This is a genomic window from Intrasporangium mesophilum, assembly GCF_054783095.1.
Genome location: NZ_BAAGRF010000015.1, coordinates 227859 through 281972, shown reverse-complemented (window position 1 = coordinate 281972; position 54114 = coordinate 227859). Strand labels below are relative to the sequence as shown.

Genomic DNA, 54114 nt, shown 5'->3' with positions numbered 1-54114 from the left:
CTGCTCGCCTCCCTACCCACCCTGGCCGTCTACATCATCCTCGGCCGCTACTTCATCGGCGGCCTCATGTCCGGCTCCGTCAAATAGAAAGAGTCGAGTGGTCACTTCCATACACACGGAAATGACCACTCGACATGTTTGCGCGTGATGTCTCGGTGTTGCTCGAGTGCCAACCAGCACCGCAACGCCTAAGTGGCGCCGCGGCACGCGCCGCAGCGAAGCGAGGCGCCAAAAGCAGGCGCCAAAAAACTCAGTCGGTCGTGCGCTTGTTGAACGCCCGGATCGACAGCGGTGCCAGCACCACCGTCAGCGCCACCGACCAGATGAGCGTCGAGGCGACGGGATAGTGCAGCGGCAGCGCGGAGTCGGGCGGCAGCGGGGTGGTGTTGCCCCACAGCTCACGCATCGCACGCACGAGCGAGGAGATCGGGTTCCACTCGGCGATGGTGCGCAGCCAGGCAGGGCTCATGTTCGCCGCCGGGGCGAACGTGTCGGCCAGGAACGTCAGGGGGAAGATCACCGTGAACATGACGCCCTGGACGGCCTCGGCTGTCTTCAGACGTGACCCGGCGAGGATCCCGATCCAGATCATCGCGAAGCCGAACAACAGCAGCAGCGCGAACCCGAGCACACCCTTGGCGAAGTCGGTGTTGATCCGCCACCCGATGAACAGGCCGGTGATCGCCATGACGACGACGCCGATGCTCGAGTGGATGAGGCTCGAGATGCTCCGCCCGACCAGGACCGAGGATCGCGAGATCGGCAGCGACCGGAACCGGTCGATGACGCCCTTGTTCAGGTCGTTGGTCAGGCCGATCGCCACGACGAAGCACGAGAACGTCATCGTCTGCGCCATGATGCCGGGCAGCAGCCACTCGCGGTAGTTGACGCCGGCGTTTATCGACCCGCCGAAGACATAGGCGAACAGCACCACGAACATGATCGGCTGGAACGTGACGTCGGCGAGCATCTCCGGCATCCGCCGGATGTGCTTGACGTTGCGCCAGACGTGGGTGCGCACCTGCTTCCACATGCCCGGCGGCTCGATGGTGGGGCGTGCCGCGGTCGCAGTCGCGAGGTCGCTGCGGACGGTGGTGTCGCTCATCGCGTCTCTCCCTTCGTCTCGGACGCAGCGTCGTCCTCGACCGCCTCCTCGGCGCGACGGCCGGTGAGGTGCAAGAACACATCGTCGAGCGTCGGGCGCTTGAGGCCGAGGTCGTCCAGGACGATCTCAGAGCCGTCGAACACGCCGGCGATCCGCGTCATGTCGGCCAGCCCCTCCGCGGGGGCGGTGAGCTGGCGGGCTGCTACGTCGACATGGACCTCGCGCGCGTGGGTCGCAAGCAGGGCCCGGGCTGCCTCGAGCTGATCGGCGTGGGAGACCGTGACGACGAGGCTCGCCTTGCCGGACTGGTCCTTCAGCTCGAGCGGGGTCCCCTGGGCGATGATCCGTCCGTGGTCCATCACGACGATCCGGTCGGCGAGCTGGTCGGCCTCCTCGAGGTACTGCGTCGTGAGCAGGAGGGTCGTGCCGTCGGCGACGAGCTCACGCAGCACTTCCCACAGCTCGGACCGGCTGCGCGGGTCGAGACCTGTCGTCGGCTCGTCGAGGAACAGCACGTGCGGGGCGGCGATGAGGCTGACTGCCAGGTCGAGCCGCCGGCGCATGCCGCCGGAGTACTCCTTGACGACCTTGTCGCCGGCATCTGAGAGCGAGAACCGCTCGAGCAGCTCGCCGGAGAGGCCGGCGATCTCCTTCTTGCCGAGGCCGTAGAGCGACCCCATGAGGTAGATGTTCTCCCGGCCGGTCAGGAACTCGTCGACCGTCGCAGCCTGCCCGGTCAGCCCCATGCTGCGGCGAACAGCGTCGGGGTCGGTCAGGACGTCGTGGCCGGCGACTCGTGCGGTGCCGCTCGTCGGGTTGCTCAGGGTGGTCATCATCCGGACGGTCGTCGTCTTGCCGGCGCCGTTGGGACCGAGCAGGCCGAGGACCGAGCCTTGCGGGACCGCGAAGCTGACGTCGTCGACGGCCGTCATGTCCTCGAACTTCTTCACCAGGTGGTCGGCCTCGATGGCGGGGCCGGTGAAACTCTCTCGTGCGGGGCGCGCCGATCTGGCTATGGCGCTGCTGGACAAGCTCATGTGAGTGCTCCCAAAGGTTGGAGGGTGGAACCACGGTAGATCCCACCCCTGACAAGCCTAGGCGCGGTGTGCACGCCGTCAACATCAATACGGGCCACCCGTTTCGCTCACCGCGTAGCCGCAGGTGCGGCCGACCCGTGCGCGCCGTGTCACAGTGGAAAGACCCGACCCGAACGGAGGCCACGATGGCCGCGTCACCAGCTCGCATCGTCCGGCGGTCTCCCTTGCTCCGCGAGGTGTACGGCCTCCTCCTGCGGCGTCGGCGCCTCGCGGCCGGACGCACCCTGGCTGACGTCGCCGCCGAGGCAGGCGTATCGATGGCCTACCTTTCCGAGGTCGAGCGCGGGCTCAAGGAGCCGTCGTCAGAAGTGCTCGCCGCGATCTGCATCGCGCTGGACTCGAGCGTCGTGCACCTCGTCGGCGCCGCCCACCGTGAGCTGCGGGAGCTCGCTGGCTCCGTCGCCGGTGAGGGCCAGGTGCTCGACCTCGCGTCACGGCGCACCGAGCAGCACGAGCGCCTCCAGCAGGTCGAGCGGCCGGCGCGGACCGAGCGCGTCGCCGACCTCGGCCCCGCGATGCTCGCTGCCTGACCCGTCCCGCCTCACGCGTCCCACCCGCCGGGGAGGTTTCTGACCACCGTCCATCGCGGGTCGAGCTGGTAGGCCGCGCCCCCGTGCGACTGCCGACTGTGGAACCACGGTGCGATGACGTCAGCGTGGCTCGCTCCCACTCCGTCGAGGACCTGGAGACGGTTGCTCAGGTAGGCGCCCCAGTAGGAGAACGACGAGTTGGCGAGGACGAGCCGGGGCGATGCGGCGATCATCGCGAGCTGGTCGGCGACGGTCGACGCCTCCGGAGCCGTCCTCACGGGCGCGATCTCCTCGAGCCAGCCGAGCTTGGCGCGACACCAGCCGAGGTCGTCGGACACGAGCAGGATGCTGCGGACCGGTGCCTGGTCGTTCGCCCGACCGACCGCGAGGCGGAGGTACTCGACCACGTCGAACGAGTAGAACCCGCGGAATCTCGGGTCGCTGTAGTAGTCGCCACGACGGACGTTCACGGTCAGGTCGCCCTGGCCCCGATGCCGGGCCGCAAGGCGCCGGAAGGGAGCCCCTTCGGGCAGGAGCACCTCGTCGATGAACCGCTCCAGGTCGTCGACGGAGTAGTCCAGCCCCAGCTCCTGGAAGAACTGCCCGTAGCTGCGCGGGTTGAACAACGAGAACTCGCCGTCTCGCGTGACGAGGGACTCGAAGACCCAGGGGAACCACTGCGTCCACGCCGCCATCACCTCCGTCCACCGGACGACGACCGCCTCGCCACGCGCCTGACGCGCGTGGGCCTGCAGCCAGAAGTAGAGGATGTTGCCGATGCCGACGTCGTGAGGAGGCCACAGCACCAAGGGGTCCCGCCGTCGAACGATGGACAGGGCCGCCGCCTTGGCCGCGGCACCGACTGGTCGGCGCACCACCACCCACTCCCTCCGCCCGCGCGTTCGTGCCCGAGCCACGCTCGCTCCTGGGCAACGATTCGTGGCCCGTCTGGAAGACGCACGGCCGGATCAGAAGTGTCACCCCGACCAGGCGGGGGCGGTGGCGAGCTCCGCCTCGGACGCGCGCTCGATGACCTGGTCGACGATCCCGAAGCCGACAGCCTGCTCCGCTGTCAGGACCTTGTCCCGGTCGGTGTCCAGCCGCAGCTGGTCGACGGTTCGGCCCGTGTGCTTGCTCAGCACGTCCTCGACCTGGGAGCGGACGCGCAGCAGCTCGTCGGCCTGCAACGCAAGGTCCGAGACGGTCCCCTGACCCCCGCCGGTGGCGGGTTGGTGCAGCAGCACGCGTGAGTGTTTCAGCGCGAACCTGCGCCCAGGCTCTCCGGCCGCGAGCAGCACCGCGGCCGCCGAGGCTGCCTGCCCCAGGCAGTAGGTCGCGACCGGGGTCGGCACGAACTGCATGGTGTCGTAGATCGCCATGAGGGCGGTGAAGGACCCGCCGGGACTGTTGATGTAGAGGGAGGTCTCACGGTCGGCGCCGACGTCCGCGAGGTGAAGCAGCTGGGCCATGACGACGTTGGCGACACCATCGTCGATCTCGGTGCCCAGGAAGATGATTCGCTCCTGAAGCAGGCGGCTGTAGATGTCGAAGCTGCGCTCACCTGCGGGCGTCCGCTCGATGACGTAGGGGATCGTGTAGCTGCTCATCGCAGACCCACCTTCCGCTCGACGCCCGCCGGGCGGACGTCCGCGAGCGAGGTGACCACGTGGTCGACGATCCCGTATGCCGCAGCCTCCTCCGCGCTGAACCACCGGTCGCGCTCGCTGTCCTTCGTGATCTGCTCGACGCTCTGGCCGGTGTGCTCGGCCTGGAGCTCGTTGACCCGACGCTTGATGGCCTTGAGGTTGTTGGCCTGGACCTCGACGTCTGCGGCGGTGCCCTGGATGCCCGCAGACGGCTGGTGCATCATGATCCGCGCGTTGGGCAGCGCGAAACGCTTGCCGGGCGTGCCTGCGCCGAGCAGGAACTGGCCCATCGACGCCGCGAATCCCACTGCGAGAGTTGACACGTCGTTCGGGATGACCCGCATCGTGTCGTAGATCGCGAGACCAGCGGTAACCGAGCCACCCGGGCTGTTGATGTAGAGGCTGATGTCGGCGCGCGGGTCGCGAGCGGACAGCAGCAGCAGCTGCGCGGTGATCCGGTTCGCGATCGGGTCGTCGACCTCGGCCCCCAGGACGATGATCCGCTGGTGGAGCAGCTGCATCGACAGCTGGTCGTCCAACGGGGCTGGAGCAAGAGTTTCCGTCATGCACCCAGCCTGCGCGACGGCATACCCAGGTTGGTATGCCGCTCTGCCCCAGGCAGATTCGCCGCAGGCGAAGCGCGCCAGACGGAGCTGGCGGGCAAATGGTGTGGCGCCGCTCTCGATGGTGCACCACGATGGTCGCCATGGCCGGCAAGAAGTACCCCGACATGTGGGTGGACCCCGAGGACGACCCTCGCAGCCAGGAGGCCGTGCTCGGCGACGAGAGGGAGACCCTTGTCGACTACTTGCGCAGCTACCGCCTCACCCTCGAGATGAAGTGTTCCGGCCTCGACGCCGAGCAGCTGGCGATGCGCTCGGTGCCGCCATCGACGCTGTCGCTGCTCGGGCTGGTCCGGCACATGGCTGCCGTCGAGCGGAACTGGTTCCGGCGGACCATGGCCGGTGAGGACATCCCCCGGCTCTACCGCCTGCCGGACGACCGCGACGCCGACTTCAACGGTGCCGTCGGCGACGATGCTGTCGTCGCCGAGGCATGGCAGCGGTGGCGCGAGGAGGTGGCCAACGCCGAGGCCTTCGTGGAACAGGCGGACTCGCTCGACGTCGTCAGCAAAGACCCGAACACCCGGATCAACCTGCGCGAGGTCCTGGTCCACATGATCGAGGAGTACGCACGGCACTGTGGGCACGCTGACCTGCTGCGCGAGTGCATCGACGGCGCCACAGGGCAGTAGCACCCCCGCGCGCATCGCATCCGGTGCCGCCTGCAGCTCCCCCAGCTCGGTGGCCATGGCTACAGCGGAGGCACACGCAACGGCATACGGGCTGCGGTAGGTTCGGCCCGAGGTCTGGCGCTGTGGGGCCGGCGCTCTGCGCCGGACGCCCGCGCCAGAACCTCGCGAGCGGCACCGGCAACGACGCCGGGGCCAGACCTTGGGGAAGGGACCGATGGAAGCCGACGTCGTCGTCGTGGGAGCCGGCCTGGCCGGCCTCGTCGCTACCGCGGAGCTTGCGGATGCCGGCAAGCGGGTGCTCCTGCTCGACCAGGAGGGCGAGCAGTCGTGCGGCGGGCAGGCGTTCTGGAGCTTCGGCGGACTGTTCCTCATCGACAGCCCCGAGCAGCGACGGATGGGCATCAGGGACAGCATCGAGCTCGCGACTCAGGACTGGATGGGGTCTGCTCAGTTCGACCGAGACGAGGACTTCTGGCCGCGCAAGTGGGCGGAGGCGTACCTGCACTTCGCTGCCGGAGAGAAGCGCGCCTGGCTGCACGAGCAGGGACACCGCCTGTTCCCGGTCGTCGGCTGGGCCGAGCGAGGCGACGGCCGCGCCGACGGTCACGGCAACTCGGTCCCCCGGTTCCACATCACGTGGGGCACCGGTCCGGGGATCGTCGAGCCGTTCGACCGCCGGGTCCGGGCGGGGGTCGCAGCGGGTCGGGTGACGCTTGCTTTCCGGCACCGGGTCGACGAGCTCGTCGTCACTGCGGGCACGGTGACCGGCGTCCGTGGAAAAGTGCTCGCACCCGACGCGTCCGGACGCGGAAAAGCCACGAACCGCAACGAGATCGGCGACTTCGAGATCGCCGCACAGGCGGTGGTCGTGACGAGCGGCGGCATCGGTGGCAACCATGACCTCGTCCGGCGCAGCTGGCCGTCGCGACTCGGCACCCCGCCCGCGCGCATGGTCTCGGGCGTGCCGGCACACGTCGACGGGCGGATGCTCGGGATCACGGAGACGGCGGGCGGCCACATCATCAACCCGGACCGGATGTGGCACTACACCGAAGGCCTGCAGAACTGGGACCCGGTCTGGGAGAACCATGGCATCCGGATCCTTCCGGGCCCGTCGTCGCTATGGCTCGACGCGCGTGGGCGGCGTTTCCCGGCTCCCTACTTCCCGGGCTTCGACACGCTCGGCACCCTCCGGCACATCATGGGCACCGGCTATGACTACTCGTGGTTCGTACTGACCCAGAAGATCATCGAGAAGGAGTTCGCTCTCTCCGGCTCGGAGCAGAACCCCGATCTCACCGGCAAGGACATCAAGCAGGTGCTGGGGCGGGTGAAGAAGGGCGCGCCGGGACCGGTGGAGGCGTTCAAGCGACACGGGGCGGACTTCGTCGTGGCCGACACCCTCGACCAGCTCGTGCGTGGGATGAACGAGCTGACCGGCGACGAGCTCATCGACGGCGCCGAGCTGCGCCGGACGATCGTGGCACGGGACAACGAGATCGACAACGACTTCACCAAGGACGCGCAGATCACCGCTGTGCGCGGCGCGCGAAACTACCGCGGCGACAAGCTGATCCGGGTCGCGACACCGCACAAGCTCCTCGACCCCAAGGCGGGTCCGCTCATTGCAGTGCGTCTCAACATCCTCACTCGAAAGACCCTCGGCGGCCTCGAGACCGACCTCGCCGGACGCGTGCTCCGGGTCGGCGGTGAGCCCCTGGCGGGGGTGTATGCCGCAGGTGAGGTGAGCGGGTTCGGTGGCGGTGGGATGCACGGCTACAACGCGCTCGAGGGGTCGTTCCTGGGCGGCTGTCTCTTCAGCGGGCGGACCGCCGGCCGGTCCGTAGCTGCAGCCCTGTGACCTGACCGTCGGCTCGCTCGGCCGCCAGCGCACGAAGCGGCACCACTCGACCGTTCGGTCGGGCGGTGCCGCTTCGCCTTTCCGTGGAAACCCCGGGTATGCCGCTGGGCCGTGTTCCCCCGGGGAGGATCCCTCTCGCGCGATGATGGGGGCATGGATCCGGCCGTGCGGCTCGCTCGCACGCTTGTCCGCGAGCCGGCAGTTCCGGTGCTGGCGCTGGCAGGCATCGTGCAGGTGGTCCGGGCCTACCCCGTCGACATCATGCTGTTCGTCGGCAGTCTCGTCCTCGCAGTCGTGCTGAGGCTGCGACCCGGGGGCGACCGCCTCATCGACACCACGCCGACGCCCGCGACGCGGGGAGTGATCCTGGCCGCCTCAGGGGTCGCGGCCGCATACGGCCTGGGTGTCTCCTTCGTGCCGCAGACGACCTGGTGGCTGGACGCGTGCCTCGCCGTCCCGGGCGTCGTGGCGGTGGGCGTGCTCGTCGGCGCGGGCCGCAGGCCGCGGAGCCCGGTCGCCCCGCCGGAACCGGCGACGCCCCGGCGCTGGTGGGCGTGGCCGGCGCTCGGGGTCAGCGTGGCTCTCGTCGAGCTGTTCTCCTTCATGGAGCAGCCGGACGCGCGCACCGACAGCATCGACCATCCGACCCTGTCCACCGTGGTCGAGCCCGCCCTGTCGAGCCAGGCGCTGCGCTGCCTCGCGCTCGGGCTGTGGCTTCTCATCGGCTGGTGGCTCGTGCGTCGCATCCGCGCGTGGGACGAGCGCTCGTGACGGCGCGCCTCGCGACGCTCGGGATCTACGTCGGCCTACTGCTCGCGACCGTGGTGATGGTGGTCGTCTCCCGAGTGCGGCCGGCCGCGCTGCCGCGGCTGGGTCAGGTGGTGACGTGGGCCATGCGTCGACGGACCACGCAGGTCGGCCTGCTGCTGGCCTGGTGGTGGTTGGGCTGGCACTTCGTGACGCTCCGGTGACGCTCAGAGCCGCCCGCGGATCGGCGTGCGCTCGACCGGATCGCCCTCCTCGGGCATGACCATCTCGGCCCGCACGCCGAGAAGGCGGACCTCGCGGTCTTGGTCGAGCTTGCGGGCAAGGAACAGAGCCGCCTCGACCACATCGGCCCGATCGGACGTGGGCGCCTTGAGCTTCTTGCCCTTGGTCTGGGTGAAGAACGGTGCGTAGCGGACCTTGAGCGTGACCCGGAAGACCGGTCGGCCCTCACGCACAGTGTCGTCGAACACCTGCGAGGCGAGCACCCGCACGGCATCCTCGACCTCGGCCGGTGTCGTGAGGTTCTGCTGGTAGGTCGTCTCGCGGCTGTGGCCGCGGGCGATCCACGGCGTGTCGTCGACGACCGCGGATCCGATGCCGCGACCGAGCTGGTGGTACCAGACACCCATCCGGGGGCCGAACTCCCCAACCAGGACGGCCTCATCGGCGGCGGCGAGCTGTCGGACGGTCTTGATGTCGTGGTCGGCAAGGCGCTTGCTCACCTTCGACCCCACGCCCCAGAGCTCGATCGTCTGCCGGTCGCCCATGACCTCGAACCAGTTGTCCCGTGTCAGCCGGAACATGCCTCGCGGCTTGCCGAAGCCCGTAGCGATCTTGGCGCGCACCTTGTTGTCGCCGATGCCGACCGAGCAGTGCAGCTCGGTCGCCTCGAGCACCGCCGACTGGGCCCGGCGCGCGAATCCCTCGGGGTCGTCGGTCTCTACACCGAGGAACGCCTCGTCCCAGCCGAGCACCTCGACGACGACCCCCAGCCCGCGCAGCGTGTCCATCACCCGCTCGGACGCCTCGGTGTAGGCGGGCGCGTCGACCGGAAGGATCACGGCGTCGGGCACCTTGCGAGCCGCGAGCCGCAAAGCCATGCCCGAGCCGACCCCGAACTTGCGCGCCTCATAGCTCGCCGTGGACACGACGGCCCGTTCTGTCGGGTCGCCTCGCCCGCCGACGATGACGGGCCGGCCGGCCAGCTCGGGACGTCGCAGGACCTCGACCGCCGCGATGAACTGGTCGAGGTCGACGTGGAGCACCCAGCGCCCTGCGCTCATGCAGCCATTGTGCCGGTGAGGTCCGACGCCACAGCGGACTCGCCTGGCGCGGTTACATCTCGCGCTCGTCCGTGAGCTGACGTACACGCGGCTGGTCTCCGGTGCCCACGAGGACTCCCGCGAGCAGAAGCACGGCGCCGAGCACGGCCGCCCACCGGCTTCCGGGCGTGGCCAGCAGGAACGCCCACAGCTGCGGTCTCGCACGGTCCCCGAACATCAGGCTGACCGAGGCATACGCCACCACGACGAACGACACCGTGGACGCGCTCAGCAGCCGACGGCATACGAGCGCAAGGCCGAGGGCCCCGACGAGGTTGCGCGCAGAGGCGAACAGAAGAGCGTCCTCCCGGGTCACCGCGACGGCCACGTATGCCGCGACCGCCAGGGAGGTGCCCACGGCGAGCAGGCTGACGTCGAGGACTCGGAGCCGCCGCGGCGAGGTGAGCTCGACCGTGGGGTGCGAGCTGGAGATGCTGGCCTGAAGCAGTACCGCGACCGGGACGGGCATGGTCAGAGCGGTGGGCAGAGCGATCCCGCTCCCCTTCACGAGCTCGGGCAGCGGCGTGAACCGGTCTGCGAGCAGGATGGTTGCCACGACAAGCAGGGCGGCGGCCGACCAGATGCCGGGGAGTGCGCGTGACCGCAGGAGCCAGCTCATCGGGCGCCCGGCGCGAAACCAGGCCGGCAGCCGCAGAATGGTCGCCGACCTCCTCCTACCTGCCGCCAAACACCCCTCGGTCGAGTGGGCGCCCCGTCCCAGCAGCCTCGCGATCCGAGGGGGCGTGACCCGAGTGACCAGAGTGACGGGGCGCTCACTCGACCAGGAGATACGGGGCGGGTCCGGCGGCGGTGGCCCATGTCCTAGGTCGAGTGGGCGCCCCGTCCCACCAGCCTCGCGATCCGAGGCGGCGTGACCCGAGTGACCAGAGTGACGGGGCGCTCACTCGACCCGGAGATACGGAGGCGGGTCCGGCGGCGGTCGCCCATGTCCTAGGTCGAGTGGGCGCCCCGTCCCAGCAGCCTCGCGATCCGAGGCGGCGTGACCCGAGTGACCAGAGTGACGGGGCGCTCACTCGACCAGGAGATACGGAGGCGGGTCCGGCGGCGGTGGCCCATGTCCTAGGTCGAGTGAGCGCTCCGTCCCAAACCCGTCAGGGGTGCCGGTGGCCGCGGCGGAAGGTGTAGGCGTCGTCACCCTCGTCGACCAGCTCCAGGTCGACGTCGTCCTGCACAGTCTCGGTGGACCGGCTCGCCGGGTCGTACGCCGACCAGTCGGGGATGCGCGCCCCGCGGTCGATCCTCGGCCGGCGGCGGGCCGCCTCGTCCTGCTCGCTTGCCGCGACCATGATGCCGCGGTAGAGCATCAGCGCCGCGAGGATCGTCGCAGCCCACGCGCCCACGGTGATCGCCATGCCGGTGTGGGCGCCACCGATGTCCGTGCGCAGCACATGCAGACCTGCGGCTGCGATCCCAACCACCGCGCCGCCGACAAACCAGATGATCGTGACGCGCGTCACCGAACTGCCCACGGGGTCACTGTGTCACACGGGAAGAGACGCCGCGCACCGCGTCACGTGACCGGGTAGAGGCGGCCCGCGAGCCACGCTGGTGTCTGGTCCGCGAAGTGCGGGTCACGGGCGTCACCACTGGCCCCGAACGGGACGACCCATCGGCTGGCGTCGCGGTCGGCAAGGTCCCAGACGTACCGTGCGACCGGCCCGCCGTAGCAGCGCTCGGTGACCCCGGGGGCGCTCGCCGCTGCGAGCACGCAGCCCTTGTCCCCTGGGACGGCGTCCTGTGCCACGCTCGGTGCACCGCCGATGCCGTCGAGCGAGTGCAAGGGGTCGAGCCAGTGACGGTCTCCCCACACCGTGACCGAGTCACCTTGTGCCGCAACGCGTTCGAGCGCCTCGCGCACACCTGCAGGGACGTCGATGCCGATGCTCCCGGCGCCACGCGCGAGCGAGTGCCACCCGGTGCCGAGCTGGCCGACGACGTTGGTCCAGGGCGAGAAGATCCGGGAGTGTCCTTGTGGCTCATGCAGACCGGCGAGCTGCGGCTGCTCCGCGAACCACCGGACGAAGGCCGTGCGCCAGGCGGCGAACACTGCGGCTCCCCTGCTGCGGGTGTCGCTGTGCAGGTCCCACGCGAGCAGCTCGTCACGAACCGCGGCAGCCGGACCGGTGACGTCGGCGGCGGTCACGAGCTCGCGCATCAGGGCTGCCTGTCCGTTCAGTGTGTCGACGTGGATCGCCCTGCAGTCGTCGACCGTGAGCCTCTCGCCGCCGTCGATCAGCTCGCGGATCCGGTTGGCGCGGAACGGAGTTGCATACTCGACTCCGAGGCCGCCGCCGCTCGCCCTGTCGTTGGCGCTGACCATGACGTCGGTCACCGCAGTGACCGGACCGGGTGTGTACCCGCGCCACACGTGGCGCGGGTCCCAGGCTGGCAGGGGCAGCACCTTGCCGACATCGTCGCGGTCGGGGACCTTGCCGACGACCAGGTGTCGCATCGCACCCGAGGTGTCGGCCACGAGCGCGCTGTTGACCGGCTCGACCCAGTGCGCCAGGGCAGCCTGGACGTCGTCGACCGAGCGGGCGCGCAGGAGCGGCAGCAGCGCCGAGAAGCCGAGGTCGTGCTCGGCCTGCGTCGGGGTGCGGAGGCTGTATGCCGGCGGGCGGCCCGGCGCGTCCGGCACACCTTGGACGCCCGGCACACCGTGGGTCCCGGCCGCCTCCGCGCGGGCCAGCTCTCCCTCGAGGCCGGCGATGATCGGCCCTCTGGACGTGACGACGACGGGCACCGACACGTCCCCCTCGCCTCGCACCCGGACCAGCTCCACATCGTGGTCGACGGGCTCCCAGCCCTCGAGCCCGCGCGCCCGCAGCCCAGGGGCATCCGCACCAATCAGGCGCAGGCTCTCCAGAGTGAGGTCCTGGTAGTCGGCCATCGCGTTCGTGATGCCCCAGGCCACCTCTCCGGCGTGAGCGAAGTGCTGGACGCCCGGCACGCCCGGGAACGTGAAACCCACCACGTCGAACTCCGGACACGCGAGGCCCACCTGCTGATAGCAGCCCGGCAGCTCGATGGTGCGGTGCGGGTCGCCGGCGATCAGGGGCAGGCCACTCGCGGTCCGGTGCCCCCCGATCACCCAGGCGTTGCTGCCGGACTGGTCGACCCCCTCCGCGTGGATCAGCGGGAGCAGGTGCTCGCCGACACGTGCCGCGACGTGCGCATTGAAGAGCTTCGACGGGAAGGTGCCGAAGAGCAGGTGGATCCCCCAGAAGATCCCGAGCGGAGTCCACGGCTCCCACGGGCGGGGCTGTGCGGCATACGAGCTCAGCCCGAGCAGCTCGACCTCGGGCGCGCCCGCCAAGCCCTCCGGCATACCGTCGTTGACGCCGTCGACGTACGCCGCGAGCCACTCCTTCGTCTCGACGTCGAGGCGCTCGTAGCAGCGCCGCACGGTCGGCTCGAGCCTCACCTGGCGGGCGAAACGGTCCCAGTCGAGGCCGTCGACACCGACGTACTCAGCCGTGCGTCCCTCCATCCGCCACCGGTGGTGCTCGATCTGCCACGCCCGGTCGAGCGCGGTCACCCGGCCCTGGAGGCGGGCCAGCTCCATGACGTCACCAGCGCGCAGATGGGGGATGCCCACCGCGTCGCGCACCACCGAGGGTGCCTGCTGCGGGTCGCTCACTCGTCAGTCGGCCTTCCGCGAGAACCGGGCCTCGATCTCACGGAAGAACGCGTTGGACAGCCGGCCGTACTGCTGGAGCGTCAGGGTGATCGGGTCGCCGACCTTCAGGCCGAGCACCGTGCGGGTCGGGTCGAGCGGGAGCTGGGGGTCGGCGACGACCGTGCCGCCGTTCTCCATGAGCGAGCGCGCGTAGACGCGCACCTCGTTGAGTGCGTTGCCGTCCTTGCCCTCGACCCCACGGAGACGGTGCACGAAGTACCCCTCGAGCACGAGCAGCATGTTGTTGAAGTACTCGTACTCGAGCGACTCCAAGGCACCCTCGAGGATGGAGACGTCGGCGTCACCGTGGTCGCGCGCAGCCTGTGCGACCTCGTGGAACATCGCGACCTGGGTCTCCACGCGCGACCGGCAGGCATCGATGTAGTCCTGTTCGTACTCCCTCATCCCCAGCATGGGGTCAGCCTAACGAGAGCGCCTGCGCCCGGGGGCGGGCCACGCACCATCGCCGCGACCCGTCTGCAGACACCGGGGTCGGCGCCGAGACGGGGCAGGTCCGGGACCCCTCGCGCCACCCGCCCGTCAGGGCGCCCGGCTAACGTGTCACCCATGGTTCGTGGGGAACGCAACGTGCTCGGAGGCGCCCTCGAACCCTGTGGGACCGACCCCATGACCGGCTTCTACCGCGACAGCTTCTGCACGACCGGCCCTGAGGACCGCGGCAGCCACACGATCTGCGTCATCGCGACGCCCGAGTTCCTCGCGCACCAGCGCAGTGTCGGCAACGACCTCGTCACCCCGCGACCGGAGTGGCGCTTTCCCGGCCTCGAGCCGGGCGACCGGTGGTGCGTCGTCGCGAGCCGATGGCTCGAGGCGCAGCAGGCCGGAGCCGCCGCGCCGGTGTTCCTCGCCGCGACCCACGAGAGAGCGCTCGAGGTCGTGCCGCTGCAACTGCTCCGGTCGTATGCCGCCGACATCCCTGACGACCCCAGCTCACTTCTGTAGCGCCTGCGACACAAACGCCGTCGGCTTCGCTTTTGGGACGTCCCGGACTTATCGGAAACGGCGAACGGCCTTGTGCCGCAACGCGTAGCGTCAAATACGGCTCAGTCGGGGGGCGCCTGGGGACGACCCCTGGCCGGGGCTTCATCGTGGGCACCGCCGACCTCAGGAGTCACTCATGCGCGCTCTCGTCCTCAACGAGTTCAACACCACCCCGACGGTCCAGGAGATCGAGGTCCCCGAGCCCGGTGAGGGCGAGGTCCGGGTCCGGATCCAGGCCGCCGCGCTCAACGGTTTCGACGTGGCCGTGATCGCGGGCTACATGACCGGCTACTTCGAGCACCGGTTCCCGCTGGTGCTCGGCAAGGACTTCGCCGGAACCGTCGACGCCGTGGGGCCCGGCGTGACCGAGTTCGCGGAGGGCGACCGGGTCTTCGGCGTCGTGACGAAGCAGTACCTCGGCGACGGGTCCTTCGCCGACTACGTGACCGTGCCGACGTCGGTGGGGATCGCCGGGCTGCCCGACACCGTCGACTTTCTCCACGGCGCGGCGCTCGGGCTCGCGGGAGCCGCCGCACTCGCGTGCCTCGAGGCGGCCGACCCGGGGCCCGGCCGCACCATCCTCGTGACCGGTGCGACCGGCGGCGTGGGCAACCAGGTCGTGCAGCTCGCCGCGCGGGCAGGTGCCCACGTCATCGCCACCGGCTGCAGCGACGCGGAGTGCCGCCTGGTCGAGGGGCTGGGCGCCACCGAGGTCGTCGACTACGGCCAGGACGTGCCGGCCGCGGTGCTCGCCAAGCACCCCGACGGGGTCGACGTCGTCGTGCACCTCGCCGGCGACCCCGGGGCGCTCGTTCAGGTTCTTCGCGACGGGGGCACGCTCGTGTCGACGATGGTCTTCTCGACCGAGGGGTTCCCGAAGGAGCCGGACGTCTTCGTGCCGATCGCGGCCAACCCGACACCCGAGGTGCTAGGACGCCTGGCCGAGCACGAGGCGAGCCGCATGTCGGTCGTGACGATCCAGCAGGCCTACTCCCTCACCGACACCGCGTCGGCCTTCGGCGACTTCACCGCCGGCACGCTGGGCAAGCTCGTCGTCGACCTCGGTCGAGAGGCCTCCGCAGACTGACTCGCGGACTGACTCGCAGGCTGACTCGCAGGCTGACTCGCAGGCTGACTCGCAGCCAGGCACCTCACACCATCGCGCGGCGGATCAGCCTGCTCTCGTCGTCGCGTCGCCGGTCGCGTCGCCGGTCACATCGCTGGTCATGTCGCCGTTCGTGATGCCATCACGACCAGGCAGGCGACCTGACCGGCGACGCGCGGGTGGGCCGTGGCGCCCGCGACCGGCGCCGACGAGACTGGCGCCATGACCTCCGACGAGACGGCCCCGGTTCGGGACCTCGAAGGCCCGCCGTCCGCAGACCCACACCTGCTCGCCGCCGGCACCGCTCCGACCCCGTTCACGGCCGCCCAGATCAGGTCCGGCTGTCCTGAAGGCAGGACGATCACCCTGCTCGTCGAGCCCGCGGTCGGGCCCTCGTGGCGGCGGGTCAACCGGTTCGTCGACACGGACGAGAGGGGCGCAACCCTGCAGCGGTGGCGGCTGGGCGCCGACGGGAACCCCGAGGGAGGAACGGACTCGTCCCGGCTGACCTGGCTCCAGCTCCAGGAGCACGCATCATATCCGGCCGACTCCGTCACCATCGCCCCGGACACGGTGGACCTCCCGATGGGCACCTTCGAGGCCCTGCGGTACACCGTCGAGGACGGTGACGGCGTCACCACCTTGTGGTTCGCACCGGCGTTTCCCGGGATGCCGGTCCGCTATGAGTCACGCGCAGACGGTGGCGGCGTCGACCGCACGACGATGATCGGCAACGATCAGCCGTGACCGACGCCCCGCACGCCATCCCCGCGCTGGAGGCAGACTGCGCGCGCTGCTTCGGCCTGTGCTGCGTCGCGCTGCCCTTCGCACGGTCGGCCGACTTCCCCGTCGACAAGGCCGGAGGCGACCCCTGCCACAACCTACTGGATGACTTCCGCTGCCGCATCCACGACAGCCTCGAGGCGGAGGGCTGGAGGGGCTGCATCACCTACGACTGCCTCGGCGCCGGCCAGCAGGTGTCGCAGGTGACCTTCGGCGGCGTCTCGTGGCGGGACGTGCCCGCATCGGCCACGCAGATGTATGCCGTCCTGCCCGTCATGCGCGCCGTGCACGAGAGCCTGCGGTTCGTCCTCGAGGCGCTCTCGCTCGAGCCCGGCCGGAACACCGCGAGTCGCCTGTCCGAAGTCCGTGACCAGCTCGCCGAGCTCACCGCCGCGGCTGCAGACGACCTCGTCGGGCTCGACGTCCAGGCGCTGCGAGCCCGGGTGGGTCCCCTGCTCGTGGCGGCAAGCGCATCGGCACGCGAGCGCGCGCGCCGGCGACACGGCATACGGGGCTTGGACCGCGCTGGCCGGGCCGCTGCGGCCACCCTGGCCGGCACCGACCTGGCTGGGGCCGACCTGGCCGGCGCCGACCTCGCGGGAGCACGCCTGCCGGGACGTGACCTGAGGACGGCCGACCTGCGCAGCGCCCTGCTCATCGCCGCGGACCTGCGTGCGTCCGACCTCCGGTGGGCCGACCTGCTCGGCGCCGATCTGCGCGACGCGGACCTGCGGGGCGCCCGGCTGGAAGGGGCGATCTTCCTGACGCCGGCCCAGCTGGCGAGCGCACGGACGGTCTGAGGCGACTGTCAGGAAGGGTGGCTACGGTCGTTTGGGGCATTTCCTTTCCACGGACGGTGGCGAGACCGCACAATCAAGCCGTCCACGTCGTCCTGCCTCGAAGTCGATCGGAGCCGATCGTGCGCACGGTGCCAGCCATCGCGACCGTCATCGCGGCCGCCCTGGTCCTCGCCGCCTGCTCCACCCCCAACCCAGAGGTCGAGCTCAGCCAGGCCGCTGCCGGCACGACGCCCCCGACGGCGACGGTCACGGTCACCGAGGAGCACACGCACACGGTCACAGCGACGGCGACCGTCGTCACGACCGCCACGGTGGTGGCGACGCCGACCGTGACCGTCACAGCTCTCCCCCGCCCGGCCATCACGACGTCTCCGGTCTTCAACCACGCGGCCGCGCTCGTCGACTACAACAATCTCGTCGCCGACATCCGGCGGCTGGACGCGATGTCACTGTCCGGCAACCCGGCGGCGGTGGAGTTCGACGTGCTCGCCAAGCACTTCGGCTCGCTGGGGGCGAACGGCGCACCGCCCGGACTCGACCCGCCGAGCTACTACGCCCGCCTCAAGTCGCTCGAGCTGTTCGCCGACGCCGCGTCCGAGGAGTCCGACGCGAGCTCGCCTCAGGCCGCCAGCCGCTACGCGGTGATCAGGCAGGAGACCGGCGTGTTCCTGTCGCTCGTCAACGGCGCGCTGCGGACCACGTTCGTGCTGCCGCCCCATCCCGTCGCCACGTCGCCGTAGCCCGCAACACACCGAGCAGTCGCAAAACGTCGGCGGTTATTTCCGGCCGGAGCTTACGACTGCTCGGTGTGTTGCCACGCGTGGTGGGCCGGCGTGGTGGGCCGGCTTGGTGGGCCGGCCGGCACGAGGTATGCCGTGGGGCGAGTGTGCGGGTCAGCAGCAGGCGTCCCCGCGCCAGTTCTCCCGGCCCTCTCGCACGGCGACCGCGGCGATGGCGAGCGCGGCGACCGGGTCGAGCCACCACCAGCCGACCAGGGTGTTGGCCAGCAGCCCGACGAGCAGCACCGCCGACAGGTAGGTGCACAGCAGCGTCTGGGTGCTGTCGGCGACGACCGCGCCCGACCCGAGCTCGCGCCCGGTGCGACGTTGCGCGAGCGAGAGCACAGGCATGACCACCAGCGAGAGCGCGGCGAGCACGATTCCCACGAGGGAGGAGCCGGGCACGTCGCCGCCGACCAGAGCGCGGACCGCCTCGAAGCCGATCCACGCGGCGAGAGCGAAGAACGATGCGGCGATGAGCCGGCGCGCGAGCCGTTCCCGCTCCTCCGGCATGGGATGCCCGAACTGCCACAGGATCACCAGGCCGCTCGCCACCTCGACGGCCGAGTCGAGGCCGAAACCGACGAGTGCGGTCGAGTCGGCGACTCGACCCGACGTGATCGCGACGAGCGCCTCACCAACGTTGTAGACCACGGAGGCGCCGGCGAGCAGGCGGGCGCGGCGGATCAGGGTGCTCCGTCGTGATGGCGTCAGGAGCGAGAACACCGGCAGCTCCGGCCCGGTCACCAGTCGGCTCCCTGGCACTGAGCGCTGCCGGCGACCTCGACCTGGAGCGTCGCATGGGCGATGTGGAACCGATCGCGGAGCATGGCGCTCGCCGCACCCAGGACCGCCGCGCCCGAGGCCGACTCGTCGGTCACGAGGTGTGCGGTAGCCACGTCCATGCCGGACGTGAGCGTCCAGACATGCAGGTCGTGCACCTGCTTGACGCCCTCGACCTGGCACAGGGCAACAAGCATCTCGGTCGGCTCGATGCCGGCCGGTGCGTGCTGCCCGAGTACCGCGACCACCTCGCGGCCCAGCATGACCGCCCGCACGGCGACGAAGACGGCGATCGCGAGGGCGATGCCGGTGTCCCACGCGGCGTTGCCGGTCGAGCCCACGAGCAGGGCGGCGACGATGACGCCGATCGACCCGACGGTGTCGGCCACGACCTCGAGGTAGGCGCCCTTGACGTTGAGGCTCTCACGCGCGCCCCCTCGCAGCAGGAACAGTGCGACGACGTTGACGAGCAGGCCCAGGATGCCGACGACGAGCATGGTCCCCGAGGCGACGTCGGGGGACGAGCCGACGCGACCCAGAGCCTCGATGACGATGTAGACCGCCACGCCGAGCATGAGGAGCACGGCAAGGCCCGAGGCGAACACCTCCGCGCGATAGGACCCGAACGTGCGCCGGCCGGTGGTGTCGGCGCGGGTCGCGATGCGCGTGGCGACGAGCGCAGCGCCGAGGGTGACCACGTCGGCCGCCATGTGCCCGGCGTCGGAGATGAGCGCCAAAGACCCGCTGGCCAGGCCGGTCATCAGCTCGACGACGAAGAACACGGCAATGAGCGCGAAGGCGACCGCAAGACGCCATCGGTGTCGGCCGCCGGCATGCTCGGCGACGCCCGAGTGGGAGTGTCCACTCACCGGACCACCTCGATGCCCGAGGTGCGCTCGTCGTGCGCGATGTGCTCACGCGTGACGTCGAGCAGCAGCCGCACGTGCGCGTCGGACAGGCGGTAGTAGACGTTGCGCCCCTCGCGACGCCCGGTGACGACGCCGGACGCGCGCAGCATCCGGAGCGACTGCGAGACGGTCGTCTCGGTGGTGCCGGTCGCGGCGGCCAGGTCGCAGACGCACAGCTCGCCGACCTCGAGCAAGGCATAGAGCAAGCGCGCTCGGGTGGGGTCCCCCAGGAGCTTGAAGACGCTCGTGACGCGTGCGAGCTCCTCGGGGTCGGGCGAGCTCGACGTCGCGAGGGCCACCTTGTCAGGGTGGACGGTCTGGACTGCGCACCCGTCCAGGTCGGTCACGGAAGCCATGTCCACATCATGTCATCTGAACATGTGTTCAGATGACACGCCGACTGCCTCCCCGCTTCCGGACCGTGCGGCGCGGGACACTGACGCCATGCTCAGACTCACCGTGACCACTCCGTCCGAGCTCACCGGTGAGGTCACCGACATCCTGTCCGGCACCGAGGCGGTGAGCACCCTCTCGGTCCTGCGCGGGGTGGCCCTGCGTCCCGAGGGCGACGTCGTCATCGCCAACGTGGCGCGCGAAGGGGCCAACGTCGTCATCGACGAGCTCCGCCGGATCGGGATCCACCAGAAGGGCACCATCGAGGTGGCTCCCGTGCCGACCTGGCTGTCCCGCAAGGGTTTCGAGGCCGACGCGGTGACCCCGGGCAGCAGCGCCGACGCCGTCGTGTGGCCCCAGATGGGGCAACGCTCGTACGAGGACAGCGAGCTCAACTGGATGTTCGTGAGCTTCATGTGTCTCGCGACCACGATCGCCTCGATCGCGATCATCGTCGACTCGCAGATCCTCGTCATCGGAGCGATGGTGCTCGGACCGGAGTTCGGCGCGGTCGCGGCCCTGGGCGTCGCCCTCGTCCGGCGGCGCCCACTGCTGTTCGGGCTCGCCGCGCGGGCGCTCGTCCTCGGCTTCGCCATCGCAATCCTCGTGACCTCCCTGCTGGCCCTCATCGCGAAAGCCACCGGCCTGGTCACCCTCGCCGACGTCAGCGGACCGCGCCCGGGCACCGACTTCATCTACTCGCCTGACACGTGGTCCTTCATCGTCGCGCTTCTCGCGGGCGCCGCCGGCGTCCTGTCCATCACGTCCGAGCGGGTCGGCGGGCTCAGCGGGGTGTTCATCTCGGTCACGACGATCCCGGCCGCCGGCAACGTCGCCCTCGGGCTGGCCTTCGCAGACTGGGCTGAGGTCCGGGGCAGCAGCCTGCAGCTCGTCATCAACCTCAGCGGGATGGCGCTTGCCGGATGGTTCACTCTCGCGGTCCAGCAGGCAGTCTGGTCGCGGGTGCCCGCGCCGCGGCCCCGCCTGATCCGGCGGCGTGGCTTCGACTCGGGGTCCTGACCTCGTCCCCGTCCTCGCCCTCGTCCTCCTCCTCGCACGCGAACGCGGCGTTCGGCGCGTGGCGGGCTGGGAGCGTGCGGCACCTCTGCCTCGTCCACCGCACCCTGTGAACCTGCCGCCGCGGCTTGACGCGGACGCGCCTGGGCGTCATCGTGGCCACCCGTGACGCTCCAGACCGAGAGCCGCGCACTGCTGCGCGCCAGGCTCGCCGCCGGCTCTGCCTTCTTCGTGCAAGGCCTGCTCTTCATCTCGCTGACGACCCGGCTGCCCCGGATCAAGGAAACCTGGTCGCTCGACGACCTGGCGGTGAGCGGCCTGCTGCTCATGGTCGTGCTCCTCGCCGGCGTCGGGTCGGTCCTTGCCGAGGTGGTGGCCACCCGCTCCTCGAGCGCCATGGTCGTGCGCGTCGGCCTGTGCCTTGCGACCGCCGGCTTCGCGGTCCTGCTGGTCGCGCCCTCGTTCGGGGTGTTCGTCGCCGGCCTCGCGGTATACGGTCTGGCCCTCGGCCTCGTCGATGCGTCCTCGAACATGCAGGCGGTGACGGTCGAGCACCTCTACCGGCGGCCGATCCTGCCGTCGTTCCATGCCTTCTGGACCGCGGGCGGGATCCTGGGCACCCTGATCACGCTCGCGACCGCGCACGTCGAGCTCGGGGCGAAGCTGTTGCCGTTGCTCGTCTTTCCCGTCGCCGCACTCTTCGCGCCGTTCGCGCGCAAGGACCGGCTCGCGGCGCCGCCTGCAAGCTTCGACGTGCCGTGGCGCCGGATCATGCTGCTCGGCATCGCGATGGTCCTCTTCTAGATGGTCGACACAGCCGCGACGACCTGGGGGCCGGTCTACCTCGACGGCACCCTCGACGCGCCATCGAGCCTTGCGGCACTCGCCACGCTGCCCTATCTCGTCGCGACCTTGTTCGCCCGTGCCATCGGCGACCGGCTCGTCGACCGACACGGCGCCGTCTGGCTGCTCCGGCTCAGCGGCGTCGTCGCATCGGCCGCGCTGGCCGTCATCGTCTTCGCCCCGGGGTGGGTCGTGGCCGTCGTCGGCTTCACGGTGCTCGGCGGGGCCGTCGCGACGATCGCGCCGCTCAGCTTCTCGGCGGCGGGGGCCATCGCGGGCGGTGAGGACTTCGAGACGGGTCAGGACAAGGTCGACTCGGTCATCGCACGGTTCAACCAGTTCAACTACGTCGGGGCCCTGCTCGGTGCGGTGCTGACCGGTGCGGTCGGCTCGGACAACCTGCGGCTCGGTTTCGCCGTGCCGATGGTGCTCATCCTCGGGATCATCCCGCTGGCCGCGCAGTTCTCGATCATCCGGCGCAGCGTCAACGCGACACCGCCTGCCTGAGCGCGTCTCCCACGATCTCGAGCGCGGGGCCGATCCGCTCGGCCTCGATGCCACCGACCCCGAACACCAGTCCGTGGCGTGCCGGCCGCTCGAGGTGCCGGATCGACAGGGGGTCGAGGAACACCCCTGCCGCCAGCGCGGCGTCGGCGACCCGGACGTCGTCGACCTCCGGGTCGCGCAGGAGAGTGCAGATGTGCAGCCCGGCGGCGGATGGGATGACCTCGACGTGGTCCGAAAGCCGGTCCGACAGACCTTGGAGCAGTGCCTCGCGCCGGCTGCGGTAGACCTTCGTCGCCCGCTTCACATGTGCGGCGTGATGCCCCTCGGCGAGGAATGCCGCGAGCGCGCCCTGGGTGACCACATCGCCGTCCCAGACGGTGACCCGCTTCGCCTCCCGAAGGGCCGGGGTCAGGCTTGCGGGGGCGATGGCGTAGCCGACCCGCAGGGCCGGGATCAGGGACTTGGAGAACGACCCGACGTACACCACCCGGCCGTCCCGGTCGAGGCTCTGCAGCGGCTCGAGGGGCCGGTCGGCGAATCGGAACTCGCTGTCGTAGTCATCCTCCACGATGACCGCGCCATGACGAACTGCCCACTCCAGCAATGCGATTCGCCTCGCTCTCGACATTGCCACACCGGTCGGGTGCTGGTGGGAGGGCGTGACATAGACGAGGCGGGTGATCGCCGGGATCGCTTCGACCACGATGCCCTCGGCATCGACCGGGACGCCACGCACGCGGGCGCGGTGCGTCTCGAAGAGCCGGGCGGCGGCTGTGTATCCCGGGTCCTCGACCGCGACGACATCGCCGGGTTCGACCAGCACTCGCGCGATGAGGTCGAGCGCCTGCTGCGCGCCCGCGGTGGTCACGACGTCGGCAGGTGCCGCAACGACGGATCGGGACAGTCCGGCATACCTGGCGATCTCGGCCTCCAAGGCCGAGGGGCCCAGGTCTTCGTAGGTCCCCGTCGAGATCCGCCCGCGTCGCAGAGCCCCCGACACGAGCCGCCGCCAGGTCGCGAGCGGGAACAGCGAGTCGTCAGGCACGCCGACCGAGAAGTCGTATGCCGCGTCGCCGGGGGAGCGCGACGGTGCGGGGAGCTCTCGCCACAGGGTGGTGGGCGTCACGACGCCCGGCCGGGCGCGGCGGCCTCTGGCCTCGTCGGGACGTCTGTCGTCGGGACGTCTGGTCTCGTCGCGCCGCCTCGCGTCGTCGCGCCTCCTCAGCTCGTCGCGCACCGGCGCGACGCACCCGGTGCACACGAACGTCCCGGCACCCGGTCGGCTCACGAGCAGGTCCTCGGCGAGGAGGCGGTCGTAGGCCGCCGTGACCGTCCCCCGGGCGACGCTGAGCCGGCCGGCGAGCTCGCGTGAGGCTGGAAGACGGTCGCCTCCGGCCAGCCGGCCGTCGAGGATCGCCGTCCGCAGCTGTCCGTAGATCTGGGCCGTGAGGTCTCCGGACCCCGTGAGGGTGACGTGGAGGTCCATTGGCTCAGCCTAGATTGGACCAAACATCCTGGCAAGAACTGGCTCTTCTGACCAGTCCAATGCACTGACAGGCTGGCGTCCATGGGAACGACCGCGCGAGCCGCGCTCCAGGCGCCTGCGCCGACCACCACCGGGGGTTCGCTGACCATTGCGCAGGGGACGGCGCTGTCCGTCGGCGCGGTGCTCGGGACGGGCGTCATCACGCTGCCTGCCCTGGCGGCCGAGGTCGCTGGACCGGCATCGCTCGTCGCCTGGGCTCTGCTCGTGCTGCTCTCGATCCCGCTCGCGAGCACCTTCGCGGCCCTGGGCTCCCGCTACCCCGACGGTGGCGGGGTCTCGACATATGTTCGGCGAGCCTTCGGCGACCGTGCGGCCGGTGCGGTCGGCTGGTGCTTCTACTTCGCGGTGCCCGTCGGCGCGCCGCCGGCGTCGATGATGGCCGGCGGGTACGTCGCTGACGTCGTCGGCGGCGGCAAGGCGACCACCGTCGCGGTCGGTGGTGCGCTCATCGTCGGCACCGGGCTGATGAACGCGGCGGGTCTGCGTCTCTCCGGGCGCGTCCAGCTTGCGCTCGCCACCGTCCTGGCCCTGCTCATGACGGCCACGATGGCGTTCGCACTCCCGCACGGCTCGAGCGCGTCGCTCACGCCGTTCGCACCCCACGGGTGGGCCGCCGTGGGCACCGCCGCGGCCGTGCTCGTCTGGGGATTCGCCGGCTGGGAAGCGGTCGCGTCGTTGGCCGGTGACTACCGCAACCCGCGTCGAGACGTGCCGCGAGCCACGGCCATCGCCGTTGCCGTGGTCGGGACGCTCTACCTGGGCCTCGCCACGACGAGCATCCTGGTCCTCGGCCCGGCCGCGGGGCGAAGCCAGGCGCCCCTGTCGGACCTCATGGCCATCGCCCTCGGCGAGCAGGCCCGGGTCGTCACGGCGGTCGTCGCCGTGCTGCTGACGATGGGGGCCATGAACGCCTACTACGCGGGCGGCTCTCGCCTCGGTGCCGCGCTCGCCCGGGACGGCGCGCTGCCGGTCTGGCTCGCCAAGGGCAGCGGGGTCGGCCAGGTGCCTCGCCGCAGCATCGCCCTCATCACTGTCTCGTCGTCGCTGTCGCTGGTTGCGGCCGCGACGCTCGACCTCGGGATGACGCCGCTCATGCTCCTCGCGACGGGCTGCTTCACGCTGGTGTACGTCCTCGGCACCGCGGCGGCGGTGCGGCTCCTGCCACGCGGCGGTCGCGCCTGGTGGGTGGCCGTCGTGGCATTCACCTCGGTCACGGCCCTTCTCGTCGTCAACGGCGTGCACGCCCTCTGGGCGGTCGGCCTCGTCGCCCTGTCGCTCGTGTACCGGTCGGTCGCGGCCCGCCGACACACGCGACGTCGTGCGTGACGGCGCGTCGAGGTGGGTCCTCAGGCCTCGTCGTGTCGCCTGGCCCACTGCTCCGCAGTGGCGCGGAACACCCGCGACTCGCCCTCGTACCACCGCTCCATGACGCCGAGGTCCTCCAGCCCGAGTCGCCGGCATACGGCCTGGGACGCCACGTTCGTCGTATGGGTGTTCGCGAAGACCTCGGGCAGGCCACCGGCGAAGCCGTGCTCGATGACGGCTGCCGCGGACTCGGTCGCGTACCCGTGCCCCCACGAGTCAGGGTGCAGATGCCAGCCGACCTCGACCTCGCCGTGATCGTCGTTGGGCAGGGTCAGCAGCAGGACCGACCCCGCCACCTGCCCTGTCTCCTTCACCTCGACAGCCCAGAAGCCGAGCGGCGGCGTCTCGCTGCGCACGACGTACCGGTCGATTCTCTCGTGCGCCTCGTCGAGGCCCTCCATGACGACCGGGTCGCCGTCGCCGAGCCACTTGACGACCTCGATCCGGCTCAGGATGTCGAGCAGACGAGGCGCCTCGCGGTGCGTCCACGGCCGGACGACCAGTCGGGGCGTCTCGAGGGACAGGGGTGCCACCGCGGCGGGACGTTCGAGCATGGCGCAACCGTGGCACGGGTTCCTGTTGCGGTCCACCGAGATTCACCGGGTCGGCGGCGCGCCACGTGTCAATGTCCTGCGCCCTGGGCGTTGCTCCACCCCACGGACCAACGCCCCACCCATCGGTCAGTCAGCCACCGCAGCAGGGCGCCCGCCGTGAACCATGTGCGTTGCTCCACCCCGAGGACCAACGCAGATGGGAGCAGGTAGGGGACCTGTCCCCCCAGCCTGCCCCCCGACCCGCTGTCCACACCCCCAGGAGTCGGCGGCGCGCCTTCCACAGCCACGGACGGCGTGGCGGCGGGCGTCGCACAGTCCACCGAGACTGCGTCCATGAGAGACGCGTTCGGAGCCGGGCCAGACGCCTTCGCCAACGCCGTGCGCCACATTCGCAAGGCGCACGGACTCAGCCAGCGAGAGCTCGCCTCCCGCCTCGGCATCCCCCGCAGCGGTCTCGCACGGATCGAGACGAGCGTGCTCCGCCTCCCCGTAGAGTCCGCGGTGAGCCTCTTCCGCGTCATGGGGTTCGATGTCGGGCTGCAGCACGTCTTTCCCTGTCCACCCCGCGACGCGCGCCCTCCGGGCTGCTCGGACTGGTTCAACGACGGTGCGGTCGGCAACGTGGACCTCGCCGGTCGGGCCTTCCCGGCGCACGGGCACCTCCAGATCGGTCAACTCCCGACCTGGTGGGGGGCCCGCTACGGCTGGGGCTCCAATGCGCGAAACAACACCTGGTGGTCGCACTACCCGTAGCGCGCGACCGCCTGCCGGCCGAGGACCGGCCAGATTGGTCCAAACAGGATGTCGATTCCGCGGCGACGAGTTCGTCAGGAGAATGTGACGAGAGCCGTCACAGCACTGACCTGAGAAGGAAACAGCCATGACCGACAGCTACGTCTACATCATCCACGAGGCCGACTGGAACTCCGACCAGTGGCTTCCCGGCGCTCCGGTGCCCGAGGGCGCTGCCGAGCAGGACCCCGACATGGGCTTCCCGGCGCACAAGGCGTTCCAGGCGGCCGTCGCCGAGCTCGGCGCTCGCATCACGGGCGGTCAGGCACTGCAGAACACCCGTCACGGCGGCACCGTCAAGCCCGGCGACGGCGACCGCAAGCTCGAGGACGCGGTCTACACCGACGGGCCGTTCACCGACACCGCAGAGGTCATCACCGGCTTCTACATGGTCGAGACCGACGACGAGGACACCGCTCGGCGCATCGCCGCGCTGGTGCCCTCGGGAGGCCACGTCGAGTGGCGCAAGGTCTTCCCGACGGGCGCGTGAGTGCCCGGGCCCGGTGAGTTCGGGGAGGCGTGGCCGCGCATCGTGCGCAGCCTCGCCTCCTTCACCGGCAGCCTCGACGACGCGGAGGAGTATGCCGCGGAGGCCGTCGCCCGGGCCGCCGATCTGGAGCGGTCGGGTGAGCGGATCGAGTCGTATGCCGCCTGGTGCACCTCGGTGGCCAAGCGGGCCTGGCTCGACGACCTTCGTCGCCGCAAGGTCGAGGCGCGCCTCGCCCCCGACATCGCCCGGCCCGAGGTCGACCCGACGGCCGATCGCGTCACCGAGCACCTCACGGACGGCACCGCCATGGACGCCGAAGATCTCGCCCGCGAGGGTCTGGACGACCGGCTCGCGCTGCTCTTCGTCGCCTGCGACGAGGCGCTGTCCGCGACGTCGCGGATGGTGCTCGCCCTCCGCGTGGTCTGCGGTCTGACGATCCCCGAGATCGCTGGGCACCTCGGAGTCCAGGACTCGGCTGCCGCGGCCCGGCTCACGAGAGCCAAACGTGCCCTGGTCGACGCACGCGGAGCGTTCCACGTGCCCGACGCAGCCGAGCGCGAGCGGCGGCTCCCAGTGGTGATCGCTTGTGTCGCAGGCATGTTCACCGTCGCGCATCGCACCGTTCTCGATCCAGCCGACGCCCTCGCGGACACCGGTCGCCAGGCCCTGTCCATTGCCGACGCGCTCGTCGCGGCGTACCCCGACGACACCGAGGCACGCGGCCTGCGTGCCGTCATCCGGCTCGGCCTCGCACGGCGGCCCGGGCGCGTCGACGACACGGGCACTGGCCTCGCGCTCGACGAGGTGGACCGGCGCCGGTGGGACCGGGCGCTGCTTCTGGCCGGTCTGGACGACGCCACCTTCGCGGCTGCCGGAGACGGGCGGTTCGCGATCGAGGCTGCCATCTCCGGCCTCCACTCGAGCGCTCCGACGTTCGCGGCGACGGACTGGCCGAGGATCGTCCAGCTCTACGAGGGCCTCGAGCAGCGCTGGCCGTCGCCGTCCGTGCGGGTGGCGCGCCTCGCGGCCATCGCCCACGCGACCCTGGCCCGCCTTGGCTCGCGGGGCCGAGCCGACGCCGAAGGCTATGCCGCCGGCCATGCTTCCGCGTCCACGTCGGGCGAGGAGACCCTGGAGCTCGTGGAGCGGGAGCTGCGGACCCTGGAAGCCGGATCACCGGCATACGCGAGCCGGGACGCGGGCCTCGCGCTCGCCGACATCGAGTGGCGCACCGGCCGGCGCGAGCAGGCCGCGACGCGCTACCGAGATCTCGCCGCGATCATGCCGGCCGAGCCGCTGCGGCTCTTCTGCCTGCGCCGTGCCGGCTCGGCGTGACCCGACGGGCTCGCCGAACCACCGTCACTCGCCCGTTGCGCCGTCGATCGACTCGCGGATCAGGTCGGCGTGCCCGTTGTGGCGGGCGTACTCCTCGATCATGTGCAGCAGGATCCACCGCAGCGAGAACTGCCTGCCCTCCTTGCGGCTGGACACGACCGAGAGCTGCTCGAGTCCACCCGCCGCGAGCGCCTCGTCGATGTTCCGGCGGGCCTGGTCGACGGCCTCGTCCATGAGGTGGCGCAGCTGCTCGGGGCTGTCGTCCTTCGCGGTCGTCAGCTCCCAGTCGGGGTCGGCGTCCCAGTCGACGGAGTCCCACGGCTCGCCCATCGGCCGCCCGTGCAGCACCCGGCCGAACCAGCTCGCCTCGTTGAGTGCGACGTGCTTGAGCAGACCACCCAGGGTCAGCGTCGAGGGGGACAGGGTCTGGCGGAGCTGTTCGGCGGTGAGGCCGTCGGCCTTCATCCGCAGCGTGTCGCGATGGAAGTCGAGGAAGGCCACGAGCATGGTGGCCTCGTCGGTCACCAGCGGCGGATCGGTGCGCTCGATCGTCATGGCGCAGCAGGCTACTGTCCGAGCAGCGGAAAAGGCATGCCGATTACGGGTCCGGCAGCGCACACTTGCTGCGTGCCAACCGCCAGCCAATGGATCGCCTTCCTCGTCGCCTCGATCCTGTTCATCCAGGTGCCGGGCCCGAGCCTGCTGTTCACCATCGGCCGCGCGCTGACCGTGGGCCGCCGCGAGGCGCTGCTCTCCGTCGTCGGCAACGGCCTCGGCGTGACGACCCAGGTGCTGCTCGTGGCCGTCGGGCTCGGCGCCGTCGTGGCCGCCAGCACGACGGCATACACGGTCATCAAGGTCGCCGGTGCGGCCTACGTCATCTGGCTCGGCATCCAGGCGATCCGCAACCGCGCCGAGGCTCGCGAGGCGCTCGAGCGCCAGGTCTCCGCGAAGAGGGGGCACGCGCTGCGCATCGGCTTCGTCGTCGGCGTGACCAACCCGAAGACCATCCTGTTCTTCGTCGCCTTCCTGCCGCAGTTCGTCAACACTCCCGCAGGGCACCCCGGCGTGCAGATGGCGGTGCTCGGGCTCGTCTTCGGCGCGATGGCGATCTGCAGCGACAGCGTGTGGGCGCTGGCCGCGGCCAAGGCTCGGGACTGGTTCGCCCGCAAGCCGAAGCGCCTCGACAAGCTCGGGGCCGCAGGCGGCGCAATGATGGTCACCCTCGGTGCCACCCTGCTCGCACGCGAGTGAGACAACCCTCACCCATGGCGAGTGAATTGGCCCCCCGACCCCGCCAACTGTCAGTGAGATCTGTTTGACTCGGCAGGTGGCAACCGGTCCGGTCACCCTGACGACGGGCTCGCGCGTGGCGACGCGGGTCCACGACCACGAGCGCGCCGTCGCGCGAGTGCAGGAGGCGTATGCCGCCCTGCCGCCCGACCAGCCGGTCCGGCTGGCCAAGCAGACGTCCAACCTGTTCCGGACGCGCGCGGCTGCAGGCGTCAGCGGGCTCGACCTGTCGGCGATGCAAGGCGTCGTCGAGGTCGACCCGGTGACCCGCACCGCCCGGGTGGGTGGGCTGACGACCTACGAGCGCCTCGTCGACGAGCTGCTGCCGCATGGCTTCGTGCCGCTCGTCGTTCCGCAGCTGCGCACCATCACGATCGGCGGTGCGGTGACCGGTCTCGGCATCGAGGCTGCGTCGTTCCGCAACGGCCTGCCGCACGAGTCGGTGCTGGAGATGCGGATCCTCACCGGCGACGGCGAGATCGTGACCGCCACCCCGCGAGGCGAGCACGCCGAGCTGTTCCGCACCTTTCCCAACTCGTACGGCTCACTGGGCTACGCGCTCGACCTCGTCATCGAGCTCGAGCCGGCGCGACCATATGTCGCGTTGCGGCACATCCGCTTCGAGCGGCTCGATGAGCTCGTCGCAGCCGTCGGCGAGATCATGGACAACCAGCTGTGGGACGGCCAGCGGGTCGACTTCCTCGACGGTGTCGTCTTCAGCGCCCGGGAGTCCTACCTGTGCCTCGGCCGGTGGACCGACGATCTCGAGGGGCGGTCGCGCCCGAGCGACTACACCGGGCAGGACGTCTTCTACCGCTCGATCCAGACGCGCCGCGCCGACCTGCTGACGGCATACGACTATCTCTGGCGGTGGGACACCGACTGGTTCTGGTGCAGCCGAGCCTTCGGTGCGCAGCGACCCGCCGTGCGGCGCCTCTGGCCGCGACACCTGCGGCGCAGCGACGTCTACTGGAAGATCGTCGCCTTCGAGAACCGCCACCAGGTGCTGAGCCGGGTCAACCGACTGCGCGGACTGCCGGACCGAGAGCGCGTCGTCCAGGACGTCGAGGTGCCGCTCGACCGGACCGCCGAGTTCGTCGAGTGGTTCCTGCGCGAGGTGCCGATCGAGCCGATCTGGCTGTGCCCGATCCAGCTGCGCCGCAACGTGGTCCACATCGCCGAGACCGAGGGCCCGCCGTGGCCCCTCTACCCGATGCGCCGCGACGAGCGGTATGTCAACGTCGGCTTCTGGTCGACGGTCGCCATCGAGCCGGGGCGGCACGACGGTGATGTCAACCGGAGCATCGAGGACGAGGTGACCCGCGTGGGTGGGCACAAGTCCCTCTACTCCGACGCCTACTACGACAAGGCGACGTTCGACGCCCTCTACGGCGGAGCGGCATACGCGCCTGTCAAACACAGACACGACCCGACGGGGCGGTTCCCAACCCTCTACCAGAAGGCGGTGCAGGCGAGATGACTCTGACCGTAGGCCAGGCTTTCGACCGGGTGTTCGGCTCCGACGTGCCGATGCGGGTCGTCGGCTGGGACGGCTCGAGCGGCGGACGCGGCGACGGCATCGTGCTGCGACTGACCAACCCGCGCGCGCTCAGCCATGTGATCACCGCACCCGGCTCGCTCGGCCTTGCCCGGGCGTACCTTCTCGGTGACCTCGTCGTCGACGGTATCGACGAGGGCGACCCGTACAACGTGCTCAAGGTGCTCGGCGACGGGCTCACCTACCACCGGCTACGCCCCAAGGAGCTCGCCGAGCTGGCGGGGTTCGTGGCCCACTACGGGATGCACCTGCCGACGATCCCGGCCGAGGAGACGCCGAGCCCGCTGCGCCGGCTGGCCAACGGGATGCGCCATGCGAAGGCCCGCGACGCGGCCGCGATCAGCCATCACTACGACGTGTCGAATGCCTTCTACGAGAAGGTGCTCGGGCCGTCCATGACCTACACCTGCGCCTGCTTCCCCACCGCCGAGGCTTCGCTCGAGCAGGCCCAGGCCCACAAGTACGACCTCGTCGCCCGCAAGCTCGGCCTTCGGCCGGGGATGCGTCTGCTCGACGTCGGCTGCGGCTGGGGCGGCATGGTGCGTCACGCCGTCAAGCACTACGGCGTGACCGCGCTCGGGGTCACGCTCTCGCAGGAGCAGGCCACGTGGGCGCAGGCCGCGATCGAGGCCGACGGCATCGGGGACCGCGCCGAGGTGCGCCACGGCGACTACCGCGACGTGACCGAGCGCGGCTTCGACGCGATCAGCTCGATCGGGCTCACCGAGCACATCGGCGTCAAGAACTACCCGGCATACTTCCGCTTCCTGCGGGATCACCTGCGCGACGAGGGCCGGCTGCTCAACCACTGCATCACCCGGCCGGACAACCAGCACGCCGGCATCCCGTCGCGCGGCTTCATCAACCGCTACGTCTTCCCCGACGGCGAGCTCACCGGCTCCGGCGACATCGTGCGGGTGATGGAGGATCAGGGTTTCGAGGTGCGCCACCAGGAGAACCTCCGCGAGCACTACGCCCTGACCCTGGCCCAGTGGAACGCCAACCTCAGCAAGCACTGGGACGAGTGCGTCGAGCTGGCCGGGCGTGGCACCGCGCGGGTCTGGGGACTGTACCTCGCCGGGTCCCGACTCGGCTTCGAGCGCAACGAGATCCAGCTCCACCAGGTGCTCGCGTCACGCACCAGCTCGGAGGGCGTGTCAGGGTTCGAGCTGCGCCCGCAGTTCGAACCGGAGACCGAGCAGCAGCTGGCTGACGCGCCTGCCTGAACCCTCGCGAAGATCAGGCAGGACCCGCTGGGCGGGCGTGGCGGAGCCCGCTCAGCGGAAGGGCTGCAGGGGTGATCAGCCGGAGCCGCCGAGGTCGACGTCGTAGGCCTCGTATACGAGGTCGCCACCCTTCTGGCGATGCCGCACGAGCCGTCCCATGAGCGTGGTCAGCTCCTCCCGGAACGCGGGCAGGTCGGCCGTCGTGCCGCCGTGCTCGAGGACCGCGAGGTACCCGCCGATCGCCTCGTGCAGCTCACGGTGCTCGGCGAGCAGGCGGTCGATCTTCCCGGACAGCCGCGGCGCGCTGCGCTTGGCGCGGTCATAGATGCCGCCGGGGCTCTCGGTGAGGTCGATGTGGTCCTGGAAGTCGTGGGCCAGCTCGGCCATGGCCGCACGCACCCGCTCACGCCACATTCCCCCGCGAGCGATCGGTGACTCGAGGGCGAAGTCGACAGCAGCCACCGACTCGCGCAGCTCGGCCCGATGGGCACGGACGCGCTCGATGTGGCGCGCCAGCTGCTCGCTCCTCGTGCTCGCGGCAGTGGCGGTCTCGGGGACGGCGTTCGTGGCTGGGTTCATGTCGACCTCCGTGCCATCAATGGTCGCGCGCGGCCAGGCCACCCGTAAAGAGCGGGTTTGCCGCCATCCTCGCTACGCGGCATACCTCCCTCGGGGGCGCGTTCCTGCGCCCCGAACCCGCCGTCGAGTGGTCAGGTCGTCACCCGCGGCGGGGCGGATCGACCTGACCACTGGACGTGGGAGAGGTGCCGGCCGACCGGGGGAGGGGATGGTCGGCCGGCGGTTCGGGGGGTGCGGCGCTGGGCCAGTGGCTAGAGGTCAGTGGCGCGGGGTCAGCGGCCGAACAGGCGGCGGAGCACGCCGTTCGTGCCGGCGCTCGATGCGGCGCCCTGGTGACCCTCGCACTGCTGGGCGCGGGGCACGCCTCGCATGACCTGGTCGACGTGCTGACCGCACCCCGCCCACGTCGTCTTCCCGCACTGCTTGCACATGACTGCCCGGCACATGACTGCTCCTCCTGCCACTTCGGCTCACCCGCGTCGGGGAGCCGCTTCGACGAAACCGGCCGGACCCACCTGGGTCCGGCGTCCGTCACACTATACCCCCTAGGGTATGATGATGCACATGGAGTACCTGATCATCGGAGGGGTCGCGGGCGGCATGAGCGCGGCCACACGTCTGCGCCGCCTCGACGAGCACGCCCACATCACCGTCATCGAGCGCAGCGGCCACGTGTCCTTCGCCAACTGCGGCCTGCCGTACCACGTCGGCGGAGTCATCGACGACCGTGAGGCATTGCTCCTGCAGACCCCAGAGTCGCTCGCCGCCCGGTTCGACCTCGACGTCCGCGTCGGGCACGAGGCGGTGCGCGTGGACCGCGAGCGCCAGGTCGTGGAGGTCAAGGACCTCACGAGCGGGAAGGTGTCCGACCTCCCCTACGACCGGTTGCTCCTGTCCCCGGGCGCCCGTCCCCTGCGCCCGCCGGTCCCCGGCATCGAGCGGGCGCTGACGCTGCGCGACATCGAGGACACCGACGTCCTGGTCGCCGCAGTCGCCGAGGCACGCACCGCGGTCATCGTCGGGGGTGGTTTCATCGGCCTCGAGCTCGCGGAGAACCTCACGCGCCGAGGCCTGGCCGTGACGCTCGTCGAGGCTGCCGACCAGGTGCTCGCGCCACTCGACCCCGAGATGGCGGCCCTCGTCCTCGACCGGCTCCGCGCCCACGGCGTGACCGTTCACCTCGGGGCGGCGGTCGCCGCGATCGGCACGGACGATGTCACCCTCTCCTCGGGCGACACGGTGCCGGCCGACCTCGTGGTGGCGGCCGTCGGGGTGCGACCCGAGACTCGCCTTGCCGAGGACGCCGGGCTGGAGACCGGCCCGCGGGGAGGCATCCTCGTCGACTCCACGTTCCGCACCAGCGACCCGCACATCCTCGCCGTCGGCGACGCCGTCGAGAAGCGTGACGCCCTGGACGGCGGCGAGACGCTCGTGCCGCTGGCCAACACGGCAAACCGTCAGGGGCGGATGGCCGCGGACGTCATGGCTGGGCTCGAGGCGGGCGACCGCCCAGTCCTTGGCACCGCGATCGTCGGGGTCTTCGGTCTCCAGGTGGCCACAACCGGCTGGAACGAGAAACGCCTTCGCGCGGCCGGCCGTCCGCACCGCGTCATCCACACCCACCCGGCGTCGCACGCGACGTACTACCCCGGCGCCGAGTCGATGAGCCTCAAGCTGCTCGTCGACCCGGCGACCGACCGCATCCTCGGCGCCCAGGGCGTCGGCGGCAACGGCGTCGACAAGCGCATCGATGTCATCGCTACGGCGATGGCCGGAGGGATCACCGCGAGCACGCTCGCCGACCTCGAGCTCGCCTACGCGCCGCAGTTCGGGTCTGCGAAGGACCCGGTCAACATGCTCGGGTATGTGGCCGACAACCTGCGGTCCGGTGTGGCGCGGTCGATCCAGTGGCACCAGCTCGAGAGCGCACTGGACGCCGGCGCGGTGCTTGTCGACGTGCGCACCGAGCAGGAGCACGAGCGTGGTGCGATCCCGGGGGCGATCCTCGTCCCGGTCGACGAGCTGCGCGACCGGCTCGACGAGATCCCGCCCGGCCCGGTCGTCGTGCACTGTGCGGTCGGGCTGCGGGGCCACACCGCCGCCCGGATCCTGGCCCAGGCCGGCTGGCCGGACGTGCGCAACCTCGACGGTGGGTACCGGACCTGGCACGCGGGCACGGGCAGCCGGATCCCGGCCCTGGCCCACTGACGCCGCCGCGGGCGGGGCAAGCGCGTCGCGGGCGGGGCAAGCGCGTCGCGCCGGCGCGGGCTCGTTGCCCCGCCGGCCCCGCACAGTCGGCCGGGTTGCTCAGGCGAGCGAGAGGAAGAGCTTCTCCATCTCGGTGACGTCCATGTCCTCGCCGTCCGGCCTGGTGAGGCACTCGCGCAGGCCGGTGGCGATGACGGCGAAGCCGGCTCGGTCGAGGGCCTTGGAGACGGCGGCCAGCTGGGTCACGATGTCGCGGCAGTCGCGCCCCTCTTCGATCATCTTGACGATGCCGCCGATCTGACCGCGGGCGCGGTTGAGGCGGCGAATGACCGACTGCATCTCATCGAGGTCGAGCTCCACGGCATCCTCCTACTGTCATCGACCGGGTCTTCATGATACCCCCCACCGTATCGAGACGGTGTCAACCCGCCGGCCTTGCTCCTGTCGCCGCCGGCCGTGGCCAGCCGGCCGTCGTCAGCCGGAGCGCGGCGCGTACATGATGACGACGACACCGACGATGCAGATCGCCGCGCCCAGCACATCCCACCGGTCGGGACGGAACCCGTCGACGACCATCGCCCACACGAGCGAGCCCGCAACGAAGACGCCGCCGTATGCCGCCAGGATCCGCCCGAAGTGGGCGTCGGGCTGCAGGGTGGCGACAAAGCCGTAGAGCCCTAGCGCGATGACGCCGAGGCCCATGAAGACCCAGCCCCGGTGCTCGCGCACGCCTTGCCAGACCAGCCAGGCGCCCCCGATCTCGGCGACGGCTGCAAGGACGAACAGCAGGATCGAGCGTGTGACGGTCACGCGGTCATGGTCGCAGGTCGCGCGCTCCGCGACGCCACGTCCGGCAGTGGGTCACGCAGCACCGCGGGCCGTGCTGCGCGTCACTCAGTTCCTCACGCCGCTGTGCGGCGCGAGGCCATCCAGCGCCAGAGTGCCGTGACGATGACCGCCCCGACGATCGAGCCGATGATGCCGCTCGGGCGCAGGTTGAGCCCGTCGCCGGCGATGAGGCTGGCGAGCAGGCCGCCGACGAAGGAGCCGACGAGGCCGGCCACGAACGCCATGGTCCAGTTGATGGTCTTGTCGCCGCCCTTGGACTCCCTGCCCAGGATGAGCTGGGCGGCGGCTCCGACAAGCATCCCGAAGAGGATCAGACCGAGAATCAGCATGCTGTGAGCATAGGTCCGCATGGCCCCGGCGCCCCCGCTTGCCGCAACATCCACGAGTGGTCGAGGCCCGATTCACCCGCCCCGGGCGACACCGCGAGCGACAGCGCGGGCGACACCGCGAGCGACACCGCGGACGACACCGCGGCCACCAGCCAACCGAGCCCCACTCGCCAACACACCGGGCAACCGCCAGCCCAGACGGAAATAACCGCCGAAGCTGGCCATTGCTCGGTGTGTTGCGGCACCAGGTGCGTGTCAACGGTGGTTGACACGGACGGACCCAGCGACCTACGGTTGTCAACCTGGGTTGACGAGACCGAGGAGTGTCGATGGAGGTGGACGAGGTGCTGAAGATCGCTCGCGCGACCGGCGACGACGACCCACGCGCGGCCCTGGCGGCCGCCCGCGAGCTGCGGCGCGCCGCCGACCGCACGGAGGCCGCCGTGGTGCGGCGCGCCCGGGTCAGCGGCCTGGCCTGGGCCGAGATCGCGGACTGCCTCGGAGTCAGCCGGCAGGCGGTGCACAAGAAGTACGGCCGCCGTTAGTAGGTTGCGGGGATGAGCTTCGTCATCCCGTCCCGGTTCTGCGGCCCGCCCGAGTCGGGCAACGGCGGCTGGGTGAGCGGTCACCTCGCCCAGCTGGTCCCCGGCGGGGCCGACGGCCGGCCGGTGTCGGTCCGCCTCAGCAGCCCGCCGCCGCTCGACCGGGAGCTGCTGGTCGAGCCCGACGGCGACCTGCGCACCGTTGTCGATGGTGACGTCACGGTGGCCCAGGGGCAGCCCGCGGCGGGCGCTGGCACCGAGCCGGACGGCATACCCGGGCCGGTGTCGTATGCCGCAGCGCTGGCCGCGGCCGCCGGGTACGACGGGCTCGTCAACCATCCGTTCCCGACGTGCTTCTCGTGCGGCATCGCGCGTGAGCCGGGCGACGCGCTGTGCCTGCGCCCGGGGCCGGTGCCTGGCACCGACATCCACGCGGCCGCGTGGGTGCCGACGGAGGTGACGCCGGAGATCGTGTGGGCGTCACTGGACTGTCCCGGTGCCTGGGCCCTCGGGGTCGGCGGCCGACCGATGGTGCTCGGGACGATGACCGCCACCATCGGCCGCCTCCCGCTGGTCGGGCGTGAGCACGTCGTCGTCGCGTGGGGACTGGGCAGCGAAGGGCGGAAACACCGATGCGGCACGGCGCTGTACGACGGCAACGAGCTGCTGGCGCACGCGACCGCGACGTGGATCGGGGTCGACCCCTCCACCGTCAGGCCGGCCTGACGCTTTGTCCGGGCCTTGCCGACAGCGTCAGGTGCGTGAGAGCACGGCGACCGTGTCGAGCGCCTCGCGCATCCCGTCGTCCGTCTCGACCTCCCGCACGCGGATCTCGGCGCGCTGGACGGTGATCGGCAGCCCCTCGACGGCATCGACGACCTCGTCCGGGTCATAGAGGACGCTCCGGTCGCCGGGGCCGCCATAGCCCTCGGTCAGGTTGCGCCCGGCGTGCCCGATGACAACGACGTGACCGCCGGGCCGCACCGCCTCGACACCTGCGCGAAGCGCTGCCTTGAGATCCGCGCGCGGAACCTGGAGGTAGGAGAACAGGGCGAGGTCGTATGCCGCCGGGCCTCCCGGCGCGGGCTGCGTCGCGTCGGCGACGAGGGCCGTCAGCCTGCCCGCGTCGGCGCCCAGCACCTCGGCCGCCCGGGCGCGGGCACGTTGCACGGCGACCTCGGAGAAGTCCGTCGCGACGACCGTCCAGCCGATGCTCGCCATCCAGATGGCGTTGCGCCCTTCCCCGGCGGCGATGTCGATGGCCGAGCCAGGAGTGAGCGGCTCCACGAGCTCCTCGACGAAGCGGTTCGGCCCGACGGACCACACGAGGTCGCTCGCGGCATACCTCTCGTCCCACTCGTTCGCATCCATCGGGCTCCTCCTTCGCGCTCTCCGCCCCCTGCTCCCATGCTGCCACCGATGCCGGAGTCTCGTACGTCACGATTTCGGGCCACCGCGCCTGATCCGCAATAGCGTTGTACCGGAAGGGAATCGCCATGAAGGTGCTCATTGTCCACGAGTCGTTGTTCGGCAACACGCGGCAGGTCGCGGAGGCAGTCGCCGACGGACTGAGGAAGGGGCGACCTCCGGGCGACGAGCTGTCCGTGATCCTCGCGACGACCGACGAGGCGCCGATGACGATCCCCGCCGACGTCTCGCTGCTGCTGGTCGGCGGGCCGACGCATGCGCTGAGCATGACGCGTCAGGGCACGCGTGAGGACGCGGTGGCCAAGGGCGCACCGGCTCAGCCCCACCTCGGGATCCGGGAGTGGATCGAGGCCGCTGCCCCCCGCTCCGACCTGCCCGTCGTCACCTTCGACACCCGCGTCCACGTCCGGCTGATGCCGGGGTCGGCCGCAGCGAGCGCGGCAAAGTCCTTGCGCCACCACGGGTTCCGCGAAGCGGACCGCGGTGAGACGTTCTGGGTCGAGGGCACCGAGGGCCCACTGTCCCCCGGCGAGCTCGAGCGGGCGGTCGCCTGGGGTGCCGCCCTCGCGACTGCGCACTCGCCACAACCGGTCACGTAGCCGGGCCCGCAGCCCCGCAGCCCCCTTGGCTCGCCGACCGCACGCCGCACGGGGTGCGTGTGGTGGCGCAGTCAGCCGACGGCTGCCTCCAACCAGGGCACGAGCAGCTCGAGGACCCGGTCGGGCACCTCGAGCTGCGGCGTGTGACCGACACCCTCGAGGAATGCCGTGTGCCACGAAGGGTTGAGCGTCGCGGTCCTGCGGGCGGCAGTCACAGGCACGAGACGGTCCATCTCGCCGTGCACGAGCAGCACCGGTGCGCTGACGCTGGCGATGAGCTCGTCATAGCGACGCGGCCGGCGCAGCACCGCGAGCAGCGACCGCGCCGCCCCGAGGAACTGCACCTCGCTGTCCGGGATCTCGCGCCGGTATGCCGTGAGCTGCACTCCGGCGTCGACGACCCCCGCATCCGCCCGGCTCCGGTCGGCGAAGCAGAGGGCGACCATCCCGAGCACCCGCTCGCGGTCCGTGTAGCGCGCCTCGAAACGGGAGACGAACCGCTCCCCGACCCACGGCACGGCATACAGCCCGAACGTCAGTGCGACCTGGGTGTCGGGGCGCTGGCGCGGGATCGGCAGGGAGGGGTCGATGAGCGCGAGGCCCGCCACGCGCTCGGGGCTCCTGGCCGCGAGCAGGAGCGAGATCATGCCGCCCATCGAGTTGCCGACGAGGACCACTGGCCGCCCGAGGACGGCGTCGATGAAGCGGGCCAGCAGGTCGGCGTTGGCCTGGACGCTCGACGACCGCTCGGTGCCCGGGGTCAGACCGAAGCCGGCCAGGTCGAGGGCGACGACGCGGTGCCGCTCGGCGAGGGTGGGGGCGATCTGGACCCAGTTGAGGTGGGAGCCGCCGAGGCCGTGCACGAGCACGAGTGGAGGCCCGTCGTCGGGCCCGCCGAAGTCCGCGTAGTGGACCGGGATGCCGAGGTCGATCGTTCGGCTGCGTCCGCCCCAGGGTGCCGCGAGATCGTGCGGCACGGCGGCCGGAAGGGTCGTCATGGAGGCAATGTATCGAGCGCCGATGTGTCTGGTGGGAGCATCCGGCGGCCAGGGGGAAGTGCTTGACAGATTGTTGGTCAGCGCGCCAGCTCAGCCGCGCAGGGCGAGCAGCCGCCCTCGGAGATACTGCTGCTCGGCAGCGTTGGCGGACAATGTGATCGCGCACTCGAAGGCATCGCCTGCCGCGGCGTTGTGGCCGAGCCGCTGGAGGAGGTCGGCGCGGACGACGTGCCACGGGACGTAGCCGCCGAGGTCCAGCCCGTCGATCTCCGCCAGCGCCGGCTCCGGCCCGTACACCTCGGCGACGGCTACGGCTCGGTTGAGGCGCACGACGTCCGTCGGCGCGACCTGAACCAGCTGGTCGTACAACGCCAGCACCTGGACCCAGTCCGTCGCCGAGGCGTCTGCCGCATCCGTGTGCACGGCGTTGATCGCCGCTTGGATCTGGTATGGCCCAGGAGCGTTGCGGCGCAGGCACTTTCGCACCAAGTCATGCCCCTCGGCCACCAGGTCGGCGTCCCACAGGGTGCGATCCTGGTCGCCGAGGACCACGAGCACTCCGGTGGCGTCCGCGCGGGCGGGACGACGCGCCTCGGTCAGGAGCATGAGCGCCAGCAGCCCGGCCGCCTCCGGCTCGTCCGGCATGAGCTCGACGAGCACCCGGCCCAGCCGGACCGCCTCAGCGGCGAGGTCGGGCCGGCCCAGGTCGTCGCCCGAGGACGCCGTGTGGCCCTCGGTGAACACGAGGTATATGACGGCGAGCACCGCTGCCAGCCGCGCCGGCAGGTCGGCGTCTCGCGGCACCCGGTAGGGGATGCCGGCGTCCCGAATCTTCTTCTTGGCGCGCACGACTCGCTGCGCCATAGTCTGCTCGGGCACGAGGAACGCGTGCGCGATCTCGGGCGTGGTCAGGCCCCCGAGCAGGCGCAGGGTCAGAGCCACCTGCGCCTCGCGCGACAGCGCTGGGTGGCAGCAGGTGAAGACCAGCCGGAGCCGTTCGTCCTTCACGGGTCCCTCCTCCCGCGGTTCGTCCGGGGTGTAGAGCGTCGCAGCCTCCGTATGCCGTGCGTCCCGGCTCGCTTCCCGGCGCAGTCGGTCGATGGCCCGGTTGCGAGCGGTCGTGATGATCCAGCCCGCGGGACTCGGCGGCATACCCTCAACGGGCCAGCGCTCGACCGCCACGGTGAACGCGTCCTGCACGGCATCCTCGGCCAGGTCGATGTCACCGAGGGTCCGGATCAGCACTGACACCGCGCGGCCATGCTCCTCGCGGAACACGCGCGCGATGTCCGCGCTGGTCACGGATGCGCTCATCGAGCGGTCACTCGGCCGTCGGAGCCTGGCCCGGGTCCCCGTCGTCCTGGAACGGGCGGATCTCGACGGGCAGGCCGGTCGCCCCCGCGATGCGCTCGGCCCAGCCGAGGGCGACGTCGTAGTCCTCGGCGCGCACGATGCTGAGCCCGCCGAGGTGCTCCTTGGCCTCGATGAAGGGTCCGTCGGTGAGCATCGCATCGGCGACGGCGTCCGGCTTGCGGATCACCGTTGCCGAGCCGGTGTCGGCCAGGCCGCCGGCGAAGACCCAGCCGCCCGCCGAGCGGATGTCGTTGTTGACGAGCTCGAGGTCGGCCATGACCTGGCTGAGGTCGAGGTCCTCGGGGGGCGGTCCGGGGGGCGAGTAGAGGGTGATGAGGTAGGTCTTCATCGTCGTGTCCTTCCTGGCTCGGGTTGGAGTGTGGCCACCTCCTACACGAACGGCTCGGCTGCAGATCGACACTCGCTACCTCACCAATGTCAGCAACACACCCGGTAGTCGCAAGCCGACCCGGGTTGCAACTGCGGTGAGATGGCGGTTACCGGGTGTGTTGCCGAGGGAGCGGCGCGGTCCTGCTGCACCGCGTCAGGCGCGCGGACGATGCTCCACGAGCCCGACGAGGTTGCCCTCCGAGTCCTTGACGAAGGCCATCCACTCGTCGGTGCCCGCCGGGCCGAGGGTGTCGTCGTCGTGGCCGAAGATGACGTGCGGCTCGCTCTCGACCTGCACACCGGCGTCGCGCAGCCGCCCGACCGTGGCGTCGATGTCGTCGACGCGCAGGTAGATCAGTGCCGAGGGCGCGCCGATGTCGAGCAGGAGCCGCACGCCGTCGAGGTCGAAGAAGACCAGGCCCGGCGGGTCGAAGGTGGCCAGCGGCGGGGCGCCGAGGAGGTCGCCGTAGAAGGCCGAGGCGCGACCGAGGTCCTGTGCGCGTTGCGCGATCTGGACGAGTCCCATGCCCTGACGGTAGACCCGCACGCCGGTTGGGGGTGACTGGTCGTGCCGGGGCTCAGCGACGCCGCAGTGCTGCGGTGCCGCTGAACCGCGCGCACGGGCCGAGGCGTCAGTCCCTGTTGCTGCTGAAGGCCGCGTCGAAGGAGGCGGACGGCGGCTCGAAGTTGAGCCGGCGGACGTACTCCAGCGCCTCGGGTGCCCCGACGAGGCGGTCCATGCCGGCGTCCTCCCACTCGATCGAGATCGGGCCGTCGTAGCCGATCGCGTTGAGGGTGCGGAAGCAGTCCTCCCACGGCACGTCACCATGGCCGGTGGACACGAAGTCCCAGCCGCGGCGCGGATCGCCCCACGGCAGGTGCGACGAGAGACGGCCGTTGCGGCCGTTGCCGACTCGCTTGCGGGCGTCCTTGCAGTCGACGTGGTAGATGCGGTCCTTGAAGTCCCAGATGAAAGCAGCCGGGTCGAGGTCCTGCCACACCATGTGGCTCGGGTCCCAGTTGAGGCCGAAGGCCGGCCGGTGGCCGACCGCCTCCAGGGCCGCGTGGGTGGTCCAGTAGTCGTACGCGATCTCGCTCGGGTGCACCTCGTGGGCGAAGCGGACACCCACCTCGTCGAACACGTCGAGGATCGGGTTCCAGCGTCGGGCGAAGTCGGCATACCCCTGCTGGATGACCTCGTCGGAGACCGGCGGGAACATCGCGACGTACTTCCAGACCGCGGACCCGGTGAAGCCGATGACGGTGTCGACACCGAGCTTCGCCGCCGCCCGTGCGGTGTCGGCCATCCGCTCCGCGGCGCGCTGCCGGACTCCTTCGGGGTCGCCGTCGCCCCACACCGCGGCGGGGAGGATGTCCTGGTGGCGCTGGTCGATCGGGTCGTCGCACACGGCCTGACCGACGAGGTGGTTGGAGATCGCCCACACCTTGAGGCCGTGCCGGTCGAGGATCTCGCGTCGCGACTCGATGTAGCCGTCCTCCGCGAGTGCCCGGTCGACCTCGAAGTGGTCTCCCCAGCACGCGATCTCGAGGCCGTCGTAGCCCCACTTGCCGGCGAGGCGGCACATCTCCTCGAACGGCAGGTCAGCCCACTGTCCGGTGAAGAGCGTGATCGGTCGGGCCATCGTGAGTCTCCTTGCTGATGTGAGTTGGTGAGTTGCGTCAGCGGGTCGCCGGCACTGCTGTACTGCTGGCGGCAGTGGCGGCGGTGCTGGCGGTACAGCTGGCGGTGCTGGCGACGGCGACGCCGGCGGCCTCGAGGATGAGGTCGTGCACGTCCGCTGCGGCCACGGTCTCACGCCGCAGTCCCCGATCGGAGCCGAGCACGACCGGGCCGTCCTCTGGGTTGTCCGGCAGCCTGCCATGGCTCCCGCGGACCCAGCTCGGGTCGAGCGGCACGACGCGCATGGCATAGCGCAGCCCGAGCTTCTTCCGCACGAGTCCGAGGCCCGCCCGGGCCTTCGCCGAACGGTCGGCCGGGTCGAAGAACAGCTCGGCGGGGTCGTAGCCGGGCTTGCGGTGGATCTCGACGCCGCGGGCGAAGTCGGGCGCCCGGTCGTCGTCGAGCCAGTAGTAGTAGGTGAACCAGGCACGCGGGTAAGCCACGAGCACGAGGTCGCCGCTTCGCTCATGGTCGAGGCCGTATGCCGCCTGGCCGGCTCGGTCGAGCACCTGCTCCACCCCTGGGGTTGCGGCGAGCAGCGCCCGCACCTCGTCGAGCCGTTCTGCGTCCTTGACGTAGACGTGCGCGACCTGGTGGTCCGCGACCGCGAAGGCCTGCGACGTCCAGGGGTCGAGGTACTCCATGCCTGCCTGCGTGTGCACCTCGAGCAGGCCGGCGCGGCGCAGCACCCGGTTGACGTCGACGGGCTGGTCGACCGCGGTGATGCCGTACTCGCTGACGACGAGGACCGAGACGCCGAGCCGCTCGGCGTCGTCGAGCAGCGGCGCGAGGGTCGCGTCGAGCTCGGCTGCCGCCGTCCTGGCCTGGGCTGACTCCGGTCCGAAGCGCTGGAGGTCGTAGTCGAGGTGCGGGACGTAGGAGAGGGTCAGGTCGTGCTCGGGCATCAGCAGGCGGGTCGCCTCGACGATCCAGCGCGACGACGCGATCGAGGCCGTCGGCCCCCAGTAGTGGAAGAGCGGGAACGGCCCGAGCCGGTCCGTGAGCCGGTCATGCAGCGCGACCGGCCGCGTGTAGCAGTCAGGCGACTTGCGGCCGTCTGCGTGGTAGATCGGCCTGGGCGTGACCACGCTGTCGGTGTCGGCGCCCATGGCGTACCACCAGCAGACGTTCGCGACCCGCGCTCCCGGATGAGCCCGCCGCAGCGCGTGCCACACCTTCTCGCCCTCGACCAGCGCGTTGTGCTGGCGCCACAGGAAGACCTCGCCGAGATCGCGGAAGTACCAGCCGTTGCCGACCGCGCCATGGTCGGCGGGCGCCCGGCCGGTGAGGAACGTGGACTGCACCGAGCAGGTCACGGCCGGGAGCACGGTGCCGAGCGTCGACTGCCAGCCGCTCGCGGCGACCCGGCGCAGCCGTGGCATGTCCCTCAGCGCACGAGGGGTGAGGCCGACGACGTCGAGCACGAGGACCTTCGTGGGGTGGGCGGGGTCGGTAGTCATGCGGGCTCCTTGAGGCCGAGGTCGATGAGGGTGTCGCGAAGCCAGGCGAGCTCGCCGGCGATGCTGCGTGCGAGGCCCGCGTCGTCGGCCGGCCGCGCGGCCTCCGGCACCACGGTCCAGGTGTACGTCTCGACCTCGAGATGGTCGGTCACGGCGACATCGCCGCCGAGGAGGACGTCGAGCGACTCGCGCAGGTCTGCGGTCGTCGAGGCGAGCGGTGGCTCAGGCTCGTGGTCGAGCGGCACGTGGAAATGGACGCGCCACGGCCGGTCCACGCCGCCCGGCGCCGGATCGAGAGGGCGCCGGCCTCCGAGCGCGTCCCCGAGGTCGTCGCGGGCGCGGATCTGGCCGCTCTCGCCGCGGGACCGCACCTGGTGCAGGAACCGCTCCTCGTCGAAGGCTGCAAGGGCCTCTCGCGTGGCCGCGTCGCCGGGGTTCGCCACATGCAGGGCGGCCGACACCTGGGCCTTGACGACGGAACGTCCGGCCGCGTCGAGCCGCGGCACGACCTCTCCGGCGCGCTCGAACCCGACGGCGAGGTGGCAGAGGTCGAGACAGACCCCGAGCGTCTCGTCGTCCCAGCCCGCGGTCCGCTCCAGCAGGTCGTCGGTGGTCTCGACGACGCACCCCGGCTCGGGTTCGATGCCGACGCGGATCTCGCGTCCGGTGCGTGACCGGAGCGCGTGCAGGTGGTCGGCGAGCTGGTCGAACTGCTCGGCGGCGAGGACCTGCCGATCACCGAACCAGGGATGGCGCCACCCCAGCGGCAGGGTCGAGATGCTTCCGCGTGCAGCGTCGTCCGGAAGCAGCCGCGCCAGGACCTCTGAGAGGTCGACCGTGTAGGCAAGCCTGGCCGGCTCGGTCCAGTCCGGGTGGTAGACCTTGTGCTTGACGACCGGCTCCTGGAATCCCTTGTAGGGGAACCCGTTCAGGGTCACGACCTCGAGGCCGCGGGCGTCGAGCTCGCGCCGCAGCCTGCTGGTCAGCCGTGGGTCGTGGGCGAGCTCTCGGGCGACCGGGGCGCTGAGCCACAGTCCGACCCCGAGCACGCTCGCCCCGAGATGCTGGCGGACCGGCAGGGCGAACCGGTCGAGCTGGCCGATGATCGTGTCGAGGTCCTCACCCCCGTGGACGTTGGTGCAGTAGGCGACGTGGACGAGCCGGCCGTCGGAGTGACGCAGGCGCATGGTTCACTCCCTCGCTCCGCGCAGCACCGAGTTGCCGAGGAACGTCGCACCGGCCGGAGCCGGCTCGGGCTCGGCCGGACGGGTCTGGCCCGAACCGGTCTCCTCGGGGTCGGACTGCTCGCCGATGTCGAGCCGCCCGCTGCGGCCGTAGAACTCGACCGGGTTCCGCCACAGCACCGTGTCCACGTCATCCGCGGTGAAGCCGGCCGCGAGCATCGCGTCGGCCGTGCGCCGGGTCTTCAGCGGGTCGCTGTTGCCCCAGTCGGCAGCGGAGTTCACGAGCATGCGCTCGGTGCCGAACCGCCGCAGGATCTCGACCATCCGCGTCTCGTCCATCTTCGTGTCCGGATAGACCGAGAACCCCATCCAGCAACCGGACTCGGCGACAATGCTCACGGTGACCTCGTTGAGGTGGTCGACCAGCACGGCTCCCGGGTCCAGCGACGACTCCGCGACCACGGCGAGAGTGCGCTTCGTGCCCTCGAGCTTGTCGCGGTGCGGGGTGTGCACGAGGGCCGGCAGCTCGTGCTCGGCCGCGAGCTCCAGCTGGGCCGCGAAGACCTCGTCCTCCTCGGGGGTCATGCTGTCGTAGCCGAGCTCGCCGACCGCGACGACGCGGTCCTTGACGAGGTAGCGCGGCAGGACCGCGAGCACCTCGCGACAACGAGGGTCGTTGGCCTCCTTGGGGTTCAGCCCGATCGTGGCGTGGTGCGCGATGCCGTACTGCGCCGCGCGGAACGGCTCCCAGCCGAGGAGCGAGTCGAAGTAGTCGCAGAAGGAACCGACGTTGGTGCGTGGCTGCCCGAGCCAGAAGGACGGCTCGACGACGGCACGGACGCCGGCGGCATACATCCGCTTGTAGTCGTCCGTCGTGCGTGAGGTCATGTGGATGTGCGGGTCGAAGATGCGCATGGTGCTCCTCATTCGGCTCGGGCGGGCATGACGGATGACGTGTGCTCGACGAGGTCGAGGATGGCGAGGGCGTCCGGCGGCACCGTCCGACCGGCGGCCTGTCGCTCGGCGACGTAGTCGGCGACCATGCGGCCGAGCTCGGCGTCGGCACGGGTGTCGAGGCCGGCCACCTGGTCGATGGGGATCCCCACGAACAGGAACTTCAGCACCGCCTGTCGCCACGCGGCCGCGTCAAGGTGGCGAGCGGCATACTGGCCCATGGCGGCTGCGATGAGACGAGAGTCGTTGGTGCGCAGGGCATCTCGCACGAGGTCCAGGGCTCCGTCGCCGATGGCGTTGGCCCGGTCCGCGCCGTCGAGCGGGTGCAGGGCACGCAGGACGGCGAGGCGTTCGGAGGTGTCTCCCTGCCAGTAAAGACGCTCGACCTGGCCGACGACCTCGTCGCGCGGACCGTTCAGTGCGAGCAGCATGGCCATCCGCGTGTCGTCGCCGTCGCGGCCCTCCCGCGCAGCCCGCCGTGCTGCTGCGGGGAAGTGGCGTTCGATCGCCTCAGGTCGTGTGGCGACCTCCGCGATCGCTGCGTCGATGTCGCTCATCCGGGCACCTCCTGGAGTCGGTACGGTCGGGTCGTGGCCGCCTGTTCCTCAGCGGCACGCAGGATGTCGATGCTCTGGGCGGCCAGGGCGGGGGCCGCGTGCGAGTGGCGCGGGAGCTCGACCGCCACGAGTCCCGGGAACTCGACGTCGAGCAGCGCGCCGAGGACCGCCGCGACGTCGACCTCGCCCTCGCCGAACGGGAGATGCTCATGGACGCCGCGCCGCATATCGTCGATCTGCACGTTCGCGATGAGCCTGCCCGCGCCCACGATGCACGACGCCGGGTCGTCGTCCTCGGTGCACCGAAGGTGCCCGACGTCGATGGTCAGCCTCAGGCGGTCGGGCGACCCGAGCCGGCGGCGCAGCTCTTCGACGTCGGCGATCCGCTCGACGTGCATCCCGGGCTCCGGCTCCAGGGCCAGGTCGACGCCGTGCGCGTCCGCGACGGGGAGCAGTCGCGAGACGCCGGCCTCGAGCCGCGACCAGCAGTCCTCCGGTGTCGCGCCGTCGGGCGCGATGCCGCTCCAGAAGGAGACGGCGGGCGAGCCGAGGTCTGCAGCGACGCGAATCGCCTTTTCCAACAGGTCGATCCGTCGATCCCGGCCTTCGTCGGACACCAGGGTGGGCGAGTGCTTGCGACGCGGGTCCAGGACGTATCGCGCCCCAGTCTCGACGACCACGGCCAGGCCGTGCCTGTCGAGCAGGCGCGCCACGTGAGCCGTCCGCCCCGCCAGGTCGGGCGCGACCGGGTCGAGGTGGGCGTGGTCGAGCGTCAGCGCCACACCGTCGTATCCCAGGTCCGCCAGCAGCGCCACCGCGTCCTCGAGACGATGGTCGGTGAAGCCGTTGAGACCGTACCCGAAGCGCAGGCTCACGTCGCCGACACCGCCTTCATCGCCAGGCGGCCCACCGGTGCCGATGCGGCCAGGCCGATCGCCAGACCGTGGTTGCCGGCCGACGCGATCGCGGCACCCTGCAGAGGCACGAGGCCCCGGATGCCGACGCCCGTGGCGCTGCGAACCGTCTGAGCGTCGGGACTGCGCACCGCGGCCAGCTGGGCGCGGAGGACGCCGACGGCATACCACCCGGCCAGCCCGAGTGACACCACCCCGCCGAGCCGGGACCCCGTACTGGACCGCAGCGCCGACGCGCTGGCCACGACGGCGGTGACCGCTGCGCACGCGCCGGCGACATCGGCCGAGCCGCCGCGCACCTCACCTCGGCTCAGGGCGGTGACGCTGGCCGTATGCAGCGCAACGAGCGAGGCTGGCACCGCCGCCCGTCGAAGCGCGGGCAGCCCACCGGTACTCGCGCCGAGCAGGACGTCCAGCCCGCGAGTCGAGGCCATCGTGGCGACACTGAGCGGCCCCTCCTTCGGTGCGAGGTCGTACGCCCACACCGCCGAGGCGAGCACGCCCGCGACGGCCGCGGCACGCCGCCCGCCACCTGCGGCCGCCACGGCGACGCCGACCACGGTCAGACCGCTCGCCACCGCCAGAGCGGTCCGGGCGCTCACGCGGCCCGACGGGATCGGCCGCTCCGGCCGCTCGACCGAGTCGGTATGCCGGTCGGCGTAGTCGTTGAGCGCCATCCCCGCCCAGTACAGGCACGTCGAGGCAACGGGCAGCAGCGCGGTCCGGGCCGCGCTCGGCCACCCGGCGCTCGCCGCGCCCGCGAGCGTGTCCCCCGGCACGGTCAGCGCCGCCGGGGCGCGGACCAGCTCGACGAGGTCTCGAAGCCGGGTCACGACGACGTCGCCCACTGGGTCAGGGCGCGATGCTGGTCGAAGAGCCGGTGCTCCTTTGAGTCGACCGGGTCCTTGAAGAAGAAGCCGAGCGCGGTCAGGGGGCCGACCTCGCTGCGCCGGAGCGCCAGGTCGGCCAGACGCGCCAGGTCGATCACGAGAGGGGCGGCGAGGCTGGAGTCACAGCCCTGCCAGGTGAACTGCATCGACATGCGCGTGCCGAGGAAGCCGGCGAAGGTCACGAGGTCCCAGGCGGTCTTCCAGTCCCCGAGATCGGTGATGTTGTCGATGTGGACCGGGCCCTCGACCGGGTAGCCGAGCATCGCCTCGAGCCCGCGGGCCTTGCTGATCGCCTTGCTCTGCTGCGCCTCCGGGTCGGCCAGGGTGGCGCCGTCGCCACCGCCGAGCAGGTTCGTCCCGGCCCACGAGCGGACCGCCAGAGACCTGGTCGCGAACATCGGTGCCAGCACCGACTTCACGAGCGTCTCGCCCGTCTTCCCGTCACTCCCGCCCCACGGCAGGCCCGCACGCTCGGCCAGCTCGCGCAGGGCCGGAAGCCGGGCACCGGTCGACGGCGTGAAGTCGACGAACGCGGCCCCGGCAAGGAAGGCGGCAGCGGCATACACGGCACTGGGAGGTAGCGGCGACTCGCCTGCGGCCCAAGCCCTTTCGAGCTGGGCGAGCGACTCGTGCGCAGGCGAGGGGACCGCCACCGGCTCGGTCGACGACACGTTGACGACGACGACGCGCGCGAGCGCCTCGGTGTCGCGGAACGCGGCGATGTCGTCGGCAAGCCGGCGGACGGCTGCCCCCTGCTCCTCCTCCCCCACGCGGTAGCCGGCGCGGATGCGGGCATCGGCGCGCTCGAGCTCGTCGTGCGCGAGGGCCAGCGCAGCATGTGGCACCACCCCCGCGTCGGCGAGCAGCGCCGCCCGCTTCACCAGCGGCACCTCTGCCACGTCGTGACCGCCGACGACGATGTGGTCGAGCGACACGAGGCCGGCTGCTGCCAGCTCCGCCTGCTCGGTCACCAGGCCCTCCCGTCCGGCGCCGCCGGCCGTGATGAGCGCCAGCCCCGTCGTCACCGTGGTCGCCACGGAGCCACGCGCTCCAACCAGCCACAGTCCGGTCCGTGCGTCGCTCATCTGCCTGCTCCTTCGTCGTCGTGGTGCGGAACGCTGTCGTACGAATGCCGTTGTGCCAAAAGTCGATTGGAGAGGCGGCCCGGCGGCGAGGGATGGGTGCTCGCCGCCGGGCCACCCGCGGTCACCTCAGGGAGGCGATCACCGCGTCGGCGTCCCGCTGCAGCGCAGCGGAGGCCGCCTGGTCGGAGACGTTGGCCGACGACTTCGCCAGCCCGACGTACTCCTGCAGCTGCGAGATCGCGGCCGCGTTGCGGCCGGCGCTCGCGTGCTTGGCGGCCTGCTCGAGGCGCTTCTCGAGCAGCGGCTCGCCAGCCTTCGTGACGAGACCGGCCCGGGCGAGCCGCTCCGTCACCGCGGTCAGCTCGGACAGCGAGGTCGACGTCGTGAACGTCGTCGTCACCGTCCGGGTCAGACCGGCCTTGTCCGTGGTCGTGACCACGAGAGTGTGGGCACCCAGGGGGAGCCGCCACAGCTCGAGCGGCTGGTCACCCGCGACGGCCGAGCCGTCCACGGTGGCGGTGACCGTGCCGACCCCGCTCGTCGCGTCTCCTGCCGCCCACGTCACGTCACCGGAGTTGCCGACGGTGGCGCCGTCGGTGACTCCCGAGACCGCGAGCGTCGGCTGCGTCTTGTCGATCTTGATCGTCACCGACCCGACCGGCGAGACGTTGCCCCCGTTGTCCGTGGCCCGGAACAGCACCGTCGTCGAGCCCTCTGCCGACACCGTCAGCGCGGTGTTGGCGTTCACCCACGTCGTGCCACCGTCGGTGGAGCGCTGACGAGACGAGACCGTGCCGTTGTCGGTCGCGTTGACCGTCACCGAGACGTTGCTCGTGTACCAGCCGTTCTGGCCGTTGGGGTTGGCCGGGCTGAGCGTCGCCGAGACGGTCGGCGGCGTGAGGTCCGCGACGCCGCTGCCGACGAAGGTCAGCGCGTCGAGGTCCACACCGCCGGTCGAGGTGACGTACAGGCGACCGGTGCCGGAGGGCTTGTTCGCCAGTGACGTCTGCGACTCGGTCCAGCCGGAGCCGGAGACGGCCACCTGCGCGAACGGCGCTGCGCTCGGCGAGTTCCACCGCAGCGCAATGGTGCCCGTGCCTGCGCCACGGACCTTGACGGCGTCGAGGTTGGCAAGGTTCGTCGGGTCCCAGGCCAGCCAGTCACCGGCGTCGAGCGAGGTGACCTTGCGCAGACCGCTGGCCGTGCTGTCGTTGACGATCTCGACGCCCTGAGAAGCATCGGCCCACTCGGCCTCCTGCTTCTTCGGGTTGAGGATCAGCGACTCGGTCGTCGTCGCGGCCGGGACACCGGCGTGACCGCCGTCCGTGTACGTGATGACCACGACACCGAAGATGTTCTCGGTCACGCCGTGCTCGGTCGCATCCGCCGGGGTCGGGATCGCGAACTGGCATCCGGTGCCCTGGCTCAGCGGGTGAGCGTGCGCGTCGTGCCCGAGACCGAACGTCCAGGAGACGCGCGAGCACACCGTGGCGTTGCCGTCCTCAGGGTCGGTGGTCGTGATGTTGAACGGCACGGCCTGACCCCAGTCGAAGAACCCGCCGTTGTGCGCCGAGATGTTCACCGTCGGTGCGACGTTGCCGACGCTGATCGACGTGCTCGTCAGCGCCTTGCGACCTTCCGGGTCGGTGACACGCAGACGAGCGGTGAACTTGCCGAGCTCGGTGTACGTGTGGGTCGCCGTGACACCGGACGCGTCGAACGTGCCGTTGCCGTCGAAGTCCCAGTCGTACGTCAGGGCGCCGTGCTCGGGGTCCGACGAGCCGGAGGCGTCGAAGGTGACGGTCAGCGGTGCGTTGCTGCTGCTGACCGGGTTGGCCGAGATGGCCGCCTTCGGCGCCTTGTTGCCCGGCGAGTAGTCGATCCGGTAGAGGCCGGCGTCCGGGTTGGCCCGGAAGAAGCCGTCACCGTAGTCGAGGACGTAGAGCGACCCGTCCGGACCGAACTCGATGTCGATCGGGCTGTCCGTGATCGGCTGACCGTTCGTCTCGAGGGCCTTGTTGGGCAGGAACTGCTGGATGTGGTCGACAGGTCCGTTGGGCCACTGCACGGTGAAGGCCGCGAGGTAGTCCTGCGAGAACTCGGCGAAGAAGGCCTTGCGGTCCCAGTACTGCGGGAACTTCGTCGTCGACGGGTTTGCCGCGTCGTAGTGGTAGACCGGTCCACCCATGGGGCCCTGGCCGCCCTGCGGGTCGAAGTCGGTCAGCTCCGGCCACGGCTGGTGCGTGTTGTTGTCGCCGTAGTAGAGCGTCGCGGTCGTCGCCGGCGGGACGGTCGCGAGGCCGGTGTTCCAGCGGGAGTTGTTCTGCGCGCCGGCGTTGCAGTCGAACCACGGTCCCGGGGTCGAGGTCGCGTAGTCCCACTGGTTGTAGTTGGCGTTCGGGCCGTGGCAGTACGGCCAGCCGCCGTTGATCGGACGGTCGATCGCCGTCGTCATCCACTCCACGTAGCCCATCGGGCCACGCTGCGGGTCCGGGGCGCCGGCGTCGGGGCCGTAGTCGCCCCACGTGACCGAGTTGGTCGCCGCGTCGACGTCCATGCGGAACGGGTTGCGGACACCCATGACGAAGATCTCGGGCCGGGTCTTGGCGGTGCCGGGCGTGAACAGGTTGCCCGGCGGGATGGTGTAGCTGCCGTCGCCCTGGACCTTGATCCGCAGGATCTTGCCGCGGAGGTCGTTCGTGTTGCCGGCGCCGCGACGCGAGTCGAACCCGGGGTTCATGCCCGGTGCGTCGTTGTTCGGAGCCATGCCGGCGGCGCCCGGCGTGCTCGCGGGCGTGTTGTCGCCCGTCGAGAGGTAGAGGTTGCCGTTGCCGTCGAAGTCGACGTCACCGGCGACGTGGCAGCACTGGCCGCGGTTCGTCTCGACCTTGATGATGACCTGCTCGGTCGACAGGTCGAGCTTGCTCGTCGCGTCGTCCCACTTGACTCGGGTCAGCTGGTTGTAGCCCTTCCACTGGTCCCAGTACGACAGGTCCTGGCCTGCCGGGAGCGAGTTCGGGGCCGACCCGGTGGGGGTCGTGGTCACGTAGGGCGCCGTCATGGTGCGCGGCGCGTAGTAGAGGTAGACCCACTTGTTCGCGGCGAAGTCGGGGTCGATGGTGATCGTCTGGAGGCCGTCCTCGGAGTTGTTGTAGACCGGGACGGTGTTGATCACCTTGGTGACGCCCGAGTCGGGGTCGGTGAGGCGGATGTCGCCGTTGCGCGCCGTGTGCAGGACCCGCAGGTCGGGCAGCACGGCCATGTCGATCGGCTCACCGGTGTCCTTGGTGAGCGTGACCTTCTCGTAGTTCGACCAGTCGAGCGCCGCCTCGGCGCCGGCCTCGGCACCGTGGTCGACGCCGTCATGGGCGAGGGCGGGCTGGGCCATGACGCTGCCCAGCGTGGTCAGGGCGAGGACGGCGGCGGCAGTTGCCGCAACAGCCCTCCGACCTCGGGTACGACTTGTAGCATTCATCGATACGTCCTTCTTGACAGAGACGGGCGAGCCGCCCCCCGGGGAGCGCGCCGCTGCAACGGCACATGCACTCCCCGGGGGTCGGCGTTTACTTCGACGTATGCCGTCCCGCCGGCGTGTGGCGGGAGGGCGCCTTCTGCGTAACGCCGGGTCGCGACGTCAGCCGCGCAGCGCCGCCATGTTGGCGTAGCTGAGGGCGGCGTACTCCAGCGACTGGTTGGGGCTGGCGGTGCCGCCGGGCGCGTTGTCCTGCTCGTACATCGGGTTGTGGTAGCC

The 54114-nt window shown here is 70.9% G+C and carries 61 protein-coding genes and 1 pseudogene (1 of these 62 cut by a window edge); 25 read left to right on the top strand and 37 right to left on the bottom strand.

What is annotated here, in order from left to right; all coding sequences use genetic code 11:
• Positions 1–87 (top strand): annotated as a pseudogene (locus ACYVLP_RS15070) (carbohydrate ABC transporter permease); the annotation flags it as partial.
• 163 nt (positions 88–250) lie between these two features.
• Here the strand turns inward: ACYVLP_RS15070 and ACYVLP_RS15065 are convergent.
• Complete coding sequence (locus tag ACYVLP_RS15065; RefSeq protein WP_460628146.1) at positions 251–1105, bottom strand: ABC transporter permease; 855 nt, start codon at positions 1103–1105, stop codon at positions 251–253.
• Positions 1102–2142, bottom strand: a complete 1041-nt coding sequence (locus tag ACYVLP_RS15060) for an ATP-binding cassette domain-containing protein (protein WP_460628145.1) — start codon at positions 2140–2142, stop codon at positions 1102–1104. The genes ACYVLP_RS15065 and ACYVLP_RS15060 overlap by 4 nt, the downstream gene beginning before the upstream one ends.
• A gap of 185 nt (positions 2143–2327) precedes the next feature.
• Between ACYVLP_RS15060 and ACYVLP_RS15055 the strand changes: the two genes are divergently transcribed.
• On the top strand, positions 2328–2732 hold the full coding sequence (locus tag ACYVLP_RS15055) for a helix-turn-helix domain-containing protein (RefSeq protein ID WP_460628144.1): 405 nt from the start codon (positions 2328–2330) through the stop codon (positions 2730–2732).
• A gap of 11 nt (positions 2733–2743) precedes the next feature.
• Here ACYVLP_RS15055 and ACYVLP_RS15050 read toward each other — a convergent pair whose 3' ends face one another.
• The 3 genes from ACYVLP_RS15050 to ACYVLP_RS15040 all read right to left on the bottom strand — a co-directional run bounded on the left by ACYVLP_RS15050 (position 2744) and on the right by ACYVLP_RS15040 (position 4944).
• On the bottom strand, positions 2744–3610 hold the full coding sequence (locus ACYVLP_RS15050) for an alpha-1,2-fucosyltransferase (protein WP_460628143.1): 867 nt from the start codon (positions 3608–3610) through the stop codon (positions 2744–2746).
• 99 nt (positions 3611–3709) lie between these two features.
• Positions 3710–4339, bottom strand: a complete 630-nt coding sequence (locus tag ACYVLP_RS15045) for an ATP-dependent Clp protease proteolytic subunit (RefSeq protein ID WP_452270952.1) — start codon at positions 4337–4339, stop codon at positions 3710–3712.
• Positions 4336–4944 carry an ATP-dependent Clp protease proteolytic subunit gene (locus tag ACYVLP_RS15040; protein WP_460628142.1) on the bottom strand — a complete coding sequence of 203 codons (609 nt, stop codon included), beginning with the start codon at positions 4942–4944 and terminating at the stop codon, positions 4336–4338. Before ACYVLP_RS15040 ends, ACYVLP_RS15045 begins: the two co-directional genes overlap by 4 nt.
• Positions 4945–5084: 140 nt before the next feature.
• Here ACYVLP_RS15040 and ACYVLP_RS15035 point away from each other — a divergent pair, with 140 nt between their 5' ends.
• The 4 genes from ACYVLP_RS15035 to ACYVLP_RS15020 all read left to right on the top strand — a co-directional run bounded on the left by ACYVLP_RS15035 (position 5085) and on the right by ACYVLP_RS15020 (position 8465).
• Positions 5085–5633 carry a DinB family protein gene (locus ACYVLP_RS15035; protein ID WP_460628157.1) on the top strand — a complete coding sequence of 183 codons (549 nt, stop codon included), beginning with the start codon at positions 5085–5087 and terminating at the stop codon, positions 5631–5633.
• A gap of 214 nt (positions 5634–5847) precedes the next feature.
• Positions 5848–7494: an FAD-binding dehydrogenase gene (locus tag ACYVLP_RS15030; RefSeq protein ID WP_460628141.1), complete on the top strand. Its 1647-nt coding sequence runs from the start codon at positions 5848–5850 to the stop codon at positions 7492–7494.
• Between the two features lie 153 nt (positions 7495–7647).
• The gene (locus tag ACYVLP_RS15025; protein WP_460628140.1) at positions 7648–8265 is read left to right on the top strand and encodes a hypothetical protein; all 618 of its coding nucleotides are present in this window, start codon (positions 7648–7650) and stop codon (positions 8263–8265) included.
• Positions 8262–8465, top strand: a complete 204-nt coding sequence (locus ACYVLP_RS15020) for a DUF6186 family protein (RefSeq protein ID WP_460628139.1) — start codon at positions 8262–8264, stop codon at positions 8463–8465. Before ACYVLP_RS15025 ends, ACYVLP_RS15020 begins: the two co-directional genes overlap by 4 nt.
• 3 nt (positions 8466–8468) lie before the next feature.
• Here ACYVLP_RS15020 and ACYVLP_RS15015 read toward each other — a convergent pair whose 3' ends face one another.
• The 5 genes from ACYVLP_RS15015 to ACYVLP_RS14995 form a co-directional block, all read right to left on the bottom strand.
• The gene (locus ACYVLP_RS15015; RefSeq protein WP_460628138.1) at positions 8469–9545 is read right to left on the bottom strand and encodes a DNA polymerase IV; all 1077 of its coding nucleotides are present in this window, start codon (positions 9543–9545) and stop codon (positions 8469–8471) included.
• A 52-nt stretch (positions 9546–9597) separates the two neighbouring features.
• Positions 9598–10203 carry a hypothetical protein gene (locus ACYVLP_RS15010; RefSeq protein WP_460628137.1) on the bottom strand — a complete coding sequence of 202 codons (606 nt, stop codon included), beginning with the start codon at positions 10201–10203 and terminating at the stop codon, positions 9598–9600.
• A gap of 493 nt (positions 10204–10696) precedes the next feature.
• Positions 10697–11074, bottom strand: coding sequence for a hypothetical protein (locus tag ACYVLP_RS15005; protein ID WP_460628136.1), 378 nt, complete (start codon positions 11072–11074; stop codon positions 10697–10699).
• A gap of 41 nt (positions 11075–11115) precedes the next feature.
• On the bottom strand, positions 11116–13245 hold the full coding sequence (locus ACYVLP_RS15000; protein ID WP_460628135.1) for a penicillin acylase family protein: 2130 nt from the start codon (positions 13243–13245) through the stop codon (positions 11116–11118).
• 3 nt (positions 13246–13248) lie between these two features.
• On the bottom strand, positions 13249–13698 hold the full coding sequence (locus tag ACYVLP_RS14995; RefSeq protein WP_460628134.1) for a hypothetical protein: 450 nt from the start codon (positions 13696–13698) through the stop codon (positions 13249–13251).
• A gap of 153 nt (positions 13699–13851) precedes the next feature.
• On the opposite strand from ACYVLP_RS14995, the gene ACYVLP_RS14990 reads away from it, so the two are divergent.
• The 5 genes from ACYVLP_RS14990 to ACYVLP_RS14970 all read left to right on the top strand — a co-directional run bounded on the left by ACYVLP_RS14990 (position 13852) and on the right by ACYVLP_RS14970 (position 17714).
• The gene (locus ACYVLP_RS14990) at positions 13852–14247 is read left to right on the top strand and encodes a DUF2237 family protein (RefSeq protein ID WP_460628133.1); all 396 of its coding nucleotides are present in this window, start codon (positions 13852–13854) and stop codon (positions 14245–14247) included.
• Positions 14248–14422: 175 nt separating this feature from the next.
• Positions 14423–15373: an NADP-dependent oxidoreductase gene (locus ACYVLP_RS14985; protein ID WP_460628132.1), complete on the top strand. Its 951-nt coding sequence runs from the start codon at positions 14423–14425 to the stop codon at positions 15371–15373.
• 240 nt (positions 15374–15613) lie between these two features.
• Positions 15614–16138, top strand: a complete 525-nt coding sequence (locus ACYVLP_RS14980; RefSeq protein WP_460628131.1) for a hypothetical protein — start codon at positions 15614–15616, stop codon at positions 16136–16138.
• Positions 16135–16974, top strand: coding sequence for a pentapeptide repeat-containing protein (locus tag ACYVLP_RS14975; RefSeq protein ID WP_460628130.1), 840 nt, complete (start codon positions 16135–16137; stop codon positions 16972–16974). The genes ACYVLP_RS14980 and ACYVLP_RS14975 overlap by 4 nt, the downstream gene beginning before the upstream one ends.
• A 119-nt stretch (positions 16975–17093) precedes the next feature.
• A complete protein-coding gene (locus tag ACYVLP_RS14970) occupies positions 17094–17714 on the top strand; it encodes a hypothetical protein (RefSeq protein ID WP_460628129.1) in 621 nt (206 codons plus the stop codon).
• Between the two features lie 153 nt (positions 17715–17867).
• On the opposite strand, the gene ACYVLP_RS14965 is transcribed toward ACYVLP_RS14970, so the two are convergent.
• From ACYVLP_RS14965 to ACYVLP_RS14955, 3 genes are read right to left on the bottom strand one after another with little or no spacing between them, the layout of a single operon-like run.
• The gene (locus ACYVLP_RS14965) at positions 17868–18500 is read right to left on the bottom strand and encodes a cation diffusion facilitator family transporter (RefSeq protein ID WP_460628128.1); all 633 of its coding nucleotides are present in this window, start codon (positions 18498–18500) and stop codon (positions 17868–17870) included.
• Entirely contained in the window at positions 18497–19405 is a 909-nt protein-coding gene (locus ACYVLP_RS14960; protein WP_460628127.1) for a cation diffusion facilitator family transporter, read from the bottom strand. Before ACYVLP_RS14960 ends, ACYVLP_RS14965 begins: the two co-directional genes overlap by 4 nt.
• Entirely contained in the window at positions 19402–19800 is a 399-nt protein-coding gene (locus ACYVLP_RS14955; RefSeq protein WP_460628126.1) for an ArsR/SmtB family transcription factor, read from the bottom strand. Before ACYVLP_RS14955 ends, ACYVLP_RS14960 begins: the two co-directional genes overlap by 4 nt.
• Before the next feature lie 88 nt (positions 19801–19888).
• Here ACYVLP_RS14955 and ACYVLP_RS14950 point away from each other — a divergent pair, with 88 nt between their 5' ends.
• The 3 genes from ACYVLP_RS14950 to ACYVLP_RS14940 all read left to right on the top strand — a co-directional run bounded on the left by ACYVLP_RS14950 (position 19889) and on the right by ACYVLP_RS14940 (position 22204).
• Entirely contained in the window at positions 19889–20857 is a 969-nt protein-coding gene (locus ACYVLP_RS14950) for a DUF389 domain-containing protein (protein ID WP_460628125.1), read from the top strand.
• Positions 20858–21019: 162 nt separating this feature from the next.
• Complete coding sequence (locus ACYVLP_RS14945) at positions 21020–21658, top strand: MFS transporter (RefSeq protein WP_460628124.1); 639 nt, start codon at positions 21020–21022, stop codon at positions 21656–21658.
• On the top strand, positions 21659–22204 hold the full coding sequence (locus ACYVLP_RS14940; RefSeq protein WP_460628123.1) for an MFS transporter: 546 nt from the start codon (positions 21659–21661) through the stop codon (positions 22202–22204).
• Here the strand turns inward: ACYVLP_RS14940 and pdxR are convergent.
• Complete coding sequence (gene pdxR / locus ACYVLP_RS14935; RefSeq protein WP_460628122.1) at positions 22182–23690, bottom strand: MocR-like pyridoxine biosynthesis transcription factor PdxR; 1509 nt, start codon at positions 23688–23690, stop codon at positions 22182–22184. The genes ACYVLP_RS14940 and pdxR overlap by 23 nt on opposite strands.
• Positions 23691–23771: 81 nt before the next feature.
• Between pdxR and ACYVLP_RS14930 the strand changes: the two genes are divergently transcribed.
• Positions 23772–25076 (top strand): amino acid permease, encoded by a 1305-nt coding sequence (locus ACYVLP_RS14930; RefSeq protein ID WP_460628121.1) that lies wholly within the window; start codon positions 23772–23774, stop codon positions 25074–25076.
• Between the two features lie 20 nt (positions 25077–25096).
• On the opposite strand, the gene ACYVLP_RS14925 is transcribed toward ACYVLP_RS14930, so the two are convergent.
• Positions 25097–25669, bottom strand: coding sequence for a GNAT family N-acetyltransferase (locus tag ACYVLP_RS14925; protein WP_460628120.1), 573 nt, complete (start codon positions 25667–25669; stop codon positions 25097–25099).
• 333 nt (positions 25670–26002) lie between these two features.
• Here ACYVLP_RS14925 and ACYVLP_RS14920 point away from each other — a divergent pair, with 333 nt between their 5' ends.
• The 3 genes from ACYVLP_RS14920 (at position 26003) to ACYVLP_RS14910 (ending at position 28286) form a co-directional block, all read left to right on the top strand.
• Positions 26003–26422 (top strand): helix-turn-helix domain-containing protein, encoded by a 420-nt coding sequence (locus tag ACYVLP_RS14920; RefSeq protein ID WP_460628119.1) that lies wholly within the window; start codon positions 26003–26005, stop codon positions 26420–26422.
• A gap of 127 nt (positions 26423–26549) precedes the next feature.
• Positions 26550–26951 carry a YciI family protein gene (locus ACYVLP_RS14915; protein ID WP_452270976.1) on the top strand — a complete coding sequence of 134 codons (402 nt, stop codon included), beginning with the start codon at positions 26550–26552 and terminating at the stop codon, positions 26949–26951.
• Positions 26952–28286: a DUF6596 domain-containing protein gene (locus tag ACYVLP_RS14910; protein WP_460628118.1), complete on the top strand. Its 1335-nt coding sequence runs from the start codon at positions 26952–26954 to the stop codon at positions 28284–28286.
• A 24-nt stretch (positions 28287–28310) separates the two neighbouring features.
• Here ACYVLP_RS14910 and ACYVLP_RS14905 read toward each other — a convergent pair whose 3' ends face one another.
• Entirely contained in the window at positions 28311–28841 is a 531-nt protein-coding gene (locus ACYVLP_RS14905; protein ID WP_460628117.1) for a DinB family protein, read from the bottom strand.
• Between the two features lie 72 nt (positions 28842–28913).
• Between ACYVLP_RS14905 and ACYVLP_RS14900 the strand changes: the two genes are divergently transcribed.
• The 3 genes from ACYVLP_RS14900 to ACYVLP_RS14890 all read left to right on the top strand — a co-directional run bounded on the left by ACYVLP_RS14900 (position 28914) and on the right by ACYVLP_RS14890 (position 32363).
• Entirely contained in the window at positions 28914–29540 is a 627-nt protein-coding gene (locus ACYVLP_RS14900) for a LysE family translocator (RefSeq protein ID WP_460628116.1), read from the top strand.
• 76 nt (positions 29541–29616) lie between these two features.
• Complete coding sequence (locus tag ACYVLP_RS14895; RefSeq protein ID WP_460628115.1) at positions 29617–31059, top strand: FAD-binding oxidoreductase; 1443 nt, start codon at positions 29617–29619, stop codon at positions 31057–31059.
• The gene (locus tag ACYVLP_RS14890; protein ID WP_460628114.1) at positions 31056–32363 is read left to right on the top strand and encodes a class I SAM-dependent methyltransferase; all 1308 of its coding nucleotides are present in this window, start codon (positions 31056–31058) and stop codon (positions 32361–32363) included. The genes ACYVLP_RS14895 and ACYVLP_RS14890 overlap by 4 nt, the downstream gene beginning before the upstream one ends.
• Before the next feature lie 75 nt (positions 32364–32438).
• Here ACYVLP_RS14890 and ACYVLP_RS14885 read toward each other — a convergent pair whose 3' ends face one another.
• Positions 32439–32942, bottom strand: coding sequence for a hemerythrin domain-containing protein (locus tag ACYVLP_RS14885; RefSeq protein ID WP_460628113.1), 504 nt, complete (start codon positions 32940–32942; stop codon positions 32439–32441).
• A gap of 272 nt (positions 32943–33214) precedes the next feature.
• Positions 33215–33388 carry a hypothetical protein gene (locus tag ACYVLP_RS14880; RefSeq protein ID WP_460628112.1) on the bottom strand — a complete coding sequence of 58 codons (174 nt, stop codon included), beginning with the start codon at positions 33386–33388 and terminating at the stop codon, positions 33215–33217.
• A 118-nt stretch (positions 33389–33506) separates the two neighbouring features.
• Here ACYVLP_RS14880 and ACYVLP_RS14875 point away from each other — a divergent pair, with 118 nt between their 5' ends.
• On the top strand, positions 33507–35150 hold the full coding sequence (locus ACYVLP_RS14875) for an FAD-dependent oxidoreductase (RefSeq protein ID WP_460628111.1): 1644 nt from the start codon (positions 33507–33509) through the stop codon (positions 35148–35150).
• Between the two features lie 99 nt (positions 35151–35249).
• On the opposite strand, the gene ACYVLP_RS14870 is transcribed toward ACYVLP_RS14875, so the two are convergent.
• The 4 genes from ACYVLP_RS14870 to cas5 form a co-directional block, all read right to left on the bottom strand.
• The gene (locus ACYVLP_RS14870; RefSeq protein WP_460628110.1) at positions 35250–35510 is read right to left on the bottom strand and encodes a metal-sensitive transcriptional regulator; all 261 of its coding nucleotides are present in this window, start codon (positions 35508–35510) and stop codon (positions 35250–35252) included.
• 114 nt (positions 35511–35624) lie between these two features.
• Positions 35625–35960 carry a YnfA family protein gene (locus ACYVLP_RS14865; protein WP_452270986.1) on the bottom strand — a complete coding sequence of 112 codons (336 nt, stop codon included), beginning with the start codon at positions 35958–35960 and terminating at the stop codon, positions 35625–35627.
• A 92-nt stretch (positions 35961–36052) separates the two neighbouring features.
• Positions 36053–36328: a GlsB/YeaQ/YmgE family stress response membrane protein gene (locus ACYVLP_RS14860; protein WP_452270987.1), complete on the bottom strand. Its 276-nt coding sequence runs from the start codon at positions 36326–36328 to the stop codon at positions 36053–36055.
• A 297-nt stretch (positions 36329–36625) separates the two neighbouring features.
• Positions 36626–36712, bottom strand: coding sequence for a CRISPR-associated protein Cas5 (cas5, locus tag ACYVLP_RS14855; RefSeq protein ID WP_460628156.1), 87 nt, complete (start codon positions 36710–36712; stop codon positions 36626–36628).
• Here cas5 and ACYVLP_RS14850 point away from each other — a divergent pair.
• Positions 36673–36873, top strand: coding sequence for a hypothetical protein (locus ACYVLP_RS14850; RefSeq protein WP_460628155.1), 201 nt, complete (start codon positions 36673–36675; stop codon positions 36871–36873). The two genes, cas5 and ACYVLP_RS14850, sit on opposite strands and share 40 nt — an antisense overlap.
• Before the next feature lie 12 nt (positions 36874–36885).
• Positions 36886–37596, top strand: a complete 711-nt coding sequence (locus ACYVLP_RS14845; RefSeq protein WP_460628109.1) for a hypothetical protein — start codon at positions 36886–36888, stop codon at positions 37594–37596.
• A gap of 27 nt (positions 37597–37623) precedes the next feature.
• Here the strand turns inward: ACYVLP_RS14845 and ACYVLP_RS14840 are convergent, their stop codons facing one another.
• The gene (locus tag ACYVLP_RS14840) at positions 37624–38241 is read right to left on the bottom strand and encodes a class I SAM-dependent methyltransferase (RefSeq protein WP_460628108.1); all 618 of its coding nucleotides are present in this window, start codon (positions 38239–38241) and stop codon (positions 37624–37626) included.
• A gap of 125 nt (positions 38242–38366) precedes the next feature.
• Here ACYVLP_RS14840 and ACYVLP_RS14835 point away from each other — a divergent pair, with 125 nt between their 5' ends.
• A complete protein-coding gene (locus ACYVLP_RS14835) occupies positions 38367–38897 on the top strand; it encodes a flavodoxin family protein (RefSeq protein ID WP_460628107.1) in 531 nt (176 codons plus the stop codon).
• 71 nt (positions 38898–38968) lie between these two features.
• Here the strand turns inward: ACYVLP_RS14835 and ACYVLP_RS14830 are convergent, their stop codons facing one another.
• The 14 genes from ACYVLP_RS14830 to ACYVLP_RS14765 all read right to left on the bottom strand — a co-directional run.
• A complete protein-coding gene (locus ACYVLP_RS14830; RefSeq protein WP_460628106.1) occupies positions 38969–39895 on the bottom strand; it encodes an alpha/beta fold hydrolase in 927 nt (308 codons plus the stop codon).
• Positions 39896–39985: 90 nt separating this feature from the next.
• Positions 39986–41209: an RNA polymerase sigma factor gene (locus ACYVLP_RS14825; RefSeq protein WP_460628105.1), complete on the bottom strand. Its 1224-nt coding sequence runs from the start codon at positions 41207–41209 to the stop codon at positions 39986–39988.
• A 7-nt stretch (positions 41210–41216) separates the two neighbouring features.
• Positions 41217–41597, bottom strand: a complete 381-nt coding sequence (locus tag ACYVLP_RS14820) for a YciI family protein (protein WP_460628104.1) — start codon at positions 41595–41597, stop codon at positions 41217–41219.
• 195 nt (positions 41598–41792) lie between these two features.
• On the bottom strand, positions 41793–42164 hold the full coding sequence (locus ACYVLP_RS14815) for a VOC family protein (RefSeq protein WP_460628103.1): 372 nt from the start codon (positions 42162–42164) through the stop codon (positions 41793–41795).
• A 106-nt stretch (positions 42165–42270) separates the two neighbouring features.
• Positions 42271–43281 carry a sugar phosphate isomerase/epimerase family protein gene (locus ACYVLP_RS14810; RefSeq protein ID WP_460628102.1) on the bottom strand — a complete coding sequence of 337 codons (1011 nt, stop codon included), beginning with the start codon at positions 43279–43281 and terminating at the stop codon, positions 42271–42273.
• Positions 43282–43318: 37 nt separating this feature from the next.
• Positions 43319–44779 (bottom strand): alkaline phosphatase family protein, encoded by a 1461-nt coding sequence (locus tag ACYVLP_RS14805; RefSeq protein WP_460628101.1) that lies wholly within the window; start codon positions 44777–44779, stop codon positions 43319–43321.
• Positions 44776–45966: a metabolite traffic protein EboE gene (eboE, locus tag ACYVLP_RS14800; RefSeq protein WP_460628100.1), complete on the bottom strand. Its 1191-nt coding sequence runs from the start codon at positions 45964–45966 to the stop codon at positions 44776–44778. Before eboE ends, ACYVLP_RS14805 begins: the two co-directional genes overlap by 4 nt.
• 3 nt (positions 45967–45969) lie before the next feature.
• Positions 45970–46878, bottom strand: a complete 909-nt coding sequence (locus ACYVLP_RS14795; RefSeq protein ID WP_460628099.1) for a TatD family hydrolase — start codon at positions 46876–46878, stop codon at positions 45970–45972.
• A gap of 8 nt (positions 46879–46886) precedes the next feature.
• Complete coding sequence (locus ACYVLP_RS14790) at positions 46887–47474, bottom strand: EboA domain-containing protein (protein ID WP_460628098.1); 588 nt, start codon at positions 47472–47474, stop codon at positions 46887–46889.
• Positions 47471–48349, bottom strand: coding sequence for a sugar phosphate isomerase/epimerase family protein (locus tag ACYVLP_RS14785; RefSeq protein WP_460628097.1), 879 nt, complete (start codon positions 48347–48349; stop codon positions 47471–47473). The genes ACYVLP_RS14790 and ACYVLP_RS14785 overlap by 4 nt, the downstream gene beginning before the upstream one ends.
• Positions 48346–49236, bottom strand: a complete 891-nt coding sequence (locus tag ACYVLP_RS14780; RefSeq protein WP_460628096.1) for an SCO3242 family prenyltransferase — start codon at positions 49234–49236, stop codon at positions 48346–48348. The genes ACYVLP_RS14785 and ACYVLP_RS14780 overlap by 4 nt, the downstream gene beginning before the upstream one ends.
• Positions 49218–50363 carry an inositol-3-phosphate synthase gene (locus ACYVLP_RS14775; RefSeq protein ID WP_460628095.1) on the bottom strand — a complete coding sequence of 382 codons (1146 nt, stop codon included), beginning with the start codon at positions 50361–50363 and terminating at the stop codon, positions 49218–49220. The genes ACYVLP_RS14780 and ACYVLP_RS14775 overlap by 19 nt, the downstream gene beginning before the upstream one ends.
• 121 nt (positions 50364–50484) lie before the next feature.
• The gene (locus ACYVLP_RS14770) at positions 50485–53838 is read right to left on the bottom strand and encodes a PQQ-dependent sugar dehydrogenase (RefSeq protein WP_460628094.1); all 3354 of its coding nucleotides are present in this window, start codon (positions 53836–53838) and stop codon (positions 50485–50487) included.
• Between the two features lie 159 nt (positions 53839–53997).
• Positions 53998–54114, bottom strand: partial view of a sugar phosphate isomerase/epimerase family protein gene (locus tag ACYVLP_RS14765; protein ID WP_460628093.1) — the 3' end only. 1005 nt of this gene lie beyond the right edge of the window; only the last 117 of its 1122 coding nucleotides appear in the window; its start codon lies off the right edge, out of view; the stop codon is at positions 53998–54000.

Excerpts from the sequence above, each read along its gene's own strand:
- ACYVLP_RS15015 (WP_460628138.1), bottom strand. The coding sequence starts at position 9,545 with ATGAGCGCAGGGCGCTGGGTGCTCCACGTCGACCTCGACCAGTTCATC.
- ACYVLP_RS14925 (WP_460628120.1), bottom strand. The coding sequence starts at position 25,669 with ATGCTCGAACGTCCCGCCGCGGTGGCACCCCTGTCCCTCGAGACGCCC.
- eboE (WP_460628100.1), bottom strand. The coding sequence starts at position 45,966 with ATGCGCCTGCGTCACTCCGACGGCCGGCTCGTCCACGTCGCCTACTGC.
- ACYVLP_RS14985 (WP_460628132.1), top strand. The coding sequence starts at position 14,423 with ATGCGCGCTCTCGTCCTCAACGAGTTCAACACCACCCCGACGGTCCAG.
- ACYVLP_RS15025 (WP_460628140.1), top strand. The coding sequence starts at position 7,648 with ATGGATCCGGCCGTGCGGCTCGCTCGCACGCTTGTCCGCGAGCCGGCA.
- ACYVLP_RS14875 (WP_460628111.1), top strand. The coding sequence starts at position 33,507 with ATGGAGTACCTGATCATCGGAGGGGTCGCGGGCGGCATGAGCGCGGCC.
- ACYVLP_RS15060 (WP_460628145.1), bottom strand. The coding sequence starts at position 2,142 with ATGAGCTTGTCCAGCAGCGCCATAGCCAGATCGGCGCGCCCCGCACGA.
- ACYVLP_RS15035 (WP_460628157.1), top strand. The coding sequence starts at position 5,085 with ATGGCCGGCAAGAAGTACCCCGACATGTGGGTGGACCCCGAGGACGAC.
- ACYVLP_RS14795 (WP_460628099.1), bottom strand. The coding sequence starts at position 46,878 with ATGCGCATCTTCGACCCGCACATCCACATGACCTCACGCACGACGGAC.
- ACYVLP_RS14810 (WP_460628102.1), bottom strand. The coding sequence starts at position 43,281 with ATGGCCCGACCGATCACGCTCTTCACCGGACAGTGGGCTGACCTGCCG.
- ACYVLP_RS14860 (WP_452270987.1), bottom strand. The coding sequence starts at position 36,328 with ATGCTGATTCTCGGTCTGATCCTCTTCGGGATGCTTGTCGGAGCCGCC.
- ACYVLP_RS15045 (WP_452270952.1), bottom strand. The coding sequence starts at position 4,339 with ATGAGCAGCTACACGATCCCCTACGTCATCGAGCGGACGCCCGCAGGT.
- ACYVLP_RS14920 (WP_460628119.1), top strand. The coding sequence starts at position 26,003 with ATGAGAGACGCGTTCGGAGCCGGGCCAGACGCCTTCGCCAACGCCGTG.
- pdxR (WP_460628122.1), bottom strand. The coding sequence starts at position 23,690 with ATGGACCTCCACGTCACCCTCACGGGGTCCGGAGACCTCACGGCCCAG.
- ACYVLP_RS14815 (WP_460628103.1), bottom strand. The coding sequence starts at position 42,164 with ATGGGACTCGTCCAGATCGCGCAACGCGCACAGGACCTCGGTCGCGCC.
- ACYVLP_RS14995 (WP_460628134.1), bottom strand. The coding sequence starts at position 13,698 with ATGCTGGGGATGAGGGAGTACGAACAGGACTACATCGATGCCTGCCGG.
- ACYVLP_RS14885 (WP_460628113.1), bottom strand. The coding sequence starts at position 32,942 with ATGAACCCAGCCACGAACGCCGTCCCCGAGACCGCCACTGCCGCGAGC.
- ACYVLP_RS14845 (WP_460628109.1), top strand. The coding sequence starts at position 36,886 with ATGAGCTTCGTCATCCCGTCCCGGTTCTGCGGCCCGCCCGAGTCGGGC.
- ACYVLP_RS14805 (WP_460628101.1), bottom strand. The coding sequence starts at position 44,779 with ATGACTACCGACCCCGCCCACCCCACGAAGGTCCTCGTGCTCGACGTC.
- ACYVLP_RS14770 (WP_460628094.1), bottom strand. The coding sequence starts at position 53,838 with ATGAATGCTACAAGTCGTACCCGAGGTCGGAGGGCTGTTGCGGCAACT.
- ACYVLP_RS14915 (WP_452270976.1), top strand. The coding sequence starts at position 26,550 with ATGACCGACAGCTACGTCTACATCATCCACGAGGCCGACTGGAACTCC.
- ACYVLP_RS14880 (WP_460628112.1), bottom strand. The coding sequence starts at position 33,388 with ATGTGCCGGGCAGTCATGTGCAAGCAGTGCGGGAAGACGACGTGGGCG.
- ACYVLP_RS14790 (WP_460628098.1), bottom strand. The coding sequence starts at position 47,474 with ATGAGCGACATCGACGCAGCGATCGCGGAGGTCGCCACACGACCTGAG.
- ACYVLP_RS15065 (WP_460628146.1), bottom strand. The coding sequence starts at position 1,105 with ATGAGCGACACCACCGTCCGCAGCGACCTCGCGACTGCGACCGCGGCA.
- ACYVLP_RS14825 (WP_460628105.1), bottom strand. The coding sequence starts at position 41,209 with ATGAGCGCATCCGTGACCAGCGCGGACATCGCGCGCGTGTTCCGCGAG.
- ACYVLP_RS14930 (WP_460628121.1), top strand. The coding sequence starts at position 23,772 with ATGGGAACGACCGCGCGAGCCGCGCTCCAGGCGCCTGCGCCGACCACC.
- ACYVLP_RS15040 (WP_460628142.1), bottom strand. The coding sequence starts at position 4,944 with ATGACGGAAACTCTTGCTCCAGCCCCGTTGGACGACCAGCTGTCGATG.
- ACYVLP_RS14990 (WP_460628133.1), top strand. The coding sequence starts at position 13,852 with ATGGTTCGTGGGGAACGCAACGTGCTCGGAGGCGCCCTCGAACCCTGT.
- ACYVLP_RS14820 (WP_460628104.1), bottom strand. The coding sequence starts at position 41,597 with ATGAAGACCTACCTCATCACCCTCTACTCGCCCCCCGGACCGCCCCCC.
- ACYVLP_RS14775 (WP_460628095.1), bottom strand. The coding sequence starts at position 50,363 with ATGAGCGACGCACGGACCGGACTGTGGCTGGTTGGAGCGCGTGGCTCC.
- ACYVLP_RS14955 (WP_460628126.1), bottom strand. The coding sequence starts at position 19,800 with ATGGCTTCCGTGACCGACCTGGACGGGTGCGCAGTCCAGACCGTCCAC.
- ACYVLP_RS14830 (WP_460628106.1), bottom strand. The coding sequence starts at position 39,895 with ATGACGACCCTTCCGGCCGCCGTGCCGCACGATCTCGCGGCACCCTGG.
- ACYVLP_RS14940 (WP_460628123.1), top strand. The coding sequence starts at position 21,659 with ATGGTCGACACAGCCGCGACGACCTGGGGGCCGGTCTACCTCGACGGC.
- ACYVLP_RS15030 (WP_460628141.1), top strand. The coding sequence starts at position 5,848 with ATGGAAGCCGACGTCGTCGTCGTGGGAGCCGGCCTGGCCGGCCTCGTC.
- ACYVLP_RS14905 (WP_460628117.1), bottom strand. The coding sequence starts at position 28,841 with ATGACGATCGAGCGCACCGATCCGCCGCTGGTGACCGACGAGGCCACC.
- ACYVLP_RS15055 (WP_460628144.1), top strand. The coding sequence starts at position 2,328 with ATGGCCGCGTCACCAGCTCGCATCGTCCGGCGGTCTCCCTTGCTCCGC.
- ACYVLP_RS14835 (WP_460628107.1), top strand. The coding sequence starts at position 38,367 with ATGAAGGTGCTCATTGTCCACGAGTCGTTGTTCGGCAACACGCGGCAG.
- ACYVLP_RS14980 (WP_460628131.1), top strand. The coding sequence starts at position 15,614 with ATGACCTCCGACGAGACGGCCCCGGTTCGGGACCTCGAAGGCCCGCCG.
- ACYVLP_RS14890 (WP_460628114.1), top strand. The coding sequence starts at position 31,056 with ATGACTCTGACCGTAGGCCAGGCTTTCGACCGGGTGTTCGGCTCCGAC.
- ACYVLP_RS15010 (WP_460628137.1), bottom strand. The coding sequence starts at position 10,203 with ATGAGCTGGCTCCTGCGGTCACGCGCACTCCCCGGCATCTGGTCGGCC.
- ACYVLP_RS14950 (WP_460628125.1), top strand. The coding sequence starts at position 19,889 with ATGCTCAGACTCACCGTGACCACTCCGTCCGAGCTCACCGGTGAGGTC.
- ACYVLP_RS14840 (WP_460628108.1), bottom strand. The coding sequence starts at position 38,241 with ATGGATGCGAACGAGTGGGACGAGAGGTATGCCGCGAGCGACCTCGTG.